Annotated in this window: 57 protein-coding genes and 1 tRNA gene (2 of these 58 cut by a window edge); 53 read left to right on the top strand and 5 right to left on the bottom strand. The window is 38.9% G+C overall.

Going from position 1 to position 57,671, the window contains the following annotated elements; genetic code table 11:
* Positions 1-864, top strand: the 3' portion of a protein-coding gene (locus ACFX4W_RS17525) for a high affinity choline transporter 1 (protein WP_043977414.1). 849 nt of this gene lie to the left of the window's left edge; only the last 864 of its 1,713 coding nucleotides appear in the window; the start codon falls outside the window, past its left edge; the stop codon is at positions 862-864.
* Between the two features lie 37 nt (positions 865-901).
* Here ACFX4W_RS17525 and ACFX4W_RS17520 read toward each other — a convergent pair whose 3' ends face one another.
* On the bottom strand, positions 902-2,299 hold the full coding sequence (locus ACFX4W_RS17520) for an amino acid permease (RefSeq protein ID WP_043977411.1): 1,398 nt from the start codon (positions 2,297-2,299) through the stop codon (positions 902-904).
* A gap of 331 nt (positions 2,300-2,630) precedes the next feature.
* On the opposite strand from ACFX4W_RS17520, the gene ACFX4W_RS17515 reads away from it, so the two are divergent.
* The 5 genes from ACFX4W_RS17515 to hpf all read left to right on the top strand — a co-directional run bounded on the left by ACFX4W_RS17515 (position 2,631) and on the right by hpf (position 6,813).
* Positions 2,631-3,311, top strand: coding sequence for a hypothetical protein (locus tag ACFX4W_RS17515; protein ID WP_043977408.1), 681 nt, complete (start codon positions 2,631-2,633; stop codon positions 3,309-3,311).
* 202 nt (positions 3,312-3,513) lie between these two features.
* Positions 3,514-5,313, top strand: a complete 1,800-nt coding sequence (fliD, locus tag ACFX4W_RS17510; protein ID WP_280560575.1) for a flagellar filament capping protein FliD — start codon at positions 3,514-3,516, stop codon at positions 5,311-5,313.
* A gap of 16 nt (positions 5,314-5,329) precedes the next feature.
* Positions 5,330-5,731, top strand: a complete 402-nt coding sequence (gene fliS, locus ACFX4W_RS17505; RefSeq protein ID WP_043977404.1) for a flagellar export chaperone FliS — start codon at positions 5,330-5,332, stop codon at positions 5,729-5,731.
* A gap of 2 nt (positions 5,732-5,733) precedes the next feature.
* A complete protein-coding gene (gene fliT / locus ACFX4W_RS17500; RefSeq protein WP_043977402.1) occupies positions 5,734-6,072 on the top strand; it encodes a flagellar protein FliT in 339 nt (112 codons plus the stop codon).
* 189 nt (positions 6,073-6,261) lie between these two features.
* Positions 6,262-6,813, top strand: coding sequence for a ribosome hibernation-promoting factor, HPF/YfiA family (gene hpf, locus ACFX4W_RS17495; RefSeq protein ID WP_013059750.1), 552 nt, complete (start codon positions 6,262-6,264; stop codon positions 6,811-6,813).
* Positions 6,814-6,884: 71 nt separating this feature from the next.
* Here hpf and ACFX4W_RS17490 read toward each other — a convergent pair whose 3' ends face one another.
* On the bottom strand, positions 6,885-7,289 hold the full coding sequence (locus ACFX4W_RS17490; protein ID WP_043977398.1) for a GNAT family N-acetyltransferase: 405 nt from the start codon (positions 7,287-7,289) through the stop codon (positions 6,885-6,887).
* Between the two features lie 226 nt (positions 7,290-7,515).
* Between ACFX4W_RS17490 and secA the strand changes: the two genes are divergently transcribed.
* The 6 genes from secA to cccB all read left to right on the top strand — a co-directional run bounded on the left by secA (position 7,516) and on the right by cccB (position 14,728).
* The gene (gene secA, locus ACFX4W_RS17485; protein WP_016765888.1) at positions 7,516-10,032 is read left to right on the top strand and encodes a preprotein translocase subunit SecA; all 2,517 of its coding nucleotides are present in this window, start codon (positions 7,516-7,518) and stop codon (positions 10,030-10,032) included.
* A 99-nt stretch (positions 10,033-10,131) separates the two neighbouring features.
* Positions 10,132-11,230 (top strand): peptide chain release factor 2 gene (gene prfB / locus ACFX4W_RS17480; protein WP_114324550.1). Its coding sequence is split into 2 segments (ribosomal slippage): positions 10,132-10,194 and positions 10,196-11,230, totalling 1,098 coding nucleotides; the frame shifts between segments, so codons are not numbered across the junction.
* A gap of 304 nt (positions 11,231-11,534) precedes the next feature.
* Entirely contained in the window at positions 11,535-13,268 is a 1,734-nt protein-coding gene (locus ACFX4W_RS17475; RefSeq protein WP_372587279.1) for an alkaline phosphatase D family protein, read from the top strand.
* 26 nt (positions 13,269-13,294) lie between these two features.
* Positions 13,295-13,513 (top strand): twin-arginine translocase TatA/TatE family subunit, encoded by a 219-nt coding sequence (locus ACFX4W_RS17470; RefSeq protein WP_016765885.1) that lies wholly within the window; start codon positions 13,295-13,297, stop codon positions 13,511-13,513.
* A gap of 59 nt (positions 13,514-13,572) precedes the next feature.
* Positions 13,573-14,289, top strand: coding sequence for a twin-arginine translocase subunit TatC (tatC, locus tag ACFX4W_RS17465; protein WP_043977394.1), 717 nt, complete (start codon positions 13,573-13,575; stop codon positions 14,287-14,289).
* A gap of 124 nt (positions 14,290-14,413) precedes the next feature.
* Entirely contained in the window at positions 14,414-14,728 is a 315-nt protein-coding gene (gene cccB, locus ACFX4W_RS17460; RefSeq protein ID WP_043977392.1) for a cytochrome c551, read from the top strand.
* 25 nt (positions 14,729-14,753) lie between these two features.
* On the opposite strand, the gene ACFX4W_RS17455 is transcribed toward cccB, so the two are convergent.
* Positions 14,754-15,290, bottom strand: coding sequence for a flavodoxin family protein (locus ACFX4W_RS17455; RefSeq protein WP_043977389.1), 537 nt, complete (start codon positions 15,288-15,290; stop codon positions 14,754-14,756).
* 339 nt (positions 15,291-15,629) lie between these two features.
* On the opposite strand from ACFX4W_RS17455, the gene ftsE reads away from it, so the two are divergent.
* The 7 genes from ftsE to ACFX4W_RS17420 all read left to right on the top strand — a co-directional run bounded on the left by ftsE (position 15,630) and on the right by ACFX4W_RS17420 (position 23,013).
* Positions 15,630-16,316, top strand: a complete 687-nt coding sequence (gene ftsE, locus ACFX4W_RS17450) for a cell division ATP-binding protein FtsE (protein ID WP_014457812.1) — start codon at positions 15,630-15,632, stop codon at positions 16,314-16,316.
* Complete coding sequence (ftsX, locus tag ACFX4W_RS17445; RefSeq protein ID WP_043977384.1) at positions 16,306-17,196, top strand: permease-like cell division protein FtsX; 891 nt, start codon at positions 16,306-16,308, stop codon at positions 17,194-17,196. The genes ftsE and ftsX overlap by 11 nt, the downstream gene beginning before the upstream one ends.
* A gap of 160 nt (positions 17,197-17,356) precedes the next feature.
* Entirely contained in the window at positions 17,357-18,565 is a 1,209-nt protein-coding gene (locus ACFX4W_RS17440) for a murein hydrolase activator EnvC family protein (protein WP_280560568.1), read from the top strand.
* A gap of 173 nt (positions 18,566-18,738) precedes the next feature.
* Positions 18,739-20,178 carry a S41 family peptidase gene (locus ACFX4W_RS17435; protein WP_013059738.1) on the top strand — a complete coding sequence of 480 codons (1,440 nt, stop codon included), beginning with the start codon at positions 18,739-18,741 and terminating at the stop codon, positions 20,176-20,178.
* Positions 20,179-20,341: 163 nt separating this feature from the next.
* Positions 20,342-21,532: a PDZ domain-containing protein gene (locus ACFX4W_RS17430; RefSeq protein WP_025752562.1), complete on the top strand. Its 1,191-nt coding sequence runs from the start codon at positions 20,342-20,344 to the stop codon at positions 21,530-21,532.
* A gap of 26 nt (positions 21,533-21,558) precedes the next feature.
* Positions 21,559-21,783, top strand: coding sequence for a DUF2198 family protein (locus ACFX4W_RS17425; RefSeq protein WP_013059736.1), 225 nt, complete (start codon positions 21,559-21,561; stop codon positions 21,781-21,783).
* Positions 21,784-22,098: 315 nt separating this feature from the next.
* Complete coding sequence (locus ACFX4W_RS17420; protein WP_043977377.1) at positions 22,099-23,013, top strand: proline dehydrogenase family protein; 915 nt, start codon at positions 22,099-22,101, stop codon at positions 23,011-23,013.
* Between the two features lie 64 nt (positions 23,014-23,077).
* Here ACFX4W_RS17420 and ACFX4W_RS17415 read toward each other — a convergent pair whose 3' ends face one another.
* Positions 23,078-24,739 (bottom strand): sigma-54 interaction domain-containing protein, encoded by a 1,662-nt coding sequence (locus ACFX4W_RS17415; RefSeq protein WP_043977375.1) that lies wholly within the window; start codon positions 24,737-24,739, stop codon positions 23,078-23,080.
* Between the two features lie 335 nt (positions 24,740-25,074).
* Here ACFX4W_RS17415 and uvrB point away from each other — a divergent pair, with 335 nt between their 5' ends.
* The 25 genes from uvrB (at position 25,075) to ACFX4W_RS17290 (ending at position 48,645) form a co-directional block, all read left to right on the top strand.
* On the top strand, positions 25,075-27,054 hold the full coding sequence (gene uvrB, locus ACFX4W_RS17410; protein ID WP_377559844.1) for an excinuclease ABC subunit UvrB: 1,980 nt from the start codon (positions 25,075-25,077) through the stop codon (positions 27,052-27,054).
* 6 nt (positions 27,055-27,060) lie between these two features.
* The gene (uvrA, locus tag ACFX4W_RS17405) at positions 27,061-29,937 is read left to right on the top strand and encodes an excinuclease ABC subunit UvrA (RefSeq protein ID WP_043977369.1); all 2,877 of its coding nucleotides are present in this window, start codon (positions 27,061-27,063) and stop codon (positions 29,935-29,937) included.
* Between the two features lie 87 nt (positions 29,938-30,024).
* Positions 30,025-30,336, top strand: coding sequence for a hypothetical protein (locus ACFX4W_RS17400; RefSeq protein WP_013059730.1), 312 nt, complete (start codon positions 30,025-30,027; stop codon positions 30,334-30,336).
* A 38-nt stretch (positions 30,337-30,374) separates the two neighbouring features.
* Positions 30,375-31,466 carry a DUF4097 family beta strand repeat-containing protein gene (locus ACFX4W_RS17395; RefSeq protein ID WP_043977367.1) on the top strand — a complete coding sequence of 364 codons (1,092 nt, stop codon included), beginning with the start codon at positions 30,375-30,377 and terminating at the stop codon, positions 31,464-31,466.
* Between the two features lie 41 nt (positions 31,467-31,507).
* The gene (locus ACFX4W_RS17390; protein WP_013059728.1) at positions 31,508-31,702 is read left to right on the top strand and encodes a PspC domain-containing protein; all 195 of its coding nucleotides are present in this window, start codon (positions 31,508-31,510) and stop codon (positions 31,700-31,702) included.
* Between the two features lie 2 nt (positions 31,703-31,704).
* Complete coding sequence (locus ACFX4W_RS17385; protein WP_013059727.1) at positions 31,705-32,070, top strand: phage holin family protein; 366 nt, start codon at positions 31,705-31,707, stop codon at positions 32,068-32,070.
* Positions 32,071-32,257: 187 nt separating this feature from the next.
* The gene (gene hprK, locus ACFX4W_RS17380; protein ID WP_013085404.1) at positions 32,258-33,193 is read left to right on the top strand and encodes an HPr(Ser) kinase/phosphatase; all 936 of its coding nucleotides are present in this window, start codon (positions 32,258-32,260) and stop codon (positions 33,191-33,193) included.
* A gap of 16 nt (positions 33,194-33,209) precedes the next feature.
* Positions 33,210-34,043, top strand: coding sequence for a prolipoprotein diacylglyceryl transferase (gene lgt / locus ACFX4W_RS17375; RefSeq protein WP_013085403.1), 834 nt, complete (start codon positions 33,210-33,212; stop codon positions 34,041-34,043).
* 60 nt (positions 34,044-34,103) lie between these two features.
* Positions 34,104-34,751, top strand: coding sequence for a pyrophosphatase PpaX (ppaX, locus tag ACFX4W_RS17370; protein WP_043977364.1), 648 nt, complete (start codon positions 34,104-34,106; stop codon positions 34,749-34,751).
* A complete protein-coding gene (locus ACFX4W_RS17365; RefSeq protein ID WP_043977362.1) occupies positions 34,748-35,275 on the top strand; it encodes an acyltransferase in 528 nt (175 codons plus the stop codon). Before ppaX ends, ACFX4W_RS17365 begins: the two co-directional genes overlap by 4 nt.
* A gap of 175 nt (positions 35,276-35,450) precedes the next feature.
* Entirely contained in the window at positions 35,451-36,632 is a 1,182-nt protein-coding gene (locus ACFX4W_RS17360) for an ATP phosphoribosyltransferase regulatory subunit (RefSeq protein WP_043977360.1), read from the top strand.
* Positions 36,632-37,264 carry an ATP phosphoribosyltransferase gene (gene hisG, locus ACFX4W_RS17355; protein WP_013059721.1) on the top strand — a complete coding sequence of 211 codons (633 nt, stop codon included), beginning with the start codon at positions 36,632-36,634 and terminating at the stop codon, positions 37,262-37,264. The genes ACFX4W_RS17360 and hisG overlap by 1 nt, the downstream gene beginning before the upstream one ends.
* Positions 37,265-37,279: 15 nt before the next feature.
* Positions 37,280-38,548 (top strand): histidinol dehydrogenase, encoded by a 1,269-nt coding sequence (gene hisD / locus ACFX4W_RS17350; RefSeq protein ID WP_013085399.1) that lies wholly within the window; start codon positions 37,280-37,282, stop codon positions 38,546-38,548.
* A gap of 75 nt (positions 38,549-38,623) precedes the next feature.
* Positions 38,624-39,208 carry an imidazoleglycerol-phosphate dehydratase HisB gene (gene hisB, locus ACFX4W_RS17345; RefSeq protein WP_043977358.1) on the top strand — a complete coding sequence of 195 codons (585 nt, stop codon included), beginning with the start codon at positions 38,624-38,626 and terminating at the stop codon, positions 39,206-39,208.
* The gene (gene hisH, locus ACFX4W_RS17340; protein ID WP_162215083.1) at positions 39,209-39,856 is read left to right on the top strand and encodes an imidazole glycerol phosphate synthase subunit HisH; all 648 of its coding nucleotides are present in this window, start codon (positions 39,209-39,211) and stop codon (positions 39,854-39,856) included.
* Positions 39,843-40,577, top strand: a complete 735-nt coding sequence (gene hisA, locus ACFX4W_RS17335; protein ID WP_013085396.1) for a 1-(5-phosphoribosyl)-5-[(5-phosphoribosylamino)methylideneamino]imidazole-4-carboxamide isomerase — start codon at positions 39,843-39,845, stop codon at positions 40,575-40,577. The genes hisH and hisA overlap by 14 nt, the downstream gene beginning before the upstream one ends.
* Entirely contained in the window at positions 40,577-41,335 is a 759-nt protein-coding gene (hisF, locus tag ACFX4W_RS17330; protein ID WP_377559837.1) for an imidazole glycerol phosphate synthase subunit HisF, read from the top strand. The genes hisA and hisF overlap by 1 nt, the downstream gene beginning before the upstream one ends.
* Positions 41,332-41,955 carry a bifunctional phosphoribosyl-AMP cyclohydrolase/phosphoribosyl-ATP diphosphatase HisIE gene (gene hisIE, locus ACFX4W_RS17325; RefSeq protein WP_154990606.1) on the top strand — a complete coding sequence of 208 codons (624 nt, stop codon included), beginning with the start codon at positions 41,332-41,334 and terminating at the stop codon, positions 41,953-41,955. The genes hisF and hisIE overlap by 4 nt, the downstream gene beginning before the upstream one ends.
* A 181-nt stretch (positions 41,956-42,136) precedes the next feature.
* Positions 42,137-43,639 carry a tetratricopeptide repeat protein gene (locus tag ACFX4W_RS17320; RefSeq protein ID WP_043977338.1) on the top strand — a complete coding sequence of 501 codons (1,503 nt, stop codon included), beginning with the start codon at positions 42,137-42,139 and terminating at the stop codon, positions 43,637-43,639.
* Positions 43,640-43,750: 111 nt separating this feature from the next.
* Positions 43,751-44,704, top strand: coding sequence for a thioredoxin-disulfide reductase (gene trxB, locus ACFX4W_RS17315; protein ID WP_013059713.1), 954 nt, complete (start codon positions 43,751-43,753; stop codon positions 44,702-44,704).
* A 303-nt stretch (positions 44,705-45,007) separates the two neighbouring features.
* On the top strand, positions 45,008-45,466 hold the full coding sequence (locus ACFX4W_RS17310; RefSeq protein ID WP_013059712.1) for an 8-oxo-dGTP diphosphatase: 459 nt from the start codon (positions 45,008-45,010) through the stop codon (positions 45,464-45,466).
* A gap of 41 nt (positions 45,467-45,507) precedes the next feature.
* Positions 45,508-46,401: an RNase adapter RapZ gene (gene rapZ / locus ACFX4W_RS17305; protein WP_013059711.1), complete on the top strand. Its 894-nt coding sequence runs from the start codon at positions 45,508-45,510 to the stop codon at positions 46,399-46,401.
* The gene (locus ACFX4W_RS17300) at positions 46,398-47,384 is read left to right on the top strand and encodes a gluconeogenesis factor YvcK family protein (RefSeq protein ID WP_097824888.1); all 987 of its coding nucleotides are present in this window, start codon (positions 46,398-46,400) and stop codon (positions 47,382-47,384) included. The genes rapZ and ACFX4W_RS17300 overlap by 4 nt, the downstream gene beginning before the upstream one ends.
* Before the next feature lie 33 nt (positions 47,385-47,417).
* The gene (whiA, locus tag ACFX4W_RS17295) at positions 47,418-48,362 is read left to right on the top strand and encodes a DNA-binding protein WhiA (protein ID WP_013085390.1); all 945 of its coding nucleotides are present in this window, start codon (positions 47,418-47,420) and stop codon (positions 48,360-48,362) included.
* 28 nt (positions 48,363-48,390) lie between these two features.
* On the top strand, positions 48,391-48,645 hold the full coding sequence (locus ACFX4W_RS17290; protein ID WP_013059708.1) for an HPr family phosphocarrier protein: 255 nt from the start codon (positions 48,391-48,393) through the stop codon (positions 48,643-48,645).
* Between the two features lie 33 nt (positions 48,646-48,678).
* Here ACFX4W_RS17290 and clpP read toward each other — a convergent pair whose 3' ends face one another.
* Positions 48,679-49,266: an ATP-dependent Clp endopeptidase proteolytic subunit ClpP gene (gene clpP / locus ACFX4W_RS17285; RefSeq protein WP_162215081.1), complete on the bottom strand. Its 588-nt coding sequence runs from the start codon at positions 49,264-49,266 to the stop codon at positions 48,679-48,681.
* Positions 49,267-49,486: 220 nt separating this feature from the next.
* Between clpP and ACFX4W_RS17280 the strand changes: the two genes are divergently transcribed.
* From ACFX4W_RS17280 to gpmI, 9 genes are all read left to right on the top strand, one after another.
* Positions 49,487-49,558, top strand: a tRNA-Arg gene (locus ACFX4W_RS17280).
* Positions 49,559-49,759: 201 nt separating this feature from the next.
* Positions 49,760-50,434 (top strand): hypothetical protein, encoded by a 675-nt coding sequence (locus ACFX4W_RS17275; RefSeq protein ID WP_377559834.1) that lies wholly within the window; start codon positions 49,760-49,762, stop codon positions 50,432-50,434.
* Between the two features lie 286 nt (positions 50,435-50,720).
* Positions 50,721-52,031: an RNA polymerase factor sigma-54 gene (gene rpoN, locus ACFX4W_RS17270; protein WP_043977325.1), complete on the top strand. Its 1,311-nt coding sequence runs from the start codon at positions 50,721-50,723 to the stop codon at positions 52,029-52,031.
* 12 nt (positions 52,032-52,043) lie between these two features.
* Positions 52,044-52,292, top strand: a complete 249-nt coding sequence (locus ACFX4W_RS17265) for a glutaredoxin family protein (RefSeq protein WP_043977322.1) — start codon at positions 52,044-52,046, stop codon at positions 52,290-52,292.
* 133 nt (positions 52,293-52,425) lie between these two features.
* A complete protein-coding gene (locus ACFX4W_RS17260) occupies positions 52,426-53,454 on the top strand; it encodes a sugar-binding transcriptional regulator (RefSeq protein WP_043977320.1) in 1,029 nt (342 codons plus the stop codon).
* A gap of 45 nt (positions 53,455-53,499) precedes the next feature.
* On the top strand, positions 53,500-54,507 hold the full coding sequence (gene gap, locus ACFX4W_RS17255; protein ID WP_013059702.1) for a type I glyceraldehyde-3-phosphate dehydrogenase: 1,008 nt from the start codon (positions 53,500-53,502) through the stop codon (positions 54,505-54,507).
* A 309-nt stretch (positions 54,508-54,816) separates the two neighbouring features.
* Positions 54,817-56,001: a phosphoglycerate kinase gene (locus ACFX4W_RS17250; protein WP_013059701.1), complete on the top strand. Its 1,185-nt coding sequence runs from the start codon at positions 54,817-54,819 to the stop codon at positions 55,999-56,001.
* A gap of 175 nt (positions 56,002-56,176) precedes the next feature.
* On the top strand, positions 56,177-56,932 hold the full coding sequence (gene tpiA, locus ACFX4W_RS17245; RefSeq protein WP_043977318.1) for a triose-phosphate isomerase: 756 nt from the start codon (positions 56,177-56,179) through the stop codon (positions 56,930-56,932).
* Positions 56,932-57,671, top strand: partial view of a 2,3-bisphosphoglycerate-independent phosphoglycerate mutase gene (gene gpmI, locus ACFX4W_RS17240; protein ID WP_043977316.1) — the beginning only. The gene runs 793 nt beyond the window's last position; the window shows 740 of its 1,533 coding nt (coding positions 1-740); it begins with the start codon at positions 56,932-56,934; the stop codon falls past the right edge of the window. The genes tpiA and gpmI overlap by 1 nt, the downstream gene beginning before the upstream one ends.

The following is a 57,671-nucleotide window of genomic DNA, read 5'->3' as shown; positions in this document are numbered from 1 at the left end:
TTTCCTCCAATAAAAGGCTGGGAAGATCCGAAATGGGGAAATACATATTGGCAATGGTGGGATAGCACATTTTTACTTATTTTTGGTGGTATTCCATGGCAGATTTATTTTCAGCGCGTGTTATCTGCTAAAAACGAAAAAGCAGCAATGTGGCTATCTATTACAGCCGGCATCTTTTGCGCGTTAGCGGCCCTGCCTCCAACTTTAATAGGAATGATAGGTTATAGTGCAGACTGGTCTTCATTTGGAGCGTCAAGCCCTGAGAGCGCGTCCATGATTTTAACGTATGTATTTAAATACCTAACGCCCGATTTAGTAGGAGCGATTGCACTTGGAGGACTAGCTGCTGCCGTTATGGCTGCAGTAGCGGCTTCGTTGCTTTCAGCGTCGGGGATGGCAGCCTGGAACGTGTATCGTCCGATTGTAAAACCAAATGCGACACAGGCGCAGTTAGATAAAGTTATTAAACGTTCTATCATTATCATTGGAACGGGAGCAACTCTAATTGCTTTGAACTCTGAGAGTGTCTACTCTTTATGGTATTTATCAGGGGACCTCGTGTATTGTATACTTTTTCCGCAGTTGGTTTGTGCTTTATTCTTTAAAGGAGCTAACTGGTACGGATCTTTGGCTGGGTTTATTGTGTCTCTTGTTCTTCGAATAGGTGGAGGAGAACCGATGCTTCATTTAAAAGCGCTGCTTCCGTATCCGATGATTGAAGACGGAGTGGTCATGTTTCCGTTTCGCACATTTGCGATGATAGGCGGGTTGTTAACTATTTTTATCGTTTCCTACGCGACGCGACGTATTTGCCCTCCTCAGCCGCTTCGAAATCTTCATCGTGACATATCGGTTGAGAAATAATCAAAAGCAAAATAAAAAAGCCGCATCTGCGGCTTTTTTATTTTGCAATATTTTCTGACTCGGAAAATTGATCGTCAGGTCGCTTGTTGTTTGTTTTTTTGATGAACGAGTATGAAAGAAGAACCACAGCGGTTAATCCAAGAGTTAAGAAAAACTGTGAGCGCATCGAATCAATAAATGCCATTGATAAGAAGATCACTGTAATAATAGCAATTGTTACGTATGTTAAATACGGGAACAACCACATTTTCATCCCTTTAATTGGCTGGTTTGCTCGATTCATTTTCTTACGCAGGCGTAAATGAGAAATAGCGATAGCTAAGTACACAATAAGAGCAATGGCTCCTGATGCATTAACTAAGAATAAAAAGAGTTTATCCGGCGAAACGAAGCTAAAGATAGCACATACATATGCAGCAGCTGTGCTAATCCATACAGCTCTTGCCGGCACGCCTGATTTGCTTACTTTTGCTAAAGCGCGAGGAGCTTGTCCTTTTTGAGCTAATGACAAAATCATTCGTGAGTTCGTGTACAAAGCAGAGTTTAAGCAAGACAAAACGGATACTAATACGACTAAATTCATAATTTGTGCAGCTGCTGGAATATTGACCATTTCTAACATTGTTACATATGGACTTTTTAGTAAATCAGCTGAGTTCCAAGGTAAAAGAGTTACTAAAATAGCAACTGAACCAATATAGAAAATTAAAATTCGCCATACGACACTGCGAATAGCAGTTGTGATAGCTTTTGCTGGGTTTTCTGATTCACTAGCTGCAATAGCCGCAATTTCAGCCCCGAAATAAGAGAAAATAACGGTAATAACTCCCAAAAAGATAGAGTTCGTACCTTTTGGCATAAAGCCTCCGTGGCCCGTTAAATTAGCTAGACCAGGTGAAGATGTACCTGGGATTAATCCGAAAATAATAGCTAAACCGATTCCCATAAAAGCAACGATTGCCACAATTTTAATCATAGCAAACCAATATTCAAATTCTCCAAATGATTTGACAGAGAACAAGTTTGTTAAAGTTAATGCAAAGGTTAAGATTAAGCTCAAAAGCCAAATTGGTACGGAAGGGAGCCATTCATGAACAATTGCTCCTCCTGCAGTGGCTTCAATCGCAATTACAATTAGCCAGAAAAACCAGTAAAGCCATCCGACAGCATAACCTGCCCACGCGCCAATTCCTTGCTGAGCATATGTTGCGAATGAGCCTTTATCTGGGTTTACCATAGCCATTTCACCGAGCATACGCATCAATAGAACGACTAGCAGTCCGGCTGCTGCATATGAAACTACTGCTGCTGGGCCTGTTGCATTAATAACGGATCCGCTTCCTACAAATAAGCCGGCTCCGATAATACCTGCAATGGAAATCATGGAAACGTGACGTTGCTTTAACTTTCCGTGTGATTCTGTTTTGTTTCCCATCGTATTCACTCCTTTAAAATTATCGAAAGACTATTAGAAAATAAAGTAAATTCTGAAAATATAAATAGAAATTCCTCCCCTTACCTTTATAATAAGCAAGAAGTGTGCCAATTATCAAATTCCTATAAAAATCGACTTTAAGTTACTAAAATTGTCGATTTTTAAGTCGGAATAGACTCGATTTATTCACTGTAGACTTATTCGCCGTTTGGGATGTCTGGTATATACGTACATTTTATACAAATTTTCGACATACATCTTATTTATCTTGTATGATAAAAGAGAAATCGGTATTATATTCCAAGAAGAATGTTTGAGAGGGTGCGTGTGTTTGAGAAAATTTATAGCTGTTATTTTTCTATTTATTATCCTTTTAGTTGGGTTGTACTTTTTCGTTAGTCCAGTCAGAAATATTGAAAAACTTGATCAGACTGCTTCATTATCTTCACTGGCACAAGAAAAGTCCGCTCATGCGACGTCGCTAGAACTGAACGGAGGCGCTCCTATTTTAGGATACCGATTAAGCGAGAGCGATGTTAATGATTATTTGCGCAGCTACCTTTACGAAAATGATGAAACGGTTGACGGAGCAGAAGCCGAGTTGCTTCCAAAACATATAAAATTGTATATTAATAAACATGTAGTATCTTTTATGGAATCACAGTTTGTAGTTGACGTAACACCAAATGCCGAAAATGGAAAGCTTGTTTTAAAGGTGAATAGCGTACATTTAGGAAGAATGCCGATTCCGATGTCTCTTGTATGGGATCGCTTAAATATTGATAAGGATTCTGATGTCACGGTCGATAAAGAAATGAATGAAATTACTCTGCTCAATAATTTGCCAGACTCCATTTCGTTTGAGCAAGCAGATACAACGGATGAATATATAAATTTATCTGCCTCTGTAACCATTGATTCGTTACGAGATATTATAAATCTAGCACCATACCTTATTCCTAAGGATATTCAAAGAAATTTATCCCAGAAACTGAACTTGCTTGGCCAATAATAAAAAGCTCACTTATTGTAGAAAAATAAGTGAGCTTTTTCTATCTTGCATCATTTGACCTATGAAAAAAATGTTTGTTTTACCGATACAAAATAGAGAAGTGTTGAACCTATGAACGAATAAGAAGATTCGAAAAAATACACTCATATTTCATGGCTAACAGTTGATGAATAGATGAATAAAAAAACGGTGGTGATGGTAAGTGGTAAGAGTAAGTGGGTTAGCAAGCGGAATGGATATTGATCAAATCGTCAGTGATTTAATGAAGGCTGAACGTATGCCTATTGATAAAATGAAAAAACAAAAGCAAACGTTAGAGTGGCAGCGAGATGATTATCGCTCTATGAACTTGCTGTTATCAGAATTTAATAATCTCGCTTTTAATATGACCTTGCAGTCTTCTTATTCATCCAAAACGGTATCTTCATCGGATGAGACGAAAGTAAAAGCAGCAGCTACTTCCTCAGCAGCAAATGCCTCTTATACTCTTTCAAACGTGACGATGGCGACTGCTGCGCAGAGTATTAGCACTAGTATTGATTCTAGTATGGATCCGACGAAAAGCTTGTGGTCTCAACGCGGGTCGATGGATTCAAGTGTGTGGACTGAGAAAACAGTGGAACAAGCTGCCATAACATTAAGTGCGGATACTAGTACAGTGAAATTAGCTAAAGGTGCTATTTCTGCTGTAAATCAGAATACAGGCACTTTAAACTCTATATCTGTTACCACGGATGGTACAAGTAAAGAGTATAAAGTGACAATAGGAACAAAGGCGGAAACATTAAGTTCTGATGAAGTTTTCATTAACGAAGACACAGGTGAAATGACATTTGGTACCACACTAACAAGCGGCAGTACAATTGAAGCATTTTCGTATCAGCAAAATGTATTGAAGTTTTCTATTACAACTTATGACAGCAACGGTAAAGCAACGGGTGATAATACAGATGGAAGTACGCCATTTGAATTTGACGGTTCTACCTCATTAAACACCCTTCTCACACAAATCAGCAATTCAAAAGTAGGCATTTCAGCCTTTTTCGATGAAGGAACAAATAAAGTTGTCATGACTCGTAAAGATACAGGAAATTTATCTTCTGCTGATAGTGCGGATGGTTCAAACATGGTTTTTTCAGGAGGATTTTTGACGGGCTTTTTACAGCTCGCCGGTGATGCCAAAGGAACAGACGCAAAATTTACGCTAAACGGTCTAGAAACAACTCGTAAGTCCAATACATTTACAACGGGAGGCGTTACCTATACCCTTCAAAACAATTTCACAGGAGATGTACGCGTTAACGTAAGCAATGATACGCAAAAAGTATTTGATACAATTAAAGATTTCGTGACCAAATACAATGAACTGATTGAAAAGATTAACGGAAAGATTACGGAAGAAAGAGACCGGAACTATCAGCCTTTGACTGATGAAGAAAGAGAAAAACTAACGGACAAACAAGCTGAGCAGTGGGATGATAAGGCGAAAAGCGGTTTGTTAAAAGGAGACTCAATTTTATCAAGCGGTCTAAACCAAATGCGTTCTAACTGGTATGCCTCTGTATCAGGAGTGAGCGGAGGATTTTCGCAGCTAACCGACATTGGCATTTCAACTAGCGCAAACTATAGCGATCGAGGCAAGCTAGTCATAGAAGGGGACGGAACTAAATTAAAAGAAGCAATTGAAAAAGATCCGCAGTCTGTGATGGATTTATTTATGAAAAGTGGAAGTACAACAAGTGAAAAAGGGATTGTACGACGTTTACGAGATACGATTACTCAAACCGTATCCAAAGTTGAGCAGCGCGCTGGCCGTTCAACATGGACAAGTGAACAATTTTTGCTTGGGCGGAATTTAAAAAGCGTAAATAGCCAAATCACTAGTTTTGAAAGCAGGCTCACACAAGTAGAGGACCGGTATTATCGTCAGTTTACAGCAATGGAAAAAGCCATTCAAAATGCAAATGCTCAAAGCGCGCAGTTATCGCAATATTTTAGTTAAAAAGGAGTGAACGTTTATGGCAGCAAATAATCCATATCAAGCGTATCAGCAAGGAGCTGTTCAGACTGCTTCACCAGGAGAGTTAACGCTTATGCTGTATAACGGGTGTTTAAAATTTATCAAACTTGCACGAACAGGCATACAGGAAAAAAATATTGAACTGAAAAATACGAATCTGTTAAAAGCACAAAATATTATTCAAGAATTAATGATTACCCTTGATACAAGCGTGCAAGTTGCTAAGTCTATGATGGCTATGTATGACTATATTAACCAGTGTTTAATTGAAGCAAATACAAAAAATGACACAGCAAGCTTGGATGAAGCGGAACAATATGTAACAGAATTCCGCGATACATGGAAGCAAGTTGTGCAGCTTCACCGCCAGCAATTCCATGGAAGCGGCGGTCAAGCATAAATATGATTAACGACCTATATCAGCTAACTGATGAGATTTATCGGCTTATTCAAACATTTTCTGACAAAAATCGAGAAGAAGGCATTCAAAAGTTAGAGTATCTTCTATTAAAAAGACGTGACCTCATAGAGAAACTGCCGCCAAAAAGTAGGGATAATGAATCGATTGGTAAGAAAATTGTCGAAATGAATAAGGAAATTGATCAAAAGCTCATCTTAATTCGGCATCAAATTATGGTAGATCTCCGTTTGCTAAAAGCGAAAAAAAAGCATAGTAACAGCTATGTAAACCCTTACGAAACAAAAACGTTTGATGGAATGTTTTACGATAAAAAAAATTAATCCTGCGTAAAAAAATACAACCCTTCTTCTTATGAAGAAGGTCTATTTTTTTGGTTTTTTCATAAACTTTTCTCAGGTTCCATAAATTTTCACTAAATTTTCAAAAAATTTTAATAGTTTAGGAAGGGATTGTGTCGGGTATTGTAGAATTGTAGAGGTATAGCAATGGATTAAAGGAGGAGTTCGAACATGATGTATAACATTCGCGGTGAAAACATTGAGGTGACTCCAGCAATTAGGGAATACGTAGAGAAAAAGCTTGGTAAGTTAGAGCGTTATTTCGACGAAACACCAACTGCTGACGTAAATGTAAACTTAAAAGTCTACAATAACGATCAAAAAATAGAAGTCACAATCCCAATGAATGATCTCGTATTGAGAGCTGAAGAGACACACAGTGATTTATACGCAGCTGTCGATCTTGTCCTAGATAAATTAGAGCGTCAAATTCGTAAACATAAAACAAAAGTAAATCGAAAAATGCGTGAAAAAGGCGCTGAGAAGTATCTGTTCGCAGCATTAGAAAGTGAAGCGAACGTAGCAGTTGCAACTGAAGAAGATGAATTAGAGCTAGTTCGTACAAAACGATTTAACTTAAAGCCAATGGATAGTGAAGAGGCTATTTTGCAAATGAATATGTTAGGACATAGTTTCTTTGTGTTTACAAACGCTGAGACCAACATTACAAACGTTGTATATCGAAGAAAAGATGGACGATATGGATTGATTGAACCAAACTAAGATTATAGGCTCTCTTAAACAAGAGCAGTAAAGTAAAAGCAGCGTGCCTCCGCACGCTGCTTTTTAGCTGCTTAAAAAAATAGTTCCATCACTACATAGCGCGTAGAAGATTTGGTGAATACACGCGTGGTTTCTTTCATGTTGAATGCCTGATAAAAAGAGACTTTATTTTCTCGTGCGTTACACCAGATCTTTCGTACCCCAAGGTTCTTAGCTTTGAGAAAAACCTCCTCTAGTAGACGACTGCCATATCCTTTTCCTTGTTCTTCTTTGAGAGTAGCAAATTTTCGAAATTGAGCTTCATTACCTGTTATAAATAAGGAAACAACTGATTTTAACTCTCCTTCTTCAAACAGTCCATAGTGAATGCCCAATGGATCATCTTTCAGCTGAATATAACTGAAATCTTTATCAGGCCACATGACGGTATGTCGGACTTCCCAAGCTTGTTCTTTTGTAATCGATTGAACATTCATTCTACATTCCCCTTTTTTATTGTAAGAGTGAGGCAGGGGAAATCACAATAGAAAATAACTTGTTAATAGAGTAGTACTAGTAAAGAGACAGACGAAAAAGGGTACAAGTTGCTACTTGTTTAGCTGCAATGTTACAATTTTACTCAGAATGTTTTATAATGAAAGATACAGATATGAATGAAAATAGTATAAAATGTACTGATTATAAATAGAGGAGCGTTTTAATATGCTTGGATTATTTAAAAAAGTGTTTGACGGCAATCAGCGCCAAATCGGCCGTTTAGAAAAAATGGCGGACCAAATTGATGCGTTAGGTCCTGAAATAGCGTCTTTAACAGACGATCAGCTTCGTGAAAAAACGGCTGAATTTCAACAACGCTACCAAAATGGCGAATCGCTCGATAACCTATTAGATGAAGCTTTTGCGGTTGTACGTGAAGCAGCGAAACGTGTGTTAGGCATGTATCCGTACAAAGTTCAGCTAATGGGGGGTATTTCTCTGCATGAAGGGAATATCTCGGAAATGAAAACGGGTGAAGGTAAAACGTTGACAGCTACTATGCCTGTATACTTAAACGCCATTACAGGAAAAGGTGTACATGTAGTAACAGTCAATGAATACTTAGCGAGCCGTGATGCTAGTGAAATGGGTCGTTTATATGAATTCCTAGGCTTGAAAGTAGGTTTAAATTTAAACCATTTAACGCGTGAAGAAAAGCAAGAAGCATATGCAGCGGATATTACGTATAGTACAAATAATGAACTCGGATTTGACTATTTACGTGATAACATGGTGCTTTACAAAGAACAAATGGTTCAACGTCCGCTTCATTTTGCCGTAATCGATGAAGTTGACTCTATCTTAATTGATGAAGCACGTACGCCGCTTATTATATCCGGCAGCGCGCAGAAATCGACTGCTCTTTATATTCAAGCTAATGCATTCGTTCGCACGCTTGATAAAGAAACCGATTTTACTTTTGATATCAAAACAAAAAGCGTTCAGCTAACCGAAGAAGGTATGTCAAAAGCAGAGCGCGCATTTGGCATTGAAAACTTATTTGATATTTCACACGTAGCGCTAAACCATCACATCAACCAAGCGCTTAAAGCACATGTAACGATGCAAAATGATGTGGATTACGTAATTGATGAAGATCAGGTCGTAATCGTTGACCAATTTACTGGTCGTTTAATGAAAGGAAGACGTTTTAGCGACGGCTTGCATCAAGCTATCGAAGCTAAAGAGAATGTTGAGATTCAAAATGAAAGCATGACGTTAGCTACGATCACATTCCAAAACTACTTCCGTATGTATGAAAAATTATCAGGTATGACGGGTACAGCTAAAACGGAAGAAGAAGAATTCCGTAATATTTACAATATGCACGTTGTTGTTATTCCGACAAACAAGCCAATTTCACGTGATGATAAAGCAGATTTAATTTATAAGTCAATGGAAGGCAAGTTTAATGCGGTAGTAGAAGATATTGCCGAGCGCCACGCAAAAGGACAGCCTGTTCTTGTTGGTACAGTTGCGATTGAAACATCTGAAATTTTATCAGCTTTATTAAAGAAAAAAGGCATTCCCCATCACGTTTTAAATGCAAAACAGCATGAGCGTGAAGCGGATATTATCGAAAATGCGGGTCACAAAGGTGCGGTAACAATCGCAACAAATATGGCCGGTCGTGGTACGGATATCAAACTAGGTGAAGGTGTCGTTGAAGCTGGAGGCCTTGCTGTAATTGGTACAGAGCGTCATGAATCACGCCGTATTGATAATCAGCTTCGCGGACGTGCTGGACGTCAAGGGGATCCAGGGGTATCTCAATTCTATCTATCCATGGAAGATGAATTAATGCGCCGATTTGGTTCAGATAATATGATGGCAATGATGGATCGCCTTGGTATGGATGACTCACAGCCAATTCAAAGTAAAATTGTAACAAGAGCTGTTGAATCCGCTCAAAAACGCGTTGAAGGTAATAACTTCGATGCGCGTAAACAATTGCTTCAATATGATGACGTGCTTCGTCAACAGCGTGAAGTTATTTACAAACAGCGCTTTGAAGTACTTGATTCAGACAACCTGCGTGCGATTGTAGAACGTATGATTGAATCAACTCTACAGCGTGTGGTTGAAGTAAACACACCGCGTGAAGAATTAGAAGAAGAATGGAATTTACAAGCGATTATTGATTACGTAAATGCTAATGTTCTTGAGGAAGGTGAAGTCACAGAAGAAGATCTTCGTCGTAAAGAGCCTGAAGAAATGGTAGAACTGCTGGTAGATCATGCAAAAGCTCGTTATAATGAAAAAGAAGAGCAGCTCCCTGAAGAACAAATGCGTGAATTTGAAAAAGTTGTTGTTCTTAGAGCAGTTGATTCTAAATGGATGGATCATATCGATACGATGGATCAGCTTCGCCAAGGTATCCACCTTCGTGCGTACGGCCAAACAGATCCTCTTCGCGAATACCAAATGGAAGGTTTTGCGATGTTTGAAAATATGATTGCAAGCATTGAAGAAGAAGTGACGAAGTATATCATGAAAGCAGAAATTAACAACAACCTTGAGCGTCAAGAGGTAGCGCAAGGTCAGGCGGCTGTTCATCCAAAAGAAGGAGACGCGCCGGCTAAGAAGAAGCCAAAAGTAAATGCAATAGAAGTTGGCCGAAATGATCCTTGTATCTGCGGAAGTGGCAAAAAGTATAAAAACTGCTGCGGTAAAGAATCATAAAGTAAGAGTCAATTAGTATAGAATGAATTAGTACAGGAAGGAAATGAGTCTTCTCATTTCCTTCCTGTGCGTCAAAAATAAAATAGAGGTGTTCAACTCATGGATTTAGTAGAAATTAAGCAAGAACTTGACAAAACAGCTAAGCGATTAGCGGACTTTAGGGGGTCTCTTTGACCTCGATACAAAACAAGCTCGTATCGATGAATTAGATGAGACTATGGCTGATCCAAATTTTTGGAATGACCAGCAGGCAGCTCAGACTGTTATTAATGAAGCCAATGGTTTGAAAGATGCAGTAAATCAATTTAACCACTTGGATGAAACATATGAAAATTTACAAGTGTCTCATGAACTTGTAAAAGAAGAATACGATGAAGATTTAGCAGAAGAACTAGTTAGTGAATTAAAAGAGCTTATATCAGGCATGAATGACTTTGAATTACAGCTGCTTTTAAGCGAGCCGTATGATAAAAATAATGCCATTTTGGAACTGCACCCAGGTGCTGGTGGAACAGAATCACAGGATTGGGGTTCAATGTTACTACGTATGTATACGCGCTGGGCGGAGAAAAAAGGTTTCAAAGTAGAAACGCTTGATTACTTACCTGGAGATGAAGCTGGTATTAAAAGTGTAACGCTTTTAATTAAAGGTCATAATGCGTATGGGTATTTAAAAGCTGAAAAAGGCGTTCATCGTCTCGTTCGTATTTCTCCGTTTGATTCATCAGGCCGTCGTCATACATCATTCGTATCGTGCGACATAATGCCGGAATTTAATGATGAAATTTCAATTGATATTCGTACGGAAGATTTGAAGGTTGATACGTATCGTGCAAGCGGTGCGGGAGGTCAGCATATCAATACAACAGATTCAGCTGTTCGTATTACTCACCTCCCAACTAATGTAGTCGTATCTTGTCAGACGGAACGTTCACAAATTAAAAACCGTGAGCAAGCAATGAAGATGTTAAAATCTAAGCTGTATCAATTAGAAATTGAAAAGCAGCAAGAACAGCTAGCTGAAATTCGCGGAGAACAAAAAGATATTGGGTGGGGAAGTCAAATTCGTTCGTACGTATTCCATCCGTATTCATTAGTAAAAGATCACCGTACAAATACGGAAGTCGGAAACACGCAAAGCGTAATGGATGGAGATCTAGATCCATTTATCGATGCGTATTTACGTTCTCATATTTAATCAAAAGGCAGCATACTTAGGTATGCTGCCTTTTTTTAGTTGTTGGACTTTGTAAAATTTGGATGAAGAAAAACGAGCGTAAAGAACTATTGTTAAAAAGAAAATTAAGAAAATGCAGAAATTTAAAGGTTGCTGTCGTCAGTTCACTTATTTTGTCAATGAAATAAAATGGTTAAAAATACCTGTTTTGCAGTAAGTGCTTCTTTACAATCCTTTATATTCCTTTTACAAACAGTATTTATAATTTGAGTTAAATCATGAGGAAGGGGCATGTGCAGTGGAAAATAAATCGTTAAACGAATTAATAGAGCAAGTGAAACAAAATAGCTTTTCTTCGAGTAAAGGGTTTGATAGACGGCGTTTTTTACAAGGAGCTGGAAAAGTAGCGGGAGTATCACTTGGCTTAACAATTGCTCAGTCTGTTGGTTTAAATGCAGTAGAAGTTTCAGCTGCAGCGCCTAAATTTTCAAGTTATCCGTTCACTCTAGGCGTCGCATCAGGAGACCCTTTAGCAGATAGCATTGTTCTTTGGACAAGATTAGCACCAGACCCGTTGAATGGCGGGGGAATGCCTAATCAACCTATTCCGGTAAAATGGGAGCTTAGTGAAGATGAAGACTTTCATCGAATTGTCAAACGAGGAACAGAAGTGGCTAGACCTGAACTTGCTCATTCGGTTCACGTTGATGTAAAAGGATTGAAGCCGAGTCATATTTATTATTATCGATTTAAAAGCGGCCATGAGTTAAGCCCGGTTGGAAAAACAAAAACACTTCCTTCAGCAAATGCAGAAGTAGCCAGTATGACGTTTGCATTTGCTTCGTGTCAGCAATATGAACATGGGTACTTTACAGCCTATGAGCATATGGTTAAAGAACAATTAGATTTTGTCGTTCATTTGGGCGATTACATCTATGAATATGGACCAAACGAGTACGTGGCTGCAAGCGGAAACGTTCGTACTCACAGCAGCGCAGAAATTCAAACGCTGCAAGATTATCGAAACAGGCATGCTCAGTACAGGTCAGATGCCAATTTGAAGTCTGCTCACGCTGTTTTTCCATGGATTGTGACGTGGGATGACCATGAAGTAGAAAACAATTATGCAAATGTAATTCCTGAAAAAGGACAATCAGTAGAAGCATTTATTCAACGCCGTGCGGCAGCTTATCAAGCTTATTACGAACACATGCCTTTGCGTCAAACATCCTTGCCTCACGGAGCGGATATGAGATTATATCGTGACTTTTCATATGGGAAACTAGCTTCTTTTCAAGTGTTGGATACGCGTCAATACAGAGACGATCAAGCGAACGGAGACGGAACAAAGCCGCAAACGCCAGAATCTCTTGATCCCAAACGTACGCTATTGGGGAATGAACAAGAAAAATGGCTGTTTACTAATCTTGAAAAGTCAGCGTGTCATTGGAACGTACTGGCTCAACAAATTTTCTTTGCGCCAAGAAAATTTGGAACGGCTGCTAAGCCTACATACAGCATGGATGCATGGGATGGGTATACGGCGAATCGTCAGCGCGTCATTGATTTTATTGAAAAGAAAAAGTTGGACAACGTCATTGTACTAACTGGAGATGTACACGCTAACTGGGCTTCTAACTTATACGCGGATTTTGCTAACCTTAATTCAAGAATTATTGGTGCAGAGTTCATCGGCACCTCCATCACTTCCGGAGGGAACGGAGCAGATAAACGAGCAGACACGGATAAAATTTTAAGTCAAAATCCACACCTCACATTTTTTAATGATTATAGAGGATATGTAAGGTGTACGGTAACTCCTGATATATGGCAAGCCGATTATCGCGTTGTGCCTTTTGTAACAGAGCCTGGTGCAGAAATTTCAACTCGAGCTTCCTTTCAATATAAAAAAGATGGAAAAGGTATGACGGAAGTTGAAGTAAATAACGTGCCGCGTGGACTAAAGATTTCTAAGGAAGTAGAGGAAGATCGTATGCGGGCACACGGGAAAGCACATGAAAAACAAGAGTTGAAAAAGAAAGAAAAAGTTCAGCAGTAAACTAAGTAAGAAAAAGGAGGTCAAGTATGTTTTCTAATATTGGAATCCCTGGTTTGGTTATTATTTTAGTCATTGCGTTAATAATTTTTGGACCGTCTAAGCTGCCGGAAGTTGGACGAGCGTTTGGACGAACATTAACTGAATTTAAAGGAGCAGCAAAAGGGCTCGTATCAGATGATGAAAGTGTTAAAGAAAAGCAGACCGCAACCGTTTCTGAACAAAAAGGGAATGAATCCACATCGTAAGTAAGGAAATAGACGAGGAAACTCGTCTATTTCTACTTGTGAGAAAGGAGAGAAAGACAATGGGAGAAATGAGCCTGATGGAGCACCTTGAAGAATTGCGTGTTCGTATTATTAAAACACTTTGTGCATTTGTAGTTTTACTTATTGTCAGTTTTGTATTTGTGCAAGATATTTATCAGTGGCTAGTAAAAGATTTGGACGGCAAGCTTGCGGTACTTGGACCAAGTGAAATCGTATGGATTTATATGATGATTGCATTTGTTTTTGCGCTTGCTTTTACACTTCCAGTAGCTGCTTATCAAGTATTTCGGTTTGTTTCACCTGGTTTAAAAAAGGAAGAATATAAGGTTCTGATTACCTTCATTCCATTCTTTTTTCTTTTGTTTGTAAGCGGGCTGGGGTTTGGTTATTTTATTTTATTTCCAATGGTTTTAGCATTTTTAACGGGCTTGTCGAATGATCAGTTTTCACTGATGTTTACGGCTGAGCATTATTTTCGTTTTATGCTTAATCTTTGTTTACCGTTTGGGTTTTTATTTGAAATGCCTTTAGTTGTTCTATTCTTAACGCGCCTAGGGGTTCTAAATCCATTAAGGTTAGCTAGAGCAAGGAAGCTATCATATTTTGCTTTAATTGTGATATCCGTACTTATTACTCCTCCTGATTTTATTTCGGATATTGTAGTCATTGTTCCGCTTCTGCTTTTATATGAGCTCAGTGTGACAATTTCACGCGTAGTATACAAAAAACGTTTAGGAAACGAATCAATTGCTTAATCGTATACATAAGTGTGATGAGAGAATTCATGAAATTGAAACAAAGTCCTTGTAAACAGAGTGTTTTAAACATTCTGGAGTAGGTTATAATAGAGTGAAAACTCTACAGCAAGGGGGAGAAGGCTTGAAAAAAGTATTACTGACGTTAACAATCGGTCTAGCGCTTGTTTTGTCTGCGTGCGGCGGAGGAAGCTCTAAAAATGAATCTGCTGGTGAATCTTCAGCGAGTGCAGAAGACATTGTGAAGAAAAACTGTACAGGCTGTCACGGAGTAGATTTAGGAGGAGCGAATGGGCCAAGCTTGCAGCATGTAGGCAGCAAGCACTCAGAAGCTGAAATTCAAAACATTATTAACAATGGTCAAGGCGGTATGCCAAAAGGACTAATCAATGAAGAAGATGCAAAAAAAGTTGCTGCTTGGCTGGCAAAGAAAAAATAAGACGGGTATCCGTCTTATTTTTGTGTTAAAGCTGCTTTAATTCTTGATTTAAGACAATGGCTTGCTTTTGAGCTTTGACATCTTTTGTTATGTCTCCAGGTGCATTTGCTTCTCCAATGATGTATCCGCTAAAGGAAGAGCCAATAAAATCGACAATGTATTGAAATTGCATAATAAGAGGAAGAGCTTTTATAGATGCACCTGTGCCCCCCACTACTAATACATACACGCGCTTATTTTTCATTTGTTCTTTAAAGTTGATTGTCGAATCTCTAAGACTTTCAGACCAACGATCCATAAAGTTCTTCATTAATCCGCTCATACCGTACCAGTAAAGAGGCGTAACAAATAAAATAGTGTCGTGCGCTGCCATCTTTTTCGCTATATCATAATAATCATCTTGTTGGTTGGTAAATCCAAGTTCATCGTGACGCATATCAGTAATAGGGTTAATGGTATGCCGGCGCAAGTAAACTTCTTCCGTATTGATATCTTTTAACACTACTTTAGCTAATTCCTCCGTATTTCCGTTTTCTCGTGAACTTCCATAAATGGTGATCATGTTATCTCTCCTCATCGTTTTTCTTATTTATCATACCTTGTTTGTGAAAAAAGTAGACATGAATGTGCTTTGTCTAACGATATTCGTAAAAAAATGCACAGCAAAAAACAACAGAATTAAAAATAAGGATAAATTCTCATACCTTGCTAAAAATATCCTACTTATGTCATATTTGAAATAAAAATGTAATATTTTTGGGGCTTATTTTCACGAAGAGTGATGTTATAATGAGAAAGCGCGTGAGAAGAGTCGAATTTTTGGTTTGAATTGTAGAGTTTTGTCGTATTTTGACAAGTTTTACATAGTATTAAAATAACACACTTGATTAGGTGATTACTTATGATTGAAATGCAAAATGTATATAAAACGTATCCGAACGGTGTAAAAGCAATCAATGGCATTAGCATCAAGATTAATCAAGGTGAGTTTGCTTATATCGTAGGACCAAGTGGAGCAGGAAAATCCACTTTTATTAAAATGATGTATCGTGAAGAAAAGCCTTCTTCAGGAAATATCATTGTAAACGGTGCAAATGTAGCAAAAATAAAAGATAGCAAAGTTCCTATCTTTAGACGTCATATTGGTGTAGTCTTTCAAGATTTTAAGCTGCTTCCAAAATTAACGGTCTATGAAAACATTGCTTTTGCACTAGAAGTAATTGAGCAAAGTCCCGAAGAAATTAAAAAGCGAGTGCTAGAGGTGCTAGAGCTTGTTAAGTTAAAGGGTAAAATGGATTCTTTCCCTGATGAACTATCTGGAGGAGAGCAGCAGCGTGTGTCTATTGCGCGTTCAATTGTGAATAGTCCTAAGGTTGTCATCGCCGACGAACCGACAGGGAATCTTGATCCGGAGACTTCGTGGGAAATTATGGATATCTTTGAGGAGATTAATAAACGCGGTACGACTATTTTAATGGCAACGCATAACCGTGAAATTGTAAATACAATTCGAAAGCGCGTAATTGCGATTGAAAATGGAAATGTTGTGCGCGATGAAGTAAGAGGTGAATACGGATATGAAGGCTAGGACATTCGGTCGCCACTTACGTGAAGGATCTAAAAGTTTAGGAAGAAACGGCTGGATGACATTCGCATCTGCAAGTGCTGTTACCGTGACGCTCTTGCTTGTAGGCGTATTTTTTATGTTGATGATGAATTTAAACCACATTGCCAAATTGATTGAAAATGATGTGGAAATTCGCGTTCACGTTGATGCTGCAGCTACAGCAGAGGATCGAAAAGCAATGAAAGAAAAGCTAGATGCAATTAAGCAAGTTGATACGGTGACGTTTTCTTCTAAAGATAAAGAGTTAAAAGATTTAATTAATAGTATGGGTGATGAAGGACAAGCTTTTGAACCGTTTGAACAGCAAAACCCATTAAATGATGTATTTGTTGTTAAAACAAAAGAGCCGACTGATGTCGCAAAAGTAGCTAAACAAATTGAGAAATATCCGTATGCAGCAAAAGTTCAATACGGACAAGATCAAGTTGAAAAGTTATTTAAAGTGCTGAAAGTAGCTCGTAATATCGGAGTAGTGCTGATTTTAGGGCTTCTATTTACAGCAATGTTCCTAATTTCAAATACAATTAAAATTACGATTGTAGCTCGCCGTGAAGAGATTGAAATTATGCGCTTAGTTGGAGCCACGAACTCCTTTATTCGCTGGCCGTTCTTTATTGAAGGTCTGTTTTTAGGAGTGCTTGGTTCTATTGTGCCAATTGCAGTTATTATCGGTGTGTACAGCGTTTTATATAATGAAGTTCAACCTAAGTTTGATGGATTCTTTGAACTTTTACCTGCCTTTCCATTCGTGCTTCAAGTGTCGCTATTATTACTAGTGATCGGCGGTCTAATTGGGATGTGGGGAAGTACATTATCCATCCGTAAGTTCTTGCGAAAATAAGAATAGATTTTTAACATAATAGATTACAACAACCTCACATTTGATGTTTATCAAATGTGAGGTTGTTGTGTAATTACACATAAAAATAGAAAAAAGTGCTAATGGGGGTCTTGCTAATGCCCGTTTATACGGGGAAATATGTGCAGATGGGGAGAAACAAATGACACGTAAGACATTAGTAATGACAGCAGCAGTTTTAGTTGGACTAAGTGCGGTTTGGATAGGTGATGAAAAAATTGCTTATGCACAAAGTGCCAGCACTACTAAACTCAGTGATTTAGAGAAAAAAAGTGATGATGTGAACCAAAATATTAATCAAAATAAAGAGAAATTAAAAGAGGTTCAAGAAAAGCAAAAAAACGAAGAAGCTGAGATCGCGCGCTTGGATTCAGAAGTCGGACAAACGAATGCAGATATCCGCAGCCATGAATCTGAAGTAGAAAAAGCAAAGCAAGACATCGAGAAGCTGAAAAGCGAGATTGACGTTGTAAAAAAAAGAATTGAAAAACGAAATGAGCTATTAAAAAAACGTGCTCGTGCTTTACAAGAAAATGGCGGGTCTGTGGATTACATAGATGTACTGCTAGGCTCTGAAAGCTTCGGAGACTTTATTAGCAGAGTGAGTGCGGTTTCGACAATTGTAGGGGCTGACCGTGATTTGTTAATGCAGCATGAAGCCGATAAAAAGGCAAAAGAAGAGAAAGAAACAAAAGTTCAAAACAAGCTAACGGAAGTAAGTCAAGCGCTTGAAGAACTTAAAAATCTTCGTGCGCAGCTGCAAAAACAAGTGGATGAAAAGAATCAGCTCATGCAAACGCTCAAAGATCAGGAAAAAGAATTTAATGAAGAAGCCGTTGGATTAGAAGAGCAAGCTTCTATTTTAGCTGATCAAAAAAATGCAGCACAAGCTCAACAGCAAGAAATTGAAAAAGCCGGGGCAACAGAGGAGGCACCCCCTGTTACAAGCGGGTCGTTTATGAGGCCGGCAAAGGGCCCGGTAACATCTCATTTTGGGTATCGAGAAACGTTTGGAAGAGGACACTACGGTATTGATATTGGAAAGCGAGGAGAAAGTGTGCCAGTTGTAGCCGCGGCAAGCGGAAAGGTAATTAGAGCATATCATTCTTCTTCTTTTGGTAATGCCGTATTTATTCGTCACAATGTAGAAGGTCAGACGTGGGTTACAGTTTATGCTCATTTAGAGAGCTACAGCGTCTCAAGCGGTCAATCTATCAATAAAGGTCAACAATTAGGTTATATAGGGAACACAGGACGTTCGTTTGGTGCTCACCTGCATTTTGAATTGCATAAAGGCGATTGGAAAGGTAAAAGTTCCGCTGTAAACCCTGAAAGTTATATTAAATTTTAAGTTCCTAGCATACGTGGTACAAGCTCAACATATAGTTTAACAAAAAGGCATCGCACTTGATTTGTGTGGTGCCTTTTGCTACAAATAACACATGCATCCTTTTTATTACATAGTTTTGGTTGTATCTATTATAATAAGAAGAGATGGCTTAAGGTTGAGGAGGATGAAAGAACTTGAATCGGAAAATCGTTGCACTATTAATGGCACTCTCCTTAGTTGTTGGAGCAGCAGGTACATATTTTGGCATTCAGTATGCAAATGCTGGAACGGTCAGTACCCCCCTTACAACTTCTTCAAATGATAGTAAAGTGGAAAAGGAAGAGCTAGACAAAATCAAGCAAGCTTATGAACTGATCTCTTCAAAATATTACAAAGATGTAGATGACAAAAAATTATTAGATGGCGCAATCCAAGGAATGGTACAAACCTTAGGAGACCCTCACTCATCTTACATGGATAAGAAAACGGCACAGCAATTCACGCAGTCTCTTGATTCATCGTTTGAGGGAATTGGCGCTGAAGTAAGCATGGTAGATGGAAAAGTAACAATCGTAGCTCCGTTTAAACAATCTCCTGCGGAAAAAGCAGGATTAAAACCAAATGATCAGATTTTAAAGATCGATGGTAAAAGTATCGCGGGTCTGGAATTGAATGAAGCAGTATTAAAAATTCGCGGTAAAAAAGGCTCTACCGTGACATTAGATGTTCAACGACCGGGCGTGAAAGAAACGATGAAAGTAAAAGTTGTAAGAGATGAGATTCCAATTGAAACCGTCTATTCTTCTGTTAAAAATGTAAACAATAAAAAAATTGGCTACATGGAAATTACATCATTCTCTGAATCAACGGGAGACGAATTTACGAAACAGTTGAAAAAACTTGAAAATAAAAATATCGATGGCTTAGTTCTAGACGTTCGGGGAAATCCTGGTGGCTATTTAACGAGCGTTGAAAAAATGCTTGATAAATTAGTAACGAATAAAAAGCCATATATCCAAATTGAAGATCGTAACGGTGAACGTCAAAAAGTGGTTTCTTCAATGAAAAAGCAAAAGGATTATCCAATTGTGGCCTTGATTGATGGAGGAAGTGCATCCGCTTCTGAAATTCTTGCCGGGGCATTAAAAGAAGCAGGAGGATACAAGCTAGTCGGTGAAAAATCCTATGGAAAAGGAACCGTTCAACAAGCTGTTCCAATGGAAGACGGCAGTAATTTAAAATTAACGTTCTATAAATGGCTAACGCCTGATGGAAACTGGATTAACGAAAAAGGTATAAAACCAACAGTAGAAGTCAAGCAGCCGGATTATTATTATGCAAATCCAATTCAAGTTGATAAAAAGCCATTAACACGTGATATGACAGGTGACCAAGTGAAGAATGCTCAAGTGATGCTAAAAGGCCTTGGCTTTGAACCTGGACGTACAGACGGATATTTTAGTAAAGAGACAGAAACAGCTGTAACTGCATTCCAAAAAGCCAATAAGCAAAAAGCTACAGGTGAAATCGATGAAGATACAGCAGCGCTTTTACAAACAAAACTTCTAGAAAAAATTAAATCAAAAGATGAAGATCGTCAGCTTCAAACGGCTTTAAAGCTAGCTAGTCAATAAGAAGTAGAAAAAGTTCCGTGCTTTTCCAAAGCACGGAACTTTTTTAGTAAAAACAACATTGTCGGTTAGTGATGCATTTTGATAAAATAAAGAAGCCTATGATACATAACAATCAATCGTAAATGTTGTAATAAAAATGTGAAAAATTACAGGTGGTGAAAAAATGGATTTTGCATTAGAGCTCTTAAAAGGTATCGGGCGTTTGTTTTTACATCCGCTAACTTATCTATTTCTGCTCGTCTCGTTTTTTGTAGGTCTTTCTCGCGTCAAGAGAGAGCGTCAGAATTTTCATGTTCGCGTGTTTGATTTTATTTTAGAAGCAAAATATTTATTTTTTCCAGGTATCATTATTGGGTTGATTTTATCCGTTGTTACCGTGTTGCTAGGTGTCTATGTATCTATAGGAATGATTGTACTTGTAGCTGTTTTAACTTTTATCATAAGCGGCCCTTGGACGTTTAAATGGCTTTCTCCTTCTTACACCGTAGGACTGGCTGTGCTTGCAACCTTGCTTATTCCGGCATCTGGTTTCGGTGAAGGATTTATTCAAACGTGGTCTGTGCAAGCTCATAACGCAGATTTACCTTCTCTGACTATTTTAATGTCTCTGCTTGTATTAGCAGAAGGATATTTAATTTGGAAATTTGGAGCAAAAGGTACGTCTCCAGCCATTGTGAAAAGTAAAAGAGGGCAGGAAATTGGAGCTCATTACTCTCAAAAATTATGGGTTGTCCCGCTTTTTGTCTTAATTCCAGGCAGCGCCATTACGTCTGTGTTTCCATGGTGGCCTGTGTTATCTATTGACGGAACATCATTTAGCCTGTTTTTTGTTCCTTTTGCTATCGGTTTTTATCAGCGAATTCAAAGTATGGTGCCGTTTAAATCTATTGAATTTACTGGTAAGCGTGTATTAGCATTAGGCGTAGGATTAACGATCATTACGATTGCTGCTATTTTTTATCCTCTTGCCGCTGTAGCTGTTGTTATTCTAGCGATCATAGGAAGAGAGTGGATTCGTTTGCAGCAGCGTCGAAGCGATGAAAAAGCGCCCGCACTGTTTACTAAGCGTACACAAGGTTTGGTTGTATTAGGAATCATCCCTCATTCTCCGGCAGAGAAAATGGGTTTGAAAGTAGGAGAAGTGATTATTAAGGTAAATGGAATCGCTGTATCTGAAGTCCATAAATTTTATGAAGCATTACAAGTTAATAACCGTGCTTTTTGTAAGCTGGAAGTTATTGACGAAAATGGAGAAGTTCGCTTTACTCAGCGAGCATTGTATGACAACGAACATCATGAACTAGGTATTTTGTTTGTACACAATTATACAAAACGTGATTCACAAGCTGGTTAAAAGACGGATAAAAAGGAGAAATGTTTGTGGAAGTCAAAACGATTGCCGCAGTTTTTCTACCCGCCATATTGCTTGTTCTGTTTGCTAGAGTAACATATAACTTATATGTTGCCACAGCGCTGACGCTTTTGTTGATAGCTGTTTCTGTATATAAAGGGTACGCAGATTATCCGCTTATTATTTTAATAGATTTACTTTCAGCAGCCATCGGTTTTATATATGCAAAAAGCATGCTAGCAGCTGGAAAATAAAGATTGTTGGTTTGATGATAAGTTAATCGCTTATTATTAAACTGTACACAAAAGCTCTCTGCACAACGTGGAGAGCTTTTGTGTGTAAAAAAGTGAGTTAGAACTTATAACAATATTGTTTCGGTTCATTTAATGAGCGAGTATAATCAAATCAATTAGACAAATATGTTTATATTTAAAATATTTTAAACACTTATGTATAAATTTATTTAAATAAGTGTACAGAAATGTGAGAAGGGTATAGAAAAATAAAAATATTAATCTGAAAATTTAGTTTATTTTTGATTTTAAAAAATAAAAGGAGGTTTAGGATTGATGGAAGTATTAATGAGAACGATGTTTCAGTCGCTTGGCAAAAATCATTCAATAAACAAATTAGCTAAAAAGTATGGATTGAGGATGGGAGCAGCTCGTTTTGTTGCTGGAGACTCAACCGAATCAGCAATTCACACATCTAAGGAGCTTAACAATAGTGGAAAAGTTGTTACACTTGATCATTTAGGAGAATTTGTTTTTACAGAAGAGGAAGCCAGGTTGTCTACTGCCATGTGCATTCAGACACTAGAAGCCATTGCAGAATCGGGCGTTCAATCAAATTTATCATTAAAGATGACTTCTTTAGGATTGGATATTAGCAAAGAGCTTTGTATGGAAAATATGCGCAGAATTCTACACACGGCCAGAATGAATAATATTTTTGTTCGAATTGATATGGAAGACTACTTGCACTGCCAAATCTCCCTTGATATGTATAAAGAATTACGCAAAGAATTTGATAATGTTGGAATTGTGATTCAAGCGTATCTTCATCGTACAGAACAAGATATGAATGACTTACATCAATATCAAGCTAATTTACGTCTAGTAAAAGGAGCTTATAAAGAATCACCAGAAGTATCATTTCCAGAAAAGAAAGACGTAGATGAAAACTATAAAAAAATCATTAAAATGCATTTATTAAATGGTCACTATACAGCTGTAGCAAGTCATGATGAAGAAATGATTCAGTACACAAAACGATTAGTAAGAGAAAATGGTATTTCAAATGACCAATTTGAGTTCCAAATGCTTTATGGAATTTGCGTAGAGCTGCAGGACCGTCTAGTAAAAGAAGGATATAAAGTAAGGGTGTATGTTCCTTACGGAATTGATTGGTTTGGTTATTTCATGAGACGCCTAGCCGAACGCCCCGCCAATGTATGGTTCGTATTAAAAAATTTCTCCAAATAAGTTCAGTCAAAGAAACATAAAAAATTCGACACAAGTACCCTGAGCTTCGTGTCGAATTTTTTGATTAGTTTAGTCCGTATTCTTTGATTTTGTTGTAAAGGGTGCCGCGTGAAATGCCAAGCAAATCTGCTGCTGCACTTTTGTTTCCATAGGTTTTTTGAAGAGTCTCTTCTATTAGCCTAGCTTCTTGAAGAGAATCTTCTTCTTTTTGAACTTCTGTGAAAGAACTTGCATCCTTCAGATTGTCAGGAAGGTGCGTAAGGGTAATCAACGACTGATCACTTAGAAAAATCATTCGTTCAATCGTATTTCTCAGCTCGCGAATATTGCCTGGCCAATCGTATTGCATAAAGGCTTCGAGAACTTCAGAGCTAATGAAAGGAGCCTTCTTTTTATACTTCTTGCTGAATTCCTGTACAAATTGCTGTGTCAATGCTTCGATGTCTTCTTTATGGTCTCGAAGCGGCGGAATTATAATGTTAATGACGGTCAGCAAATAGTAAAGATTTTCATGGAATTCACCGGCTTTTAGCAACTCTTCCAAAGGCGTCGTGGTAGAGGCTACAATTCGGGTTTGAACTTGAATTTCTTCCGTGCCTCCAACGTGATAAAAGGATCGTTCTTCCAAGTAACGCAGAAACTTAACTTGAATTTCAAGAGGCATTTTATCAATTTCTTCAATAAATAACGTCCCGTTGTGAGCCTGCTCCAGTTTTCCCGCAATGGTTGTTGGATCTTCTGAAAAGACATCTTTTTGATGACCAAAGAGCTCAATTTCCAGGAGTCCCGATGGAATAGTGGCGCAATTTAAAGATAAAAAAGGTTCTTTATGTTTGGCTCCACCGTAGTGGATGGCCTGAGCCAGCATTTCTTTCCCAGAACCAGGTTCTCCTGTTAATAAAATAGGCATATCTGTAGATGCCACTTTTTTGGCAATGTCAACGGCTTGCTTAATTTCAGGACTGATACCCGCGAAAGAAGAAAATGGATTATCTTTTGGAATGAGAAGAGACACATCAATTTCTTCATTTAATCTTACAATATTGGTAATGTCATGTTCAGTTGCGACTCCACCTATGACTCGATTGTTTCTTATAATAGGAGATGCATTGATGAGCACGTGAGTTTGTTCATTAGGACGATGATACGTTCCGCGTACAGGGCGCCCTTCATTTAGAATCGTATGTAGAATGATGGATTCATCTTTGAAATGCTCTCCGATTTTTCTACCAATAATATCATCTCTCTGAATCTTATACGTATGTTCCGCAGCAGTATTCCACAAGATTACATTTCCTTCATTATCGACCGCTGTCACTGCATCATTAATGGTTTCTGCCAATGTATCAAAATAGGAAGCTAATATCTCATTTTGGCTATGCAAATGTGTAATCCACTGCGAAGGTGTTACAAGTCCTATTGTGGTTTCTTGGTTTTCTGCTTGAATGAGGACTGGTCTGTTCCAGTTTGTGTTGGCTTGTAAATTGGCTAACGTAGAAGTAGAAGATGAAGGCCAATTTGTATCCGCTATTACTTTTTTTATGGACGATGCCTCGTCATGACCTGTTAACAGGTATCGTTCATCTTTTTGTATTACATAAAAGGTACTTGCTGTGACTACGACGAAGTCATAGTTTGAAAGTTCAGATGTCACTTTAGCTAAAGAAGTTGATTCTTCAACTGTTATAAAGGAGTTATTTATAAGAACTTGATCAACGCTTGCCATACTAAACCCCTCTCAGTACATATTTTTTATACTGTATCATAATTTAGAAATTGGCGCAAAAGCCTATCTTTTTCAAACAATAACGAAGCTTACTTTCTTTTATTGCTTTCATCTAAAGAGTTGTATTCCCTTCGAAAAGGGTAGTATAAGAATTTAGTGGGTAATAAAGTAACAGGGTAAAAAATAAAAACAAACAAACACTATATAAGATTAATACTCATTAGTTTCATTTATGATTATAAAGTGATAAAATACGAATATCAGTTCGCGTTTTCGGTTTTTACATATCGTAATAAAAATAGATAAAACAAGAAAATAGAAACGGAGGCCTTCATTTGAAAGATCAGTTTGAATTAGTATCCCCATATCAACCGCAGGGTGATCAGCCAAAGGCAATTGAAAAGATCGTGAAAGGAATTAAAGAAGGTAAGCAGCATCAAGTTTTGTTAGGTGCTACAGGAACGGGAAAAACTTTCACCATGTCTAATGTTATTAAGGAAATAAATAAGCCGACACTAATTATGGCTCATAACAAAACGCTTGCTGGTCAATTGTACAGTGAGTTTAAAGAGTTTTTTCCTAATAATGCAGTCGAATACTTTGTCAGTTACTACGATTACTATCAGCCTGAAGCCTATGTACCTCAAACAGATACATTTATTGAAAAAGATGCAAGCATTAATGATGAAATTGATAAACTTCGTCACTCGGCAACTTCTTCTCTTTTTGAACGAAAAGATGTCATTATTATTGCCAGCGTATCCTGTATTTATGGCTTAGGGTCTCCGGAAGAATACAAAGAAATGGTCGTATCTCTTCGAGTAGGAATGGAAAAAGAGCGTAATCAGCTGCTTCGTACGCTAGTAGATGTACAGTACGAAAGAAATGATATTGACTTTAAGCGTGGAACGTTTCGCGTTCGCGGTGATGTTGTGGAGATTTTCCCTGTGTCTCGAGATGAACACTGTATTCGCGTCGAGTTTTTCGGCGATGAAATTGACCGCATCCGAGAAGTTGACGCTCTAACAGGAGAAATCATTGGTGATCGTGAACATGTAGCTATCTTCCCGGCATCTCACTTTGTCACGAGAGAAGAAAAAATGCGTGTTGCCATTCAAAATATTGAAAAAGAACTAGAAGAACAGCTAGAGAAGCTAAAAGAAGCAGGCAAGCTTTTAGAAGCGCAGCGCTTGGAGCAGCGCACGCGCTACGACCTAGAAATGATGAGAGAAATGGGCTTTTGTTCGGGAATCGAGAACTACTCTCGTCATTTAACGCTTCGTCCCGCTGGTTCTACACCTTATACACTGCTGGACTTCTTCCCTGAAGATTTCCTTCTTGTTGTGGATGAATCACACGTTACGATTCCTCAAGTTAGAGGAATGTACAATGGGGACCAAGCGCGTAAACAAGTGTTAGTGGACCATGGTTTCCGCTTGCCTTCCGCATTAGATAACCGCCCGCTTAAATTTGATGAATTTGAACAGCATATTAACCAAATTGTTCATGTTTCCGCAACACCAGGTCCTTATGAACTTGAGAAGGCACCTGATGTGATTGAACAAATTATCCGTCCAACGGGATTATTGGATCCAAATATTGAAGTTCGACCAATTGAAGGGCAGATTGATGATTTAATTGGAGAAATTCACGACCGCATTAAGCGAAATGAACGAGTACTCGTTACGACGTTAACAAAGAAAATGTCCGAGGATTTAACGAACTACTTAAAAGAAATCGGCATTAAAGTTCAATATCTTCACTCTGAAGTGAAGACGCTCGAGCGTATTGAAATTATCCGAGAGCTGCGGCTTGGAAAGTACGATGTGCTTGTAGGAATTAACTTACTTCGTGAAGGTTTAGATATTCCGGAAGTTTCGTTAGTAACCATATTAGACGCGGATAAAGAAGGATTCTTGCGTTCAGAACGATCGCTTATTCAAACCATCGGACGTGCTGCACGAAATGCTAATGGACATGTCATTATGTATGCAGATCGCATCACAAACTCCATGAACATTGCTATCAATGAGACCAAGCGTCGTAGAAGTATTCAAGAAGCTTACAATGAAGAGCATGGTATTACACCGACAACGATTCAAAAAGAAGTTCGAGGCTCAATTCGTGCAACAGTAGTAGCAGAAGATACAGAAACGTATGAAGAAGCACCGGCATTTGATAAGCTCAACAAAAAAGAAAAAGCAAAGCTCGTAGAAGAAATGGAACAAGAAATGAAAGAAGCAGCCAAAGCGCTTAACTTTGAACGCGCAGTTGAGCTTCGTGACTTGATTCTAGAATTAAAAGCGGAAGGGTGATAAAACATGGCGATGGAAAAAATCGTGGTAAAAGGTGCACGAGCCCACAATTTGAAAAATATCGATATTGAAATCCCGCGAGACAAATTAGTAGTATTAACAGGGTTATCAGGTTCTGGTAAATCTTCTTTAGCTTTCGATACAATCTATGCAGAAGGACAAAGACGTTATGTCGAGTCGCTTTCGGCATATGCAAGACAGTTTTTAGGTCAAATGGATAAGCCCGATGTAGATTCAATCGAAGGATTGTCGCCTGCTATTTCAATCGATCAAAAAACAACGAGCCGAAACCCTCGTTCAACCGTCGGAACTGTGACCGAAATCTATGACTATTTGCGCCTTTTGTTTGCTCGTGTAGGAAAGCCGATTTGTCCTAATCATGGAATTGAAATTACATCTCAAACGATTGAGCAAATGGTAGATAGAATTTTAGAGTACCCTGAACGTACAAAGCTTCAAGTACTGGCACCTGTGGTATCTGGCCGAAAAGGTACCCACGTAAAAGTGTTAGAAGATATTAAAAAGGAAGGGTACGTTCGCATTCGAGTAGACGGAGAAATGCGTGAAATAACAGAAGAAATTGAACTGGAAAAAAACAAAAAGCACTCCATTGAAGTAGTAATTGATCGCGTTGTTGTAAAAGAAGGTGTAGCCGCTCGTTTGTCGGACTCTTTGGAATCAGCTCTTCGCCTCGGAGAAGGGAAAGTAATTATTGATGTGATAGGTGAAGAAGAACTGCTTTTTAGTGAGCATCATGCTTGTCCAAAATGTGGTTTCTCCATTGGAGAACTTGAGCCCCGCATGTTTTCATTTAATAGTCCGTACGGGGCGTGTCCAACGTGTGACGGGTTAGGAACGAAATTGGAAGTGGACAAAGATTTAGTTATTCCTAACTATGACTTAACGCTTCGCCAGCACGCAATTGCACCTTGGGAGCCAACAAGTTCTCAATATTATCCGCAGCTGCTTGAAGCCGTATGTACACATTACGGCATCGATATGGACGTGCCTGTGCGAGATATCCCGGAACATTTATTTGATAAAGTGTTATATGGCAGCGGTAAAGAAAAAATTTACTTTCGCTATGAAAATGATTTTGGCCAAGTAAGAGAAAATCATATCGAATTTGAAGGCGTGCTTCGGAATGTAGAGCGCCGTTATCATGAAACAAGTTCAGATTATATCCGTGAGCAAATGGAAAAGTACATGGCTCAGCAAGCTTGTCCAAAATGTAAAGGAAATCGCTTGAAACGCGAAAGCTTAGCGGTGCTTATTGACGAAAAGCATATAGGAGATACAACCCGCTTCTCAGTAAAAGAAGCATATGATTTTTTTGAAAGTCTCAGCCTATCTGAAAAAGACATGAAGATTGCGGATATGATACTGCGTGAAATTCGTGAGCGTCTAAGCTTTCTCATTAACGTGGGGCTTGATTACCTAACATTAAACCGCTCTGCTGGAACTCTCTCGGGAGGAGAAGCACAGCGGATCCGTTTAGCTACTCAAATTGGTTCTCGTTTAACGGGGGTTCTTTATATTTTAGATGAACCTTCTATCGGTCTTCATCAGCGTGACAATGATCGCTTAATTCGCACGATGCAAGATATGCGCGATATTGGAAATACGTTGATTGTTGTAGAACATGACGAAGATACGATGATGGCAGCTGATTATTTAATTGATATCGGACCAGGAGCCGGCGTACACGGAGGTGCTGTTGTTTCTCAAGGTGCGCCTCAGGAAGTGATGAAGGATGAAAACTCTTTAACGGGTCAATATCTATCAGGAGAGAAGTTTATTCCTCTTCCAGCGGAAAGACGGTCAATAGATAAAGATCGGATGATTGAAATTATAGGAGCAAAAGAAAATAATTTAAAAAATGTAAAAGCAAAGCTTCCGTTAGGTATGTTCACGGCTGTTACAGGTGTATCTGGATCAGGTAAGAGTACGCTGGTAAATGATATCCTTCATAAATCATTGGCGCAAAAGCTGCATAAAGCAAAAAGCAAAGCAGGAGAACATAAAGAAATCAAAGGCATTGAACACTTAGATAAAGTCATCGATATTGATCAGTCTCCCATAGGCCGTACGCCTCGTTCGAACCCTGCAACTTATACAGGTGTATTCGATGACATCCGAGATGTATTTGCCCAAACAAACGAAGCAAAAGTGCGCGGATATAAAAAAGGCCGTTTTAGCTTTAACGTGAAAGGCGGCCGCTGTGAAGCTTGTCGAGGAGACGGTATTATCAAGATTGAAATGCATTTCTTGCCAGATGTATACGTCCCTTGTGAAGTCTGCCACGGCAAACGATATAACCGTGAAACTTTAGAAGTGAAATACAAAGATCAAAACATTTCAGATGTGTTGGATATGACCGTTGAAGACGCGCTTCACTTCTTTGAAAACATTCCAAAGATTAAGCGGAAGCTGCAGACAATTTACGATGTAGGACTTGGCTATATCACCCTTGGACAGCCGGCTACTACTTTATCCGGTGGAGAGGCACAGCGTGTAAAATTAGCTTCAGAGCTTCACCGCCGCTCAACAGGAAGAACGCTGTACATTTTAGACGAACCGACTACCGGTCTTCATGTCGATGATATTGCACGATTATTAAAAGTGCTCCAGCGTTTAGTTGAAAATGGAGATACGGTTTTAGTGATCGAACATAATTTAGACGTCATCAAAGCAGCTGATTACCTGCTTGATTTAGGGCCTGAAGGTGGAGATAAAGGCGGACAAATTGTGGCTACGGGTACGCCAGAAGAAGTGGCAAAAGTAAAAGAATCCTATACGGGTCATTATTTGAAGCCAATTTTAGAACGTGACCGCAAGCGTATGGAGAAAAAAGTTGAAAAAGCAGAGGCATTAACTCGTTAAAAGACACCAGCATTGGTGTCTTTTTTATAAAGAATGAAACTTTTTAACTCATTAAACCGTAATACATGATATAAGGAGCTGATTATTATGGAAGGAAATCGCATACTATCTTCCTTAAATTATTTTAGCGTTTTCTTTGCACCATTTTTATTACCTATTATTATTTATTTTGTTGTTCATAACATAGAAGTAAAGAAACATGCAAAAACTGCATTTTTGTCACATTTATTACCTATCGCTACAGCGATCTTGTTCTTATTTTTCTTGCTTCCTGCTCTTACTGGCTCTAGTGGAACGGTATTTATTCTTTTAATTGTAGCTTTAGTTGTTGTTTCTTTAGTTAATGTTGTTGTGTTTGTATGGAATATTGTAAAAGGGATACAAATATTAAGCAGATAAAAGTTAAATGACTAAAACGTAAAGAGGAGATGGAAGGTATGAGTGAAAAGCGTAAACAAATTTTACAGATGGTAGAAGAAGGGAAACTTAGCGTAGATGAGGCTTTAACTTTGCTGAATTCATTGGAAAAAGACTCAGCTAATGATTCTTCCTATGCTACGCCTGATAAAGCTGAGCTATCCCCTTATGTAGGAGGAAAACAGAAAAAAACGTACGCTTCTAAGTCATCTCAAAGCTCTTTAAAGGAAAAATTATTTACATTTGTAGATCAAACGGTAAAAAAAGTAAAAGAAGGAGATTTAGATTTTAACTTTGGTCCTTCGATTGACGTTCAGCACATCTTTCAACAATCAGAAGCATATATTCAAGAGATTGACGTAGATTTAGCAAATGGAAGCGTCCAACTCCGACCTTGGGGAAGTACAGAAGTACGAATAGAGTGTGAAGCTGCTATCTACAAAGTAGAGAATTCGGATGAAGCACGCCGCACTTTCTTGCAGCATACGGCGTTTTCCATTGAAAATGGCAAATTGCGCTTTTCAATTCAGCAAAAGCAAATGAAAGTGAAAGCGATTATTTATATTCCAGAAATGGAATATGAACGCGTCAAGCTCCGTATGTTTAATGGTTCAATCGATGGGGAAAGACTAAGCGTACGAGACCTGAAAGCCAAAACAGCTAATGGTACCATCCGCTTTTACGATGTGAACAGCCATTCTCTCGAAATGGAGACATCAAACGGGCACATGGAACTTTCTCGAATACTCGCTTCGAAATGTGAGCTTGAAACAATCAATGGAACGGTTAAATTTGATGGAGATACAAAAAAGATTGATGTTCAGACATTTAACGGAGATATTGATACGTATTTAAAAGGAGAGCGCATTGAAAAAGCATTTTTCAAAACGACTACAGGAAGCATTACGCTCTATACGCCGCCTCATCTCTCCGTTGATGGAGATTTGAAATCTAACTTTGGGAATTTTACGTGTACACTTCCTGAGATGGAAATAGTAGATGAGAAAAAAGAAACGGTGATGAAACAACTTCGTTTCAAAGCAAATGTCGCTTCGCCGAAAGGCTATAAATTGTTAGCTGAATCCAAAACGGGCTCAATTGTTATAAAATAGAAAACGCTTGTTTTAGTAAAAAAACAAAGGAGATGATTAACGTGCGAAAGTTGTATCGTTCGCGAACAAATCGCAAGCTTGCGGGTGTTATCGGCGGTATTTCTCAGTATATCGGAATAGATGCTTCACTACTCCGCGTATTGTTTATCATCAGTTTATTTTTTACAGTAGGTACTCCGGTCATCTTATATATGATTTTTGTGTTTTTAGTTCCAAATGAAGAAGGAGATTTCTAAAAATGTTATTGCGTGGAATCATTAGTATTTTAATCAATGCCCTCGTATTAATCGTAATTGCAGGTTATATCGACACTTTCCACTTGGAATCAGTCAGTGCAGCTATTATCGCGAGCTTGATTCTATCTATTTTGAACGTGTTTGTTAAGCCGATTTTAATTTTACTTACCCTGCCGGTGACATTTCTTACGCTTGGGCTGTTTTTATTCGTCATTAATGCCATTACGCTGATGATTACACAAAGTGTTATGGGAGATTCTTTTAATATTGACGGGTTTGGTACAGCGCTTTTAGCCTCAGTAATTATGTCGCTTTTAAATGCGCTTATTCAACGAGTGATTGTTGAACCGCTTCAAAATAGAAGATAACTTTCTTGCAATATTTAATTTTCTAAAAAAGATGGTAAGGTGATGCAGCCTATGCCATCTTTTTTTCTTTTCTTTCCGTATTAATGATAAAATAAAATGGCTAGAACCAAACGCGACATAAAAGCGAGAGTTGGATATACTGTAGACATGAACAGGTATATGACTGTTCATAAAAGGAGGATGCACGGTGGTTAAAGTACGTACAAAAGACATCATTGAGAAATTTAAATTAGAGCTTATTAGCGGAGAAGAAGGAATCGACCGCCCTATTTCAACAAGTGATATTTCACGTCCAGGTATTGAAATGGCAGGTTATTTTACATATTACCCAGCAGAACGTATCCAGCTGTTAGGTAAAACAGAACTATCATTTTTTAAACAATTAGATGATGAACAAAAAAAAGTTCGAATGGAAAAGATGTGTACAGATATCACGCCGGCTATCATTGTTTCGCGCGAAATGGATGTACCGAAAGAACTTATCGAAGCTTCAGAGCGTGAATCAGTTCCTGTGCTGCGTTCAAGCTTTAAAACAACGCGACTTTCCAGCCATTTAACGAATTTTCTTGAAAGCCGGCTAGCACCTACTACTGCCATGCACGGCGTATTAGTTGATATATACGGAATTGGTGTATTAATCATGGGAAAAAGCGGCGTTGGTAAAAGTGAAACAGCTCTAGAGCTTGTTAAGAGGGGACATCGTCTAGTAGCCGATGACTGTGTGGAAATCCGTCAAGAAGATCAAGACACGCTTGTAGGAAATGCGCCTGGTTTAATCGAGCATTTGCTTGAAATTCGAGGACTAGGGATCATCAATGTGATGACGCTATTCGGCGCAGGAGCTGTACGAAGCTATAAGCGAATTTCACTTGTTATTCAGTTAGAGACATGGGATCAGCAGAAACATTATGATCGCCTTGGTTTAGAAGAAGATAAAATGAAAATTATTGATACAGACGTTACAAAAATTACATTGCCAGTACGTCCGGGACGAAACTTAGCTGTTATCATTGAAGTGGCGGCAATGAACTTCCGCTTAAAGCGTATGGGTATTAACGCAGCAGAACAATTTTCTGCACGTCTAACAGATGTAATTGAAGAAGGAGATCGTGAAGATTTATAAGAAAGGGTGTTAACTTGTGGAAGCAACTATTCAGCCGTTAGATCGCGTTTTCCTTGAAATTGGCCCTCTAACGGTCTACTGGTACGGCGTAATTATCGGTGCAGGTGTTCTATTAGGTCTTTATATTGCGACAAGAGAAAGTGTAAGAAGAGGCTTATCAAAAGATACATTTGTTGATCTTATCTTATTTGCTGTGCCAATAGCTATTATTTGTGCACGAATTTATTATGTATCCTTTGAATGGGGATACTATTCAAAGCATTTAAATGAAATACCTCAGATTTGGCAAGGTGGGATTGCCATTCATGGGGGCTTAATCGGAGGCGTATTAACTGCCATTGTGTATTCGAAAGTAAAAAAAATTTCATTTTGGAAGTTGGCTGATATTGCTGCGCCTAGTTTAATCCTTGGCCAAGCCATTGGGCGCTGGGGAAACTTTATGAATCAAGAGGCACATGGGGGCCCGGTTACCCGTGCTTTTTTAGAAGGGTTGCACCTTCCAAATTTTATCATTAACCAAATGTATATTAACGGTACATACTATCATCCTACGTTTTTATACGAATCATTATGGGATTTTGCCGGATTTATCCTGTTGATGGTACTTCGCCGCACCAGTCTGCGAAAAGGAGAAATTTTCTTATCTTATTTAATCTGGTACTCAGTTGGACGCTTCTTTGTAGAAGGGCTTCGCACGGATAGTTTAATGCTGACGCATACACTCAGAATCGCTCAAGTTGTTTCACTCGCACTGATTGTAATAGCCATTATTTTAATTATTGTCCGCCGCGTGACGGGCATGAGTAAACAGAAATACTTAGAGAATGAAGAAGCACAATCTAAGGCGTAAATGAAGAAAAGCTACAAGATTTACACAAACTTGATTTGACGCAAGGGAAGGAAATGAATAATGACGATTAATACGGTTTTGTTTGATTTAGACGGTACGTTAATTGATACAAATGAATTAATTATTGCTTCATTTACTCATACGCTTAATCACTATTATCCTGAACAATATACTCGTGAAGATATTTTACAGTTTATGGGACCTCCTTTATACGACACGTTTGTAGAAATGGATAAAACGAAAGTAAACGAAATGATTGAGATGTATCGCACGCATAATCTAGCTAATCATGATTTGCTTGTTAAAGAATTTGAAGGCGTACTTGAAACAGTTAAATGGCTGCACGAGCAGAATTATAAATTAGGCATTGTCACAACAAAGCAAAGAAATACGGTCATGATGGGGCTTAAGTTAACAAAGTTAGACCAGTTCTTTGATACGATTGTTGCAATTGAAGACGTAACAAATGCAAAGCCGCATCCTGAGCCAGTAGAAAAAGCACTGAAGCTGCTTAATGCTAAACCTGAAGAAACGCTGATGGTGGGAGATAACCATCATGACATCGTTTCTGGCCAAAGAGCTTATACGAAAACAGCTGGAGTTGCTTGGAGCGCAAAAGGAAGAGATCATATCGCTTCTTATAATCCTGATATTATTTTAGAGAATATGACGGATTTAATTGATATATTAAAAGGAGAACGTCAGTGAGAAAAACGACGCGCTATCCGGTTAAAGGAGCTAATTCCCTTTGGCATGTCTATAAGACCGTGCCTTTTTGGAAAGTAGTGCGCAACTTCCTAATCATTCAATGCGCTCGCTATACGCCTTTTCTTTTGATGAAAAACTGGCTGTACAAAGCGTGCCTAGGGATGAAAGTAGGACCTCAAACATCCTTTGCCCTTATGGTGATGCTCGATATTATGTTTCCTGAAAAAATACAAGTAGGACGCAATACGGTTATCGGATACAATACAACTATTCTCGCTCATGAATATCTGATAACGGAATATCGTCTTGGAGATGTCATCATTGGGGATGAAGTGATGATTGGAGCAAATAGCACCATCCTTCCAGGCGTAACAATCGGCAACGGAGCGGTTGTAGCGGCTGGAACGGTGGTTCATAAAGATGTAGCACCCGGTTTCTTTGTTGGAGGTAACCCTATGCGTGTCATCTATACAAAAGAAGAAATGGAAAAGCGCAAGGAAGCAGAGCCTAAAGCCACAACTTAGCAAGAACTAAGCTGTGGTTTTTTTTGTAAATTTGAACAGCTGGCGGTTGACGGCTGACTTTATCGGGTGTAAACTATCAATAACTTTAATTTGTTATTTCGCTAATACATTAGCGTGATAAAGCGAAATCAACCTATCAATAATAGATAAAATCAAGCTTAAAGGACGTGTCGGAATGTCAAAGTTATTTATGTTTGAAAAACCCCTTGGAATGAGAGATACCCTGCCAGCTCTTTTTGAAAGAAAAAAACAAGTTCGCAATCAGCTGGCAGATGAAATCAGCAGCTGGGGCTATCAATATATGGCAACGCCTACTGTGGAATACTACGAGACGGTAGGAAGCGCATCAGCTATTTTAGATCAACAATTGTTTAAACTTTTAGATAAAGAAGGGCATACGCTTGTGCTGCGACCGGATGTAACAACGCCATTTGCACGTGTGGCCGCTTCAAAACTTTTAAATAATTCTCCTTTGCGCTTAGCTTATGAAGCAAATGTATTCCGAGCTCAGCAGCGTGAGGGCGGCCGCCCGGCGGAGTTTGAACAAATAGGCGTTGAGCTAATTGGAGACGCTACGATGAGCAGCGATGCTGAAGTGATTGCTCTCATGATCGGCGCGTTAAAAAGAGCGGGACTTAAATCATTTAAAGTGGCAATTGGCCATATCGGGTTTGTTAATTCGCTTTTTTTAGAAATTGTCGGAAATGAAGAACGTGCTAACGTGCTTCGCCGCTTTTTATATGAGAAAAATTACGTGGGTTATCGTAATCATGTAAAAGATTTGAATCTATCTTCTATTGATAAACAGCGTCTCCTTCAGCTGCTTAACCTGCGCGGAGATGAAAAGAAGATTGAAGAAGCGGTTGAACTAGTTGAAAACGAAGCTGGTAAAAAAGCAGCCGGTGATTTGAAAAAGCTATGGAATATGCTTGATGCGTACGGTGTAACGGATGAAATTAAAATTGATTTTAACTTAGTCAGTCATATGAGCTATTACACAGGTATTTTATTTGAAGTCTTTGCTGAAAACGTTGGTTTCCATATCGGTAATGGAGGACGTTATGACCAGCTTCTTGAAAAATTTGCGTCTAAAACACCAGCTACAGGATTTGGAATTCAGCTCGACCGCTTAATTGAAGCGCTGGGCGAAGAAGTATATGAGCCTTCAGCAGTATACGGCATATTATATAGCCAGGAGCGTTTAGATGAGGCATTAGCTTTAGCTGCTGAACAGCGCAAGCAAGGATACCGGGTAGTGACTCAGGAAATTGCAGGCGTTGATGATGTTGATGTATTTACTGCACAGTTTGAAGAAGTCACGTTTCTAATTGGAAAACGAGGCAAGGGGGGACAATAATGAGTGAACTATTAACAATTGCAATGCCAAAAGGACGTATTTTTGAAGAAGCAGCTGAACTTTTGCGTCAAGCAGACTTTCAATTGCCGCCAGAATTTGACGATTCGCGCAAGCTGATTGTAGACATTCCTGAAGAGAACATGCGCTTTATTTTAGCAAAACCAATGGACGTTACTACTTATGTAGAATACGGGGTAGCGGATCTTGGTATTGCAGGTAAAGACGTAATGTTAGAAGAAGAAAGAGATGTCTATGAGCTGTTGGATTTAAATATTAGTAAATGTCATCTGGCCGTTGCCGGTTTGCCTAATGCTAAAAAATCAGAAATTGCTCAAAAAGTGGCAACCAAATATCCAAATGTAGCATCTACTTATTTCAGGGAGCAAGGAGAGCAAGTAGAAATTATTAAATTGAATGGTTCCATTGAATTAGCGCCTTTAATCGGCCTGGCTGATCGGATCGTTGATATTGTATCAACAGGACAAACACTAAAAGAGAACGGACTTGTTGAATTGGAGCACATTGAAGATATTACATCGCGTTTGATTGTGAACCCTGTGAGCTATCGTTTAAAAGACGAACGAATTGATGATTTAGTGAATCGTTTAGCCCAAGTGGTTCAACCTGTATAAAAGAGGTGACATACATTGAAAATTACACGTGTAACAGAACAAGTGAGCTTAAAACGTACGATTGATCAAGGAACGAGTGCTCAAAGAGAAATTGTCGTAAATATTTTAAAGCAGGTGCAAGAGCAAAAAGACGAAGCTTTAAAAAGGTATACAGCCCAATTTGACGGCGTTGAGCTTTCTTCTTTGCTTGTGACAGAACAAGAAAAGAAGCGTGCTTATGAGCTGGTTGATGCAGATATGCTGTCAATCATTCGTGAAGCTGCTGACAACATTCGTGATTACCACGAAAGAATGGTCGAGCAGTCTTGGATGACAACAAAAGAAGATGGAACCATTTTAGGGCAGAAAGTAACGCCTTTAGATGCAGTAGGTGTTTATGTACCGGGAGGCCTTGCGGCTTATCCTTCTTCCGTTTTAATGAATGTCATTCCTGCTCAAGTGGCAGGTGTAAAACGTATCGTGATGGTTTCACCTCCAGGAAAAGACGGCGCGCTTCCTGCTGGAGTAGTGGTAGCAGCGAGTGAGCTTGGGGTCAAAGAGATTTATAAAGTAGGGGGAGCTCAGGCAGTAGGGGCACTTGCCTATGGAACAGAAACAATTCAATCCGTCGATAAAATTGTAGGGCCAGGTAATATCTTTGTTGCATTAGCGAAAAGGGAAGTATATGGCTTAGTAGACATTGACTCAATTGCTGGACCTAGTGAAATTGTCGTACTAGCAGACGATACGGCTAAGCCGAACGAAGTGGCCGCTGATTTATTGTCTCAAGCAGAACATGACAAATTAGCTTCAAGTATTTTAGTTACACCTTCTATGAAATTAGCCGAAGCTGTTAAAGAAGAAGTGGAAAGACAAGTGGAATCTTTACCTCGTAAAGAAATTGCAAAACCTTCTATTGATAACCATGGCGCTATTTATGTGACCGGGTCATTAGAAGAAGCGATTGAAGCTGTTAATCAATTAGCTCCTGAGCATTTAGAAATTATGACTGAAAGTCCGCTTGAACTTTTAGGTTCCATTCGTCATGCCGGTGCTATTTTTCTAGGAAGATACAGCTCAGAACCTGTTGGCGATTATTTCGCGGGACCAAACCATGTTCTTCCAACAAATGGGACAGCAAAATTCTCAAGTCCTTTATCAGTTGATTCATTTGTGAAAAAGTCTAGTATCATTTCATACAGCCAACAAGCTCTGCAGAAAAATGTCTCGAAAATCGCAGCATTTGCTCGTTTAGAAGGGCTAGAAGCTCATGCAAGGGCGGTTGAAGAACGCTTTAAAAAATAAGGTGGAGATTAAAAGAAAAGAGTAGAAATGTTCTTTTCTTTACTTATTACATGCACAGTTGAAAGGAGTTTCACAATGAGAGAGTCAAGTATTAAACGTACAACAAACGAAACGGATATTGCATTAGCGATTGGAATCGATGGAGAAGGAAAAGCGAGCATTGATACAGGCGTTCCTTTTTTAAATCATATGCTCGATTTATTTACAAAACACGGACAGTTTAACCTTGATGTAAAAGCAGATGGAGACACGGAGATTGATGATCACCATACAACGGAAGATATCGGTATTTGCCTTGGTCAAACGTTCAAAGAAGCGCTCGGTGATAAAAAAGGAATTAAGCGCTATGGAAATGCTTTCGTACCAATGGATGACGCGTTGGCTCAAGTGGTAGTAGATTTAAGCAATCGTCCTCATTTTGAATTTAAAGGTGATATTCCCGCGCCGCGCGTCGGTACATTTGATACAGAGCTTGTGTATGAATTTTTATGGAAATTTGCATTAGAATCTCGCATGAATGTACATGTAATTGTACACTACGGTAAAAATACGCACCACATTATTGAAGCGGTGTTTAAGGCTTTAGCACGTGCTTTGGACGAAGCGACAACGATTGATCCGCGTGTCAAAGGTGTGCCTTCGACGAAAGGGATGTTGTAAATGATTGGAATTGTCGACTATGGGATGGGCAACTTATACAGCGTAAGTAAAGCTCTTGAACGATTAAACTATGATTATATTATCTCGGCAGATCCTGCAGAACTAAGAAAGGCAAAAGGGCTGATTCTTCCTGGAGTTGGAGCATTCAAAGATGCGATGGAACAGCTGAATCAAACAAAGCTGACGGACTTTATTAAAGAAGAAGTAGCAAAAGGAATGCCTTTGCTTGGAATTTGTTTAGGTATGCAGCTTTTATTTGAAGAAAGCGATGAGAACGGCGTAACAAAAGGGCTGGAACTGTTAAAAGGGAGAGTCGAGCGTATTCCCGGCATTACTGCCGAAGGACAGACATATAAAGTTCCCCATATGGGCTGGAACTCTTTAGATTTTCATCAGCAGTCTGCTCTGCTTGATGGAATCAGTGAAGGTCATGTGTACTTTGTTCACTCTTATTACGTAAAAACAAATGATCAAGACGTGCTTTTAGCAACAAGTCCTTATGATGTCGAAGTTCCAGCAGTTGTTGGAAAAGCACACGTATTTGGCACTCAATTCCACCCTGAAAAAAGCAGTGCAATCGGAATGCAAATGCTGCAAAATTATGCAAACTTCGTAGAGAAAAGGAGCCCATCGTATGAGCAAATTTGAAATATATCCAGCCATTGATATGCGCGGAGGAAAGTGCGTCCGTTTGCTTCAAGGAGATTACTCAAAAGAAACGGTGTACGGAGATTCTCCGGTAGATATGGCCACACAATTCGCAAGTGAAGGCGCTCAGTGGATTCACATGGTTGATTTAGACGGCGCAAAAGCGGCCAAGCGCGTGAATGATGAATTTGTGCTAGGCGTGAAAAAGAAATTAGATGTACGTGTGCAAATTGGAGGAGGCATTCGCTCAGAAGCTGACGTTGCTTACTATTTAGAAAACGGAATTGACCGTGTTATTTTAGGAAGTGCAGCTATTTCTAATCCTGAATTTGTGAAAAAAATGCTGAAGGAATATGGTGCGCGTATTGCTATTGGTATTGATGCACGTGATGGCTATGTTGCGACGGAAGGCTGGGTGGAAACATCTACAATCAAAGCGACAGAACTAGGAAAAGAATTGGCTAATGCTGGTGCGGAAACATTTATTTTCACGGATATTTCTACTGATGGTATGCTGTCTGGTCCTAATGTGGAAGGAATTGTTGAAATGGCTAAGGCTACTGGAAAAGGTGTGATTGCATCAGGGGGAGTTAGTAAACTTGCTGATCTAGATGCACTAAAGAAATATGAAGCTGACGGTGTTATTGGTGCCATCGTAGGGAAAGCACTTTATACAAATAAGTTTACAGTAGCTGAAGCACTTCAAGAGGTGAAAGCGTAATGATTACAAAACGAATCATTCCTTGTTTAGATGTAAAGGACGGCCGTGTGGTAAAAGGAGTTCAGTTTGTGGAACTTCGAGATGCAGGAGATCCTGTAGAATTGGCGAAATTTTACGATGAAGAAGGCGCAGACGAATTAGTCTTTTTAGACATTTCTGCTTCTCATGAAGGACGCAAAACGATGGTACATGTTGTAGAAGAAGTAGCATCTCAGCTAGCGATTCCTTTTACGGTGGGCGGAGGAATTAATGCATTAGAAGATATGAAAAGAATGCTTCGTGCTGGTGCAGACAAAGTGTCATTAAATACAGCGGCCGTACTCAATCCAACACTGATTACAGAAGGGTCCGACTTTTTTGGAGCTCAGTGTATTGTGGTAGCCATCGATGCTAAGTACGATGAAAGCTTACAATCATGGCGAGTCTACACACACGGAGGCCGCAACGCAACGGACTGGGAAGTAATCCACTGGGCCAGAGAAGCAGTGAAGCGCGGTGCGGGTGAGATCTTGTTAACGAGTATGGATAAAGACGGTGAAAAATCAGGGTTTGATTTAGCATTAACCAAAGCAGTCAGCCAAGCGGTGAGCGTTCCTGTTATTGCTTCTGGCGGCGCAGGAAATGGTCAAGATTTTGTCGATGCGTTTGAAAAAGGGGAAGCTGACGCGGCTTTGGCGGCTTCGATCTTTCACTATAAAGAAACATCTGTAAAAGAAATTAAAAGCTATGCAAAACAACAAGGAGTGAGCATTCGATGACGATTGAAAACATTAAATTCAACAGTGATGGACTTGTGCCAGCTATTGTACAAGATGCTGTGAGCAAAGAAGTTTTAACATTGGCTTATATGAACGAAGAATCACTTCAAAAATCAATTGATACACGTGAAACATGGTTTTACAGCCGTTCTCGACAAGAGTTGTGGCACAAGGGTGCAACCTCTGGAAACACACAAAAAATTGTGAGCATGGCATATGACTGTGATGCTGATTCTCTTGTTGTAAAAGTGGAGCCTCAAGGTCCTGCTTGTCATACGGGCGCTTACAGCTGCTTTAATGAAACAATTCTTGGTGAAAATAAACAAAATAATAATCGGTTTGCTATTATTAATGAGCTAGAAGAAGTAATCGCTAAGCGTGAAGCTGAAATGCCAGAAGGAGCTTATACGACGTACTTATTCGATAAAGGCGTAGATAAAATCCTCAAAAAAGTAGGAGAAGAAGCTGGTGAAGTGATTATTGCAGCAAAAAATCGTGACCATGATGAGCTGAAGTGGGAAGTTGCAGATTTATTGTACCACGTACTTGTTTTACTTCGTGAGCAAAAGCTGCCTTTAGACGATGTCCTATCAGTATTAAAAGAGCGTCACTCTAGCTAATAGCTACATAGTGAAAGGAGAGAAGGAGTTGTCTCATTTTAGATAAAAGAGGCAAAACCTTCTCTTATTTGTGTCCAGAAACGACTGTTTACAGGCTCCTTTTTTGAATAGAGGTATTAAACTTCTTGGCAAATGTGATATACTACGAACGTCGAAATTATCAACTTATTTGGAGGGCTTAATGGAAAAACACTCAAAAGTAATTCAAAAAATGGCACAAGTAATTCCATTTTCGCAAACGGGTGACTTCTATTTCGAAAAAGCGCTGCAGGCGTTTGAAGAAGAGGAGTCGGATAAAGCGCTCAAGTATTTAACGCGTGCAAACAAAGAAAATGCCCGTAATCCACAGCTTCTTACAAACGTTGGAGTAGCTTTAACGGAGCAGGGAGATTATCAAGATGCCAACGAGCTTTTTCTCCATGTGATTCATCATATGGACGATACATTAGGAAGCTGTTACTACTATATAGCCAACAGCTATGCGCATCTTGGACTGTTTGAAGAATCAAAAAAATACGCGATGTATTACATTGAGCATTTTCCAAATGGTGACCTCTTTCGATCGGCTACAGATCTGTTAGATTTACTATCAATTGATGTGGATGAAGAAGATGAAGAACCTAAAAATCAGCTAGGCGACATGCTGATTATAAAACAAGAACAAGCAAAACGACTGCTTGAAGCAACGAATTTTGAAGAAGCAGTGGATTTGTTAACTGAAATAATTGATGAGTATCCAGAATTCTGGTCTGCATATAATAATTTAGCGTTAGCTTATTTTTATTTAAATAAAATTGATGAGGCAATGGATTTGCTGAATGAAGTATTGGAGAAAAACCCTGGAAATCTTCATGCGTTATGCAATCAGCTGATTTTCTATTATTATTGCCATAAGCATAAAGAAGTTGAGGAGCTTACAGACGGGCTTAGCCGCGTTTATCCAATGTCATTTGAACACCGCTATAAGCTTGGAGCAACATTTGCATTGATTGGTCAATACAAACTATCATACAGATGGTTAAAAAAGCTTTATACACAAGGATTTCAAGGAGACAACTCATTTCATTATTGGCTCTCATATGCCTCTTACTATACCGGACGTGAAGCGTTCGCTAAAGAAATGTGGAAGCTGGCATTGGAAGACGTTCCCGATAAAGAAGGAGAGGAGCCTTGGCGCATCAGTCAAAAAGCTGCGAAGGTTTTTCAATCGAAAGTGGATGTTACAGCGAAAAAGAAGTGTGCAACAAAAAATGTTCACGATCAGCTTTACAGCTTGTATATGGCGAAGAAGCTTCCTGAACAGCAGCGTCTGCTCCTTTTAGAAGAAATCAAGTCGTCCATACATATGAGTACACTTTTGGATGAAGTATATACGTATGTATGGCAGGATAAACAACATGTGATTTTTGAGGTGGCAGATGTTATTGAACTGGAGATGGAATCGCAGAATGAAAGTGATACCCAGGATCTTTTAAGCTTTTGGTTTTATGTATATGTACAGGTATATAAACAATCCTATGATTTTCAGCATGTGAACGTAAATGCATGGGCCGCAGCCGTCACATATATATGGGCGAAAGAACAAAACCAGTCTATTACTCAAGCCGATGCGGCAAAACAATATTCCATTTCCGCTGCAACAGTGAGAAAGTACAGTAAAATTGTGAATACGTTATTAAATTGAGCAAAAAAATAGACGGTAATAGGAAGAACATATTAGGATAGTGGTAACGAAATAATTATCCATAAATTTGGAATCAACTACGAAGGAATTTCCTAAAAGGAGTGTAAAGCAATGACAGAAGAAAAAATTTATGATGTCATTATTATTGGGGCAGGTCCAGCAGGTATGACTGCTGCTGTATATACATCTCGTGCAGATTTATCAACACTAATGATTGAACGCGGAATTCCAGGCGGTCAAATGGCTAATACGGAAGATGTAGAAAACTATCCAGGTTATGATCATATCCTTGGTCCTGACCTTTCTAACAAAATGTTTGAGCATGCAAAAAAATTCGGTGCGGAATATGCGTACGGTGATATTAAAGAAATCATCGACGGAGAAGAATACAAGACAGTTCGTGCAGGCAGCAAAGAATATAAAACACGTTCAGTAATCGTTGCTACGGGTGCTGAATATAAAAAATTAGGCGCGCCAGGAGAAAAAGAACTAGGCGGCCGCGGCGTATCTTATTGTGCTGTATGTGACGGTGCATTCTTTAAAGGTAAAGAGCTAGTTGTTGTAGGCGGTGGAGACTCTGCGGTTGAAGAAGGCGTATATTTAACACGCTTCGCAACAAAAGTAACAATTATTCACCGACGCGATGAGCTTCGCGCGCAGAAAATCCTACAGCAGCGTGCATTTGATAACGAAAAAGTTGACTTTATTTGGAATACAACGGTCAAAGAAGTAAATGAAAAAGACGGTAAAGTAGGAAGCGTAACGTTGGTAGATACAAAAACAGGTGAAGAGCGCGAGTTTGGTGCGGACGGCGTATTCATTTATGTTGGAATGGTTCCACTAACAAAACCATTCGAAAGCCTAAACATCACGAATAAAGAAGGATATATTGAAACGAACGAGCAAATGGAAACAAAAGTACCAGGTGTGTTCGCAGCTGGAGACGTTCGTGAAAAGGCTCTTCGTCAAATTGTAACAGCTACAGGCGATGGCAGCATTGCTGCTCAAGCGGCTCAGCACTATGTAGAAGAGTTAAAAGAAAAGTTAAAAGCTATTCAGCAATAAGGCTGAAATCAATCTTTTACAAAACGTAATTCGGTTTTAACTGTTCTGTAACACCTGTGAAACATTGATGGGGTACTATATAGATAGTAATTGACCCCCTTTTATAAAATATATGTATGTCGGGCATAGGACGTGTTCCTATGCCTCTTTTTTGTGACTATAACAGATTGAATTTACGTATATAACAGCAATGGATTATTTTCAGAAAATTTAGTAATAGTTAGTTCATCTCCGTTGTGAGAGAAGTTTGTTTCGTAGTATAATAAAAGAAAATGTCAGTATACATATGATGAGGTGGAAAACATGCAAAGGGTCACAAATTGTGTATTAATGAAAGATGATAAAGTATTGTTGCTTCAAAAGCCACGAAGAAACTGGTGGGTGGCCCCGGGTGGGAAAATGGAGCAAGGAGAATCTGTAAAAGACTCTGTTGTAAGAGAATTTCGTGAAGAAACGGGAATTTATTTGAAAAATCCCACTGTAAAAGGTATCTTTACTTTTACGATGAAAGAAAACGATCAAATTTCATCTGAATGGATGATGTTTACTTTTTTTGCTACAGATTTTGATGGGACAAATGTGCTAGAATCAGAAGAAGGCAAACTCGGTTGGCATAATTTGAGTGAAGTAAGTGAATTGCCGATGGCACCGGGAGATCATCACATTATCGATTATGTAGCAAAAGGGTCGGGTGTTATTTATGGCAACTTTACGTATACAACGGATTTCGAGTTATTATCTTATCGAATTGATCCTTGTTAATGATAAATAGACATGTATGCATAGATTGAGGGGGATGGAAAATGAGTACTGGGTCTGTAAGCGATATTCAATTGGTGATTATTACTGGAATGTCAGGTGCAGGAAAAACAGTAGCAATTCAGAGTTTTGAAGATTTAGGGTTCTTTTGTGTAGATAATTTACCCCCTACATTGCTACCGAAATTTTTAGAACTCATGAAAGAGTCAGGGAATAAAATGAATAAAGTTGCTCTTGTTATGGACTTGCGAGGCAGAGAGTTTTTTGAAAGCCTGTTTGAAGCATTAGATAACATGAGTGAAACAACGTGGGTCACGCCACAAATTTTATTTTTAGATGCAAAAGATTCTGTATTGGTGACGCGCTATAAAGAAACGAGACGTTCACATCCGCTAGCTCCTTCGGGTTTACCTTTAGAAGGAATTGGTATGGAACGTGAGCTTCTTGAGGAGTTAAAGGGAAGAGCTCAGCTTATTTATGAGACGTCAGAGTTAAAACCAAGAGAGCTTAGAGAAAAGATTTTAACTCAGTTTTCGTCGCACGCTTCACAGGTTTTTACTGTTAATGTGATGTCGTTTGGTTTTAAATATGGTGTACCTATTGACGCTGATTTAGTCTTTGATGTGCGCTTTTTGCCAAACCCTCACTACATTGACCATATGCGCCCTAAAACAGGGCTTGAAGAAGAGGTTTCTTCTTACGTATTAAAATGGACGGAAACTCAAAAGTTCATTGAAAAAGTAGTAGACTTACTTTCGTTTATGCTTCCACAGTACAAGCGAGAAGGTAAAAGCCAGCTGGTCATTGCTATAGGATGCACAGGCGGACAGCATCGCTCCGTCACATTAGCTGAATATTTAGGTCACCATTTCCAGAATGAATACAAAACTCATATTTCTCATCGTGACATTGAGAGGAGAAAGGAAAATCATAGATGAGCAGTGAACAGCTTCCAAAAGTTGTCGTCATTGGGGGAGGAACGGGTTTACCAGTGCTGTTAAGAGGGTTGAAGGAATACCCTCTTGATCTTACAGCCATCGTAACCGTAGCAGACGACGGGGGAAGTTCTGGCCGATTGCGCGATGAACTTGAAATCCCTGCTCCTGGTGATATTCGAAATGTGCTAGTTGCTTTATCAGATGTAGAGCCACTAGTTGAAGAGCTTTTTCAGCATCGATTTGATACAGGAAATGAGCTTACAGGCCATTCTCTTGGCAATTTGTTGCTTGCAGCTATGACGTCTATTACTGGCGATTTTGTGCATGCTATACGAGAAATGAGCAAAGTACTAAACGTCAGAGGGAAAGTACTTCCAGCAGCTAATCAAAGTGTTGTGCTGCATGCGGAGATGCAAGATGGATCCATCGTAACAGGTGAATCTAAAATTCCAGAAGTTAATAAAAAAATTAATAAAGTATTTTTATCGCCCGCCGATGTGAAGCCGCTTGTCGAGACAATAAAAGCGATTCGACGCGCTGATTTAATTGTGTTGGGGCCCGGAAGTCTTTATACAAGTATTTTGCCGAATTTACTGGTGCGGGATATTTGTAACGAGCTTTGTTCGACAAAAGCAAAGAAAGTGTACGTATGCAACGTGATGACGCAGCCGGGTGAGACATTGGGTTTTAAGGCAAGTGATCATATTAAAGCGCTTTACAATCATATGCCTTGTGCATTTTTAGATGCGATTATCGTCAATAATGCGCCTATTCCAGCGCCTTTGAAAAAGAAATATCAAGTAGAGCAGGCTCAGCCTGTAGAATATGATCGTGAAGTATTGCTAAAATTAGGGTTAGAAGTGATTGAAGATCAAATTATTCAGTATGACGGCAGCGTAATTAGGCATGATACAAAAAAAGTAGCAAAGCTTGTGTATTCTATGCTGACATCGCTGCAAGGTAAAGCGAATACGGGTGTTTAACACTATTTCCGTATGTAGATTGGAGGTGAAGTTATGTCATTTGCATCAGAAACAAAAAAAGAGTTAACGAATTTAGAAGTCAAAGATTGCTGTGCAAAAGCAGAGCTTTCTGCATTAATTCGAATGAATGGTTCACTTTCTTTTTCGAATAAAAAATTTACGGTTGATGTTCAAACAGAAAACGCAGCGATTGCTCGGCGCATTTATGTCCTGCTTAAGAAAAATTATGATGTGTCAGTAGAACTGCTTGTGCGTAAGAAAATGCGGTTGAAAAAAAACAATGTGTATATTGTTCGATTAGTAGAGAAAACGAGAATGCTTTTGGAAGACTTAAAAATTGTAGAAGAAGGATTCACGTTTACACATCGTATTTCACCAGAGCTAGTACAAAAAAAATGCTGTAAGCGATCCTACTTAAGAGGCGCATTTTTAGCGGGCGGTTCTATTAATAACCCAGAGACATCATCGTACCATCTTGAAATCTTTTCATTGTATGAAGAGCACAACGAAGCTTTATGCAATTTAATGAACGAGTTTCAATTGAATAGTAAAACATTAGAACGGAAAAAAGGCTATATTAACTATTTGAAAGAAGCTGAAAAAATTACGGAGTTTCTAAATATCATTGGAGCCCATAACGCTCTGTTACGGTTTGAGGATGTAAGAATCGTCCGAGATATGCGAAATTCCGTTAATCGCTTAGTTAATTGTGAAACAGCTAACTTAAATAAAACGATCGGAGCGGCTATTCGTCAAGTGGAAAACATTCGTTATATTGATGAAACAGCTGGCTTAGATATCTTACCAGAAAAGCTAAGAGAAATTGCTCGTTTACGTGTGGAATACCAAGACGTTACGTTAAAGGAGCTGGGTGAGATGGTATCGGGAGGTCAAATTAGCAAATCGGGCATTAACCATCGGTTGCGTAAAATTGACCAAATAGCAGACAAGCTTCGCGCCGGTCAGCCAGTCACATAAGGGGAATTGCAAGGGGGAGGATTTTATTATGGAAAAACAAGTAGAAGTAAAATTAAAAACGGGATTACAAGCTCGTGTTGCCGCACTATTTGTGCAAGAAGCAACTCGTTTTACATCTGATGTGTACTTGAAGAAAGATGAGAAAGTGGTCAACGCTAAAAGTATCATGGGGTTAATGAGCTTAGCGATTAATAACGGTTCTCTTATTACGCTCATCGTTGAAGGGGTAGATGAAAAAGAAGCAATGGATGCGTTAGTAGCTTACGTAGAGAACGATGCATAAAAAAGCCTTTCCCGCTGCGGGAAAGGCTTTTTTTTATTTAGGGTCGCTTTCTAATACTTTGTCAATTAGACCGTATTCTAAAGCGCGTTCAGCAGTCATGAAATTATCACGATCTGTATCACGTTGTAGCACTTCTAAAGGTTGACCTGTACGCTCAGCTAAAATTGAATTTAGTTTTTCGCGTAAGAATAGAATACGTTTTGCCGCAATTTCGATTTCAGTAGCTTGTCCTTGAGCACCACCAAGAGGTTGATGAATCATTACTTCGCTGTTTGGAAGAGCAAAACGTTTGCCCTTTTCACCAGCAGCCAGTAAGAAAGCACCCATTGATGCAGCCATACCGATACAAATTGTAGAAACTTTTGGCTTAATGAATTGCATCGTATCGTAGATAGCCATTCCAGCTGTAATAGAGCCACCTGGACTGTTGATATAAAGTGAGATATCTTTTTCTGGGTCTTCAGCAGCTAAGAATAGAAGCTGAGAAACGATTGAGTTAGCTACATTATCATCAATAGCACTACCTAAAATAATAATGCGGTCTTTTAACAAACGTGAATAAATGTCATAAGCACGTTCACCACGGTTTGTTTGTTCAATAACTGTAGGAATTAAGTTCATATTAAATTCCTCCTTAACAAGAATAATTTGTTATGTACCTATAATACACGTATGGTCAATAAAGGTCAAACAAAAGAACCTCTACTACACATATTCGCTTAAAAGACTATGTATTCCTCTTTGACATTATTAAAATTTTCCCCCCTTCTAAAAAAAATAAACGTAGTATTCTATTGAAAAGAGAAGTTTTCTCTCCTATAATGGAAGTTGTGACAAATATGCCCTCGTAGTGTAGTGGATAGCACAAGAGATTCCGGTTCTCTTAGGGTGGGTTCGAATCCTGTCGAGGGCGTCTTAAAACGTTGCGGATTACGCAACGTTTTTTATTTTGAGTAAAAAGGCTCATCTTCTCAAAAAATAATATTTATTTTTCTCCTCCAATCCTTTATACGCGCAAGGAAGCAAGAAATTAATTCCATTGTACCGGTTGCGGAATTTGTCAGAATACTATAAAACAGTATATAAGGAAAAGAAACACGGAGGAGGAATAAATATGAAATATATGAACAAACTTTTCATTGTCAGTGCATCGGTAGCATTATTGCTGTCTGCATGCGGGACGAACGAAGATTCTGCTCAGCCGAAGTCTAATGATCAAGCAGAAAATGTTCAGCAGGACACAGCTTCTAAATCTGATCAAACATCAGGCGCTGCAAAAGAAGATTCGAAAAAAGATGCGGATTCTTCCGAGGTCTCAGCCAAACCTTCAGGAAGTCAATCATCAACTAGCGAAACAGCGGAAGATGGACAGTCAACGTCTTCTTCAGAAACAAAACTAACAAAAAGCCCAGAACAAGATTATTCTATTCAAGTAATGGACGGTTATAAACTAACGGGTGAAGAACCAGGAAAAGATGCGTTAGTATTAACTTCAGATGATTCTCAATTTATGCGTATTGAAATGCTTTCATCAGAAGTATCGATGGATGACGCTGCTCAATCTGTTAAACAAACGGCAACAGCAGTTAATAAAAATGCAGCAGAGAAAAAGAATCTTGAAGAGAATGGAATCTTCAAAGATTCTGTTTGGTATGAAGCCACATCTGGGGACCATACGGTAAACGCCGTGTTGGTTAAAGGAAAGAAACCAATGAAGCTAATCATCTTCACGAAAAATGAAGAAGGAAACTTGGACAAGTTTATGCAAATGGCACAAACCATTCAATAAGCAATTTTTCTATATATTATACACATGCAGAAAATTCGACATGACGAAGAAAACGTCATGTCGGATTATTACTCGGATCATGTGGTTGGTGCGAATTATAATGAAAAGTTATAAAGGTGCATAACTCTATTACTTTTTTGATGGTTAATAATTAAAAATAGGATGAACCGCTTCGTTAACAAAGGTTGACGAAGATTTTTTGATGAAAAAATTACATATAAAAAATAGTTACATGCTCTTTGAAAGCGTTTTTATAGTAAAATAGATGAAGGGGAGGGGAGAAATAATGGAAATTGGATTATTTCAGCAGCAGTCGTTAAAGCTGACGATGTCAAAAGAATTATCACAAGCTATTTCTCTTTTACAATATTCATCGATGGATATTGTAGCGTTTTTACATGAGCAGGCGCTTCAAAATCCGCTTATAGATTTTTCAGAGCTGCCCGTCTATACATCTCACAATCAAAAAAATCATGCAACTTCTGATTCAACAGATTATATGAGCAGTATACCAGCTCCTAAAGAAACGCTGTACGAACATTTAATGAATCAATCCGCATTATTAAAGTTAGATGAATGTGAGCAGGCAGCCGTTGAGTTTGTTATTAATAGCCTGGATGATGCTGGCTATTTGCACGATGAGTTAATCATACTTGCTAACCAGCTTGGCCAAGATCAGGAGCAGGTTGAAAAGGCTCTCCAGCTTGTGCAGCAGATGGACCCGGCAGGAGTAGGGGCAAGAAGTTTACAAGAGTGCTTAATGCTTCAATTAAAAAGGAATAATCAATGGACAGAAAAAATAGAGCAAATTTTGACACATCACTTTGAGGAATTCGCGTATAAAAAATGGATGAAAATCTCAAAGTTATGTCAAATCTCACTTGAAGCTCTTCAACACTTACATGAACAGATTAAGAAATTAAATCCTCGTCCTGGATCGTTTTATATGAAGTCCAATGAACGATTCATTGTACCGGATTTTATTGTAAAAATTGAAGATGGAAATGTCGTTGCTTATGCAAATGAGGATTTGGAACCTCGACTTTCAGTGAATGAACAATACAAACTTCAGCTGAAAAATAGGCAGAACCAAGAAATGTTTTCTTATTTGCAAGAGAAATATCGTGAATTCCAATGGATTATGAAAAGTTTACACACACGCAAAGATACATTAAACGCATTAATGAATACCTTACTCGTTGAACAAGAAGCATTTTTTAAAAAGGGTCCTTCGTATTTGAAGCCGTTAACAATGAAGGAAGTAGCGGAACAAACGTCTGTGCATGAATCAACGATTAGCCGTGCTACTCGGCACAAATATATTCAAACGCCTTTTGGCACCTTTTCAATGAAATCTTTTTTTTCAACTAGTATTCAACTGGGCAACAACGAAGCGACTTCTACAACTCACGTAAAAGAACTGCTTAAAAAGCTAGTAGCAGAAGAAAACAAACAGCGTCCGCTTTCAGATCAGCAGTTGGCTAACGTTTTGCAAAGCAATTATAACGTTACTATTTCAAGAAGAACGGTAGCCAAATATCGAGATCAATTAAACGTTCTACCATCCAGTCAACGAAAACTTTTTGTCACGCAGTAAAGGAGTGGGAATGTGGAGGTCGTACTGTATACTAAAAATGGCTGTCACTTATGCGATGATGCAAAGAAGCTGCTTGCAGAGCTGCAGTCGGAGTTTCCCTTTCAGCTTATTGAACGAGATATTTACAAAAACGATGAGTGGCTGGAAAAGTATCACCTTGCCATTCCTGTAGTAGAAATGGATGGAGAAGAAGTAGAATATGGAAAAATAACAGGTATTCCGTTAAGAAAACGCTTACTTTTAAAAATAGGCAACACATGAGTTGAATAAAGGATTCACTCCTGTTAGAATAGATTTTGTAGCAGGGTGAATTTTTTTTGCGCAAGGTGGGACATAATATGTCTATACGGGACAAAAAATGTCCAGCGAGTTTATGCCTTAAGGGGATTTTAACATGCGTTCTTTAATAGAAGTACAACGAAAATTATTACCTGAACTTCTCTCAGTTATGCAAAAGCGCTATCAAATCTTGCAATACATACGTTTAATGCAGCCGATTGGCCGCAGAAACTTAGCTGTAAGCCTTGGGCTAACAGAGCGTGTGTTACGAAGCGAAGTAACATTCTTAAAAGAACAAGATTTGATTGACATTTATCCTAGTGGAATGACGCTTACAAATGAGGGAGAGCTCCTTCTGGCTGAATTAGAAGAAGTAATGAAGGAAGTTTCAGGACTTCGGTTATTGGAAACAACATTAAAAGAGGCGTTTTCTTTATCAGAAGTTGTTGTTGTATCTGGAGATAGTGATCAGTCTCCTTGGGTCAAAAATGAAATGGGTCGAGCATCTGTTTCGTGTATCAAGGAGCGCCTTGTTGGTCAAAAAAATACCGTTGCTGTTACAGGTGGTACGACGCTTGCCGCCGTTGCCGAAATGATGACACCTGATTTAAAACACCCTGATGTACTTTTTGTACCTGCTCGCGGAGGGCTAGGGGAAAATGTACAAAACCAAGCAAATACGATTTGTGCTAAGATGGCTGAAAAGTCCATGAGTCACTATCGCTTGCTTCATGTTCCAGATCAGCTTAGTGATGAAGCGTACCGATCTATTATCGGTGAACCATCTATTAAAGACATGCTTCATTTAATTAAGTCCGCTGGTATGGTTGTTCACGGAATAGGAGACGCTATGACAATGGCAGAACGCCGTAAAACACCACAAGCAGACTTAGAAAAAGTGAAAAATGGACATGCTGTAGGTGAGGCATTTGGATACTATTTTAATCATCAAGGCGAAGTTGTTCATAAAGTTAAAACAGTTGGCATACAACTCGATGATTTAAAGAACAATAAATGTGTTATTGCTGTTGCAGGAGGTTCATCAAAAGCAAAGGCAATTAAAGCGTTTATGCAACAAGCGCATGATTCGATTCTCATTACAGATGAAGGCGCCGCAAAAGAGTTAGTAAGGGGTTTTAATTAATCCCTCATATAAAAAATACTTTTTACATTCAAGGAGGAAATACCCATGGCAGTAAAAATTGGTATTAACGGATTTGGTCGTATCGGCCGTAATGTATTCCGCGCAGCTTTAAAAAATGATAACGTTGAAGTAGTAGCAATCAACGACTTAACAGATGCTAACATGCTTGCTCACCTTTTAAAATATGATTCTGTACACGGAAAATTAGATGCAGAAGTAGTAGTAGATGGTAGCAACTTAGTAGTAAACGGTAAAACAATCGAAATCTCTGCTGAACGTGACCCAGCTCAATTATCTTGGGGCAAACAAGGCGTAGAAATCGTTGTTGAATCTACTGGATTCTTCACAAAACGCGCTGACGCTGCAAAACACTTAGAAGCAGGAGCTAAAAAAGTAATCATCTCTGCTCCAGCATCTGACGAAGATATCACAATCGTAATGGGTGTTAACGAAGACAAATACGATGCGGCTAACCACAACGTAATTTCAAACGCTTCTTGTACAACTAACTGCTTAGCGCCATTTGCTAAAGTGTTAAATGACAAGTTCGGTCTTAAACGCGGAATGATGACAACAGTTCACTCTTACACAAACGACCAACAAATCTTAGACTTACCACACAAAGATTACCGTCGTGCTCGTGCAGCTGCTGAAAACATCATCCCAACTTCAACTGGTGCTGCTAAAGCTGTATCTCTAGTATTACCTGAATTAAAAGGTAAATTAAACGGTGGAGCTATGCGTGTTCCAACTCCAAACGTTTCTTTAGTAGACTTAGTTGCTGAACTTGACAAAGAAGTAACTGTTGAAGATGTAAACAACGCTCTTAAAGAAGCTGCTGAAGGCGATCTTAAAGGTATCCTTGGTTACAGCGAAGAGCCACTAGTATCTGGTGACTACAATGGTAACATCAACTCTTCTACAATCGATGCATTATCTACAATGGTAATGGAAGGTAACATGGTTAAAGTTATCTCTTGGTACGATAACGAGAGCGGATATTCTAACCGTGTAGTAGACCTTGCTCAATACATCGCTGCTAAAGGACTATAAGAATAACTTAAAATTCGCTTCTATTTTATTCAATAAGACAGAAATCGACTAGACTTTCCTTTTTTATTGGATATCTGAAAATAGAACGACTATAATAAGACTTGCTAAGGAAGAGAGGGGCATACCCCCTCTTCCTTGATTTATGTATTGGCTTCTACATGAAAAAGCGTCATAAGCAGCTAACTGGAGTTTCACTTTATATAGAAAGGCGCCAATATATAAAATGAAATCTACGGTGGTTTGTGGATTGATGATTACATAGAAGCCTACTTGCTTAGTACCATAAATACTTAAGGAGGCCTTTTAACGATGAACAAAAAAACGTTGAAAGACATCGATGTAAAAGGAAAGCGAGTATTTTGTCGCGTAGACTTTAACGTACCAATGAAAGACGGAAAAGTAACAGATGAAACTCGTATTCGTGCAGCTATTCCTACTATTCAATATTTAGTAGAACAAGGTGCAAAAGTAATTTTAGCTAGCCATCTTGGACGTCCAAAAGGCGAAGTTGTTGAAGAGTTACGTCTAAATGCTGTTGCAGAACGTTTACAAGCTCTTCTTGGTAAAGACGTTGCAAAAGCTGACGAAGCTTTTGGTGAAGAAGTAAAGAAAACAATCGACGGCATGAGCGAAGGCGATGTTTTAGTACTTGAAAACGTACGTTTTTACCCAGGTGAAGAGAAAAACGATCCTGAATTAGCAAAAGCATTTGCTGAATTAGCAGACGTGTACGTAAACGATGCATTCGGTGCAGCTCACCGTGCGCATGCTTCAACAGAAGGAATTGCACAACATATTCCAGCAGTAGCAGGTTTCTTAATGGAAAAAGAGCTTGATGTGCTTTCAAAAGCATTATCAAACCCAGAACGTCCATTTACTGCAATCGTTGGTGGAGCAAAAGTTAAAGACAAAATCGGTGTAATTGACCACTTGCTTGATAAAGTAGATAACTTAATCATCGGTGGAGGACTTTCTTACACATTTATTAAGGCACTAGGCCATGAAGTAGGTAAATCACTTCTTGAAGAAGACAAGATTGAACTTGCAAAATCTTTCATGGAAAAAGCTAAGAAAAACGGAGTAAACTTCTACATGCCAGTGGACGTGGTAGTAGCAGATGACTTCTCAAATGATGCTAATATTCAAGTTGTATCAATTGAAGATATTCCAAGCGATTGGGAAGGCTTAGACGCAGGACCGAAAACGCGCGAAATCTATGCTGACGTAATCAAAAACTCTAAGTTAGTTATTTGGAATGGACCAATGGGTGTATTTGAATTAGACGCATTTGCTAACGGAACAAAAGCAGTAGCAGAAGCTTTAGCAGAAGCAACTGACACATATTCAGTAATCGGCGGAGGAGACTCTGCAGCAGCTGTTGAAAAATTCAACTTAGCTGATAAAATGAGCCATATTTCTACAGGTGGCGGTGCGTCACTAGAGTTTATGGAAGGTAAAGAACTTCCAGGCGTAGTTGCATTAAACGATAAGTAAGTTTATGTTTCAGTAAGACGGAGGACCGACCTGACGACTGATAATATAAAAAATTATCAAGCAGCGAAGATGGATGACCAAGAGATAAAAGGGACCGAATCACTTTTAACAGCACCCTCTTGGACATCTAACGCGTGAAGGGAAAACCCACAATAAACAAAGGACGGTGTTATACATGCGTAAACCAATTATTGCAGGAAACTGGAAAATGAACAAAGTACTTTCTGAAGCAACTAGCTTTGTTGAAGAAGTAAAAGGAGCAGTACCATCTCCTGAAAGCGTAGAATCAGTAGTATGTGCACCTGCACTATTTTTAGATCGTTTAGTAGAAGCGACTAAAGGCACAGACTTAAAAATTGGTGCACAAAACATGCACTTTGAAGAAAACGGTGCGTTCACTGGAGAAGTGAGCCCTGTTGCTTTAGCAGACTTAGGTGTGAACTATGTCATTTTAGGACACTCTGAGCGTCGTGAAATGTTTGCTGAAACGGACGAAACAGTAAACCAAAAAACAATTTCTGCATTCAAACACGGTTTAACACCAATCGTGTGCTGCGGTGAAACAAATGAAGAGTACGAACAAGATCAAACAAAAACAGTTGTAGCTAATCAAGTACAAAAAGCATTAGCTGGTCTAACTGATGAGCAAGTAAAACAAACAGTTATCGCATATGAGCCAATCTGGGCAATCGGTACAGGTAAATCTTCAACTGCTGAAGGTGCAAACGAAGTTTGTGCATACATCCGTAGCGTTGTTGCAGAACAATTCTCTCAAGATGTTGCAGATGCTGTACGTATTCAATACGGCGGTAGCGTAAAACCTGCTAATATTAAAGAATATATGTCTCAATCAGACATTGACGGAGCTTTAGTAGGTGGAGCAAGCTTAGAAGCAGATTCTTTCTTACAGCTTTTGGAGGCTGGTAAGTAATGAGTAAAAAGCCAGTAGCATTAATCATCTTAGATGGTTTTGCATTACGCGATGAAGATAAAGGTAATGCGGTAACACATGCAAAAAAACCAAACTTCGACCGTTTCTGGAACGAGTATCCTCATGCTACACTTGAGGCGTCTGGAGAAGCTGTAGGCTTACCAGAAGGCCAAATGGGTAACTCTGAAGTAGGTCACTTAAACATCGGCGCAGGCCGAATTGTGTACCAAAGCTTAACTCGTGTAAACGTAGCAATTCGTGAAGGCGAGTTTGAACAAAACGAAACGCTTCTAGCAGCTGTAAAGCACGCAAAAGAAAAGGGTACAAATCTTCATCTTTTCGGGCTTTTATCTGATGGCGGTGTACACAGTCATATCGAACATCTATATGCATTATTGCGTCTAGCTAAGAGTGAAGGCTTAGAAAAAGTCTACATTCATGGCTTCTTAGATGGTCGTGACGTAGCACCTCAATCTGCTGAAACGTATTTAAAAGAACTTAATGAAAAAATTGAAGAGTATGGCGTTGGTGAAATTGCAACAATTTCAGGACGTTACTACTCAATGGACCGCGACAAACGCTGGGAGCGCGTAGAGAAATCATACCGCGCAATGGTGTACGGCGAAGGTCCATCATATACAAGCGCTGAAGAGTGCGTAAAAGATTCGTATGAAAATGGAATCTATGACGAATTCGTTTTACCTTCTGTTATTACAAAAGAAGACGGATCGCCAGTTGC

Source organism: Priestia sp. YIM B13489, assembly GCF_042787645.1.
Classification (GTDB): domain Bacteria; phylum Bacillota; class Bacilli; order Bacillales; family Bacillaceae_H; genus Priestia; species Priestia megaterium.
This window is presented reverse-complemented; position numbering and strand designations above follow the sequence as displayed.

Coding starts and splice junctions, on each gene's coding strand:
- hisG (WP_013059721.1), top strand. CDS start 36,632: ATGAGTGAACTATTAACAATTGCAATGCCAAAAGGACGTATTTTTGAA.
- hisB (WP_043977358.1), top strand. CDS start 38,624: ATGAGAGAGTCAAGTATTAAACGTACAACAAACGAAACGGATATTGCA.
- ACFX4W_RS17300 (WP_097824888.1), top strand. CDS start 46,398: ATGAGCAGTGAACAGCTTCCAAAAGTTGTCGTCATTGGGGGAGGAACG.
- ACFX4W_RS17520 (WP_043977411.1), bottom strand. CDS start 2,299: ATGGGAAACAAAACAGAATCACACGGAAAGTTAAAGCAACGTCACGTT.
- fliS (WP_043977404.1), top strand. CDS start 5,330: ATGGCAGCAAATAATCCATATCAAGCGTATCAGCAAGGAGCTGTTCAG.
- uvrA (WP_043977369.1), top strand. CDS start 27,061: ATGGCGATGGAAAAAATCGTGGTAAAAGGTGCACGAGCCCACAATTTG.
- ACFX4W_RS17320 (WP_043977338.1), top strand. CDS start 42,137: ATGGAAAAACACTCAAAAGTAATTCAAAAAATGGCACAAGTAATTCCA.
- ACFX4W_RS17415 (WP_043977375.1), bottom strand. CDS start 24,739: ATGGCAAGCGTTGATCAAGTTCTTATAAATAACTCCTTTATAACAGTT.
- ACFX4W_RS17490 (WP_043977398.1), bottom strand. CDS start 7,289: ATGAATGTTCAATCGATTACAAAAGAACAAGCTTGGGAAGTCCGACAT.
- clpP (WP_162215081.1), bottom strand. CDS start 49,266: ATGAACTTAATTCCTACAGTTATTGAACAAACAAACCGTGGTGAACGT.
- tatC (WP_043977394.1), top strand. CDS start 13,573: ATGGGAGAAATGAGCCTGATGGAGCACCTTGAAGAATTGCGTGTTCGT.
- ppaX (WP_043977364.1), top strand. CDS start 34,104: ATGACGATTAATACGGTTTTGTTTGATTTAGACGGTACGTTAATTGAT.
- ACFX4W_RS17360 (WP_043977360.1), top strand. CDS start 35,451: ATGTCAAAGTTATTTATGTTTGAAAAACCCCTTGGAATGAGAGATACC.
- ACFX4W_RS17430 (WP_025752562.1), top strand. CDS start 20,342: ATGGATTTTGCATTAGAGCTCTTAAAAGGTATCGGGCGTTTGTTTTTA.
- ACFX4W_RS17290 (WP_013059708.1), top strand. CDS start 48,391: ATGGAAAAACAAGTAGAAGTAAAATTAAAAACGGGATTACAAGCTCGT.
- ACFX4W_RS17455 (WP_043977389.1), bottom strand. CDS start 15,290: ATGATCACCATTTATGGAAGTTCACGAGAAAACGGAAATACGGAGGAA.
- rpoN (WP_043977325.1), top strand. CDS start 50,721: ATGGAAATTGGATTATTTCAGCAGCAGTCGTTAAAGCTGACGATGTCA.
- hisF (WP_377559837.1), top strand. CDS start 40,577: ATGATTACAAAACGAATCATTCCTTGTTTAGATGTAAAGGACGGCCGT.
- whiA (WP_013085390.1), top strand. CDS start 47,418: ATGTCATTTGCATCAGAAACAAAAAAAGAGTTAACGAATTTAGAAGTC.
- ACFX4W_RS17440 (WP_280560568.1), top strand. CDS start 17,357: ATGACACGTAAGACATTAGTAATGACAGCAGCAGTTTTAGTTGGACTA.
- hpf (WP_013059750.1), top strand. CDS start 6,262: ATGATGTATAACATTCGCGGTGAAAACATTGAGGTGACTCCAGCAATT.
- hisH (WP_162215083.1), top strand. CDS start 39,209: ATGATTGGAATTGTCGACTATGGGATGGGCAACTTATACAGCGTAAGT.
- hisIE (WP_154990606.1), top strand. CDS start 41,332: ATGACGATTGAAAACATTAAATTCAACAGTGATGGACTTGTGCCAGCT.
- hisA (WP_013085396.1), top strand. CDS start 39,843: ATGAGCAAATTTGAAATATATCCAGCCATTGATATGCGCGGAGGAAAG.
- ACFX4W_RS17395 (WP_043977367.1), top strand. CDS start 30,375: ATGAGTGAAAAGCGTAAACAAATTTTACAGATGGTAGAAGAAGGGAAA.
- trxB (WP_013059713.1), top strand. CDS start 43,751: ATGACAGAAGAAAAAATTTATGATGTCATTATTATTGGGGCAGGTCCA.
- fliT (WP_043977402.1), top strand. CDS start 5,734: ATGATTAACGACCTATATCAGCTAACTGATGAGATTTATCGGCTTATT.
- ftsE (WP_014457812.1), top strand. CDS start 15,630: ATGATTGAAATGCAAAATGTATATAAAACGTATCCGAACGGTGTAAAA.
- ACFX4W_RS17275 (WP_377559834.1), top strand. CDS start 49,760: ATGAAATATATGAACAAACTTTTCATTGTCAGTGCATCGGTAGCATTA.
- rapZ (WP_013059711.1), top strand. CDS start 45,508: ATGAGTACTGGGTCTGTAAGCGATATTCAATTGGTGATTATTACTGGA.
- ACFX4W_RS17250 (WP_013059701.1), top strand. CDS start 54,817: ATGAACAAAAAAACGTTGAAAGACATCGATGTAAAAGGAAAGCGAGTA.
- gap (WP_013059702.1), top strand. CDS start 53,500: ATGGCAGTAAAAATTGGTATTAACGGATTTGGTCGTATCGGCCGTAAT.
- ACFX4W_RS17310 (WP_013059712.1), top strand. CDS start 45,008: ATGCAAAGGGTCACAAATTGTGTATTAATGAAAGATGATAAAGTATTG.
- ftsX (WP_043977384.1), top strand. CDS start 16,306: ATGAAGGCTAGGACATTCGGTCGCCACTTACGTGAAGGATCTAAAAGT.
- ACFX4W_RS17420 (WP_043977377.1), top strand. CDS start 22,099: ATGGAAGTATTAATGAGAACGATGTTTCAGTCGCTTGGCAAAAATCAT.
- ACFX4W_RS17470 (WP_016765885.1), top strand. CDS start 13,295: ATGTTTTCTAATATTGGAATCCCTGGTTTGGTTATTATTTTAGTCATT.
- ACFX4W_RS17400 (WP_013059730.1), top strand. CDS start 30,025: ATGGAAGGAAATCGCATACTATCTTCCTTAAATTATTTTAGCGTTTTC.
- tpiA (WP_043977318.1), top strand. CDS start 56,177: ATGCGTAAACCAATTATTGCAGGAAACTGGAAAATGAACAAAGTACTT.
- ACFX4W_RS17260 (WP_043977320.1), top strand. CDS start 52,426: ATGCGTTCTTTAATAGAAGTACAACGAAAATTATTACCTGAACTTCTC.
- secA (WP_016765888.1), top strand. CDS start 7,516: ATGCTTGGATTATTTAAAAAAGTGTTTGACGGCAATCAGCGCCAAATC.
- ACFX4W_RS17385 (WP_013059727.1), top strand. CDS start 31,705: ATGTTATTGCGTGGAATCATTAGTATTTTAATCAATGCCCTCGTATTA.